Source organism: Mesorhizobium sp. M8A.F.Ca.ET.207.01.1.1, assembly GCF_004794715.1.
In the GTDB taxonomy this organism is placed as follows: Bacteria; Pseudomonadota; Alphaproteobacteria; order Rhizobiales; family Rhizobiaceae; genus Mesorhizobium.
Window position 1 is genome coordinate 1 of sequence record NZ_SRUS01000002.1, and the last position, 56,079, is coordinate 56,079.

Sequence of the window (56,079 nt, forward strand, 5' to 3'; positions counted from 1 at the left end):
GCTGAAGCCGGAGGAATATCAGGGCGGCACCACGGCGGTGTCCAACCTCGGCATGTTCGGCATCAAGGACTTTGCCGCGGTCATCAACCCGCCGCACGCGACGATCCTGGCGGTCGGCGCCGGCGAGCAGCGGGCGGTGGTCAAGAACGGCGAGGTCAAGATCGCCACCGTGATGTCGGTGACGCTGTCGACCGACCATCGTGCGGTTGACGGAGCGCTGGGGGCCGAACTCTTGGTCGCCTTCAAGAAGTTGATCGAGAACCCGATGGGCATGCTGGTCTGAACGGTTTTCCGCGCTGCCTTCGGAGTATGCCGGCAGCGGAAAGCGGGTTGACAGCAGGAGCCCGCCTCCCGCTCCGTTGAGGCTGTTCGTTGCGATGTGCCCGGGGCCTTCCCGGCCCCACTCGAGGCTGCCAGACAGCCTCTCTTTCCTGATGAATGCGATCTGATCCGGACGCTGACACTCAGTGTCATCCACCAGTCATATGGGCCGTGCAGGGAGAATATGGAAACCGGCCAGGATGCCGGTCCGCTCATGCACAGACAGGATCAGGAGGTCTCATGAAGACGCTATTCATCAAGCTGCTGGCCAGCCAGCTGGCGCTCGCCGCAACTTTGTTTGCCGGCGTGGCAAATGCCGAAACGCTGACGCTCTACACATCCCAACCCGAGGCGGACGCGGCCAAGACCGTGGATGCCTTCAAGAAGGCGCAGCCCGGCATCGACGTTACCATCTATCGCTCGGGAACCAGCGACATCCTGACCAAGATGGCGGCCGAATTCGCCGCGGGCAGCCCGCAGCCCGACGTGCTCCTGATCGCCGACGCGGTCTCGATGGAGTTGCTGAAGAAGGATGACCGGTTGATGGCCTATCCCGGGGCCAAGCTCGACGGTATCGATGCGGATGCCTATGACGCCGACAAGACCTATTTCGGCAGCAAGCTGATCACCACCGGCATCGTCTACAACACCGCGGCCGCGCAAAAGCCGGAGCATTGGGCAGACCTTGCCAAGCCGGCCTATGCCGACGGCCTGGTCATGCCGAGCCCGCTCTATTCGGGCGCTGCCGCCTACCTGCTTTCGGGCTTTGTCGGCGACGCTAACTATGGCTGGGATTTCTTCCAGAAGCTGAAGACCAACAGCACCGTCAGCGTGCGCGGCAATGGCGCGGTGCTGAAGTCGGTGGCATCGGGCGAGAAGCCCTATGGCATCCTCGTCGACTTCATGGCGATGAACGCCAAGAAGAAGGGCTCGCCGGTCGAGTTCGTTTTCCCCAGCGAAGGCGTGCCTGCCGTAACCGAGCCGGTCGCCATCATGAAGACCGCCAAGAACGTCGATGGCGCGAAAAAATTCGTCGACTTCATTTTGTCCGATGAAGGCCAGAAGCTGGCGCTGTCGATGGGCTATCTGCCGGCGCGCGCCTCGGTCGGCCGTCCCGACTGGCTGCCGGAAGGCGTCAAAATCAAGGTGATGCCGTTCGACACCAAGGCCATTGTTGCCAAGACTGACGCCGACAAGGCAAAGTTCTCGGAACTGTTCGGCGGCTGAGCCGACAGTCAGGCGAGATGCCGTTTCCACGGCATCTCGCCTGTTCCGGCGAAACGTGATCGAATCGATCGACCGATCCCAGGAAACCAATCATGTCGGCACGAATCAGGGAAAGCCGGGGCCAGGAAATGGCCCTGACGGCGGCGGTTGCCGTCGTCATTGTGCTGCTTTCGCTGCTGCCCATGCTGCGCCTCGTCAAGGAGATCGCGGCACCCGGCGGCGTCTTGACGACCGTGGCCGTGGAGGCCGGGCTGAGAAGCCCGGCAACCTGGATCGCGACCTGGCACACTCTGGTCGTCGGCATTGGCGGCACTCTTCTGGCTGTGCTGTCGGGGACGCTGGTGGCCGTGCTGGTCTCGCTGACCGACATACGTGGCCGAAGCGCCCTGGTGCTCTGCTACGTCATGCCGCTGCTGATCGCGCCGCAGGTGACGGCTCTGGCCTGGCTGCAACTGTTCGGCCCGGCGAGCCCGTTCCTAAAACTGTTCGGGGCAGCGCCGCCGCTCGGCACGAAGAACCTGCTCTATTCGACCTCGGGCATCATCCTGCTGCTTGGCGTCCAATACGGCCCGCTGGTCTTCCTGCTGGTGCGTGCCGGCCTGCGCAAGCTGCCGCGCGAACTGGTCGAGGCGGCGCGCGCCGGCGGCGCGAACTGGTTCACCGTACTGGTCACCATCGTGCTGCCCTTGATGACGCCGTCGATCATGGCGGCGGCCGCACTTGCCTTCGTCTCCTGTGTCGGCAATTTCGGCATTCCGGCGTTTCTCGGCATTCCCGCCAACTATCTCGTGCTGCCGACGCTCATCTATCAGACGCTGGCCGGCGGCGGTCCGGCGGTGCTCGGCGAGACCGCGTTTCTGTCGGTGCTGATCGGCATCATCGCCATGGCCGGCATCCTCGCCCAGGAGGGGATGAGCCGTCGCCGCGACTACCGTATTTCCTCGACATCGCTGCCGTCCGAACCTTATGAGCTCGGCCGCTGGCGGCCGGTCGTCCAGGCCGGCATGTGGCTGCTCATCCTGCTGGTGTTGGTCCTGCCGCTGTTCGGGCTGGTGCTGACCTCGCTGGTGCCGGGCTACGGCATCGCGCTCACCGCCAAAACGGCGACGCTCGACAATTACCGTTTCGTGCTGTTCGAGCATGATGCCGCCAATCGCGCCTTCTTCAACAGTTTCTGGCTGTCGATCGTGGCTGCTTTCTTCGCGGTTATCGTTGCCGTGCCGGTCGGCTATCTCATCGCCTGGGGCAAGCAGCGCTGGGTGCGGCTGCTCAACCTGTCGGTCGAACTGCCCTATGCCTTGCCCGGCGTGGTGCTGGCGATCGCCTCGCTGCTGTTGTTTCTCAGGCCGATCCCGCTGACCGGCATCCAGCTCTACAACACCGTCTGGATTATCCTCTACGCTTATCTCGCCCGCTTCCTGGTGCTGGCGCTGCGGCCGACCATCAGCGGCTATCATCAGATCGACCGGGCGCTGGAGGAGGCCGCACAGGTGGCGGGCGCCGGCCTGTTCACGCGTATGCGCACCATCATCTTTCCGCTCGTCGCACCGGCGGCGATCGCCGGCGGCCTCCTGATCTTCATGACGGCGCTCAGCGAACTCACCGTCTCGGCGCTGCTGTGGTCATCGGGGGCCGAAACGATCGGCGTGGTGATGTTTTCCTTCGAGCAGGGCGGTGATTCCAACTACGCGGCGGCGATGTCCGTCATCACGGTCGCGGTCACCTTCGCGCTGATGCTGGTGACCCACCTGCTTGCCCCTCATCTTCCGAGCGGAGTTCTGCCATGGCGCGACTGACCCTGGACCATGTGACCAAGAGCTTCACCGATTTCGATGCCGTGAAGGATGTCTCGATCGATGTCGCTGACGGCGAGTTCCTGGCGGTGCTCGGACCTTCCGGCTGTGGCAAGACGACGTTGCTGCGGCTGGTCGCCGGTTTCGAGAAAGTGACTTCGGGCGAAATCCGCATCGGCGGCGAGGTCGTGTCGGGCAAGGGCGGCAGCGTCGCTCCGGAAAAGCGGCGTGTCGGCATCGTCTTCCAGAACTATGCGCTGTGGCCGCATATGAGCGTCGCCGAGAATGTCGGCTATTCGCTGAAGGTTGCCAGGCTCGACAAGGCGGTTGCGCGCCAGAAGGTCGAAGACGCGCTTGCCTTGGTCAATCTGCAGGGGCTGGGTGAGCGCTGGCCCGCCAATCTTTCCGGCGGCCAGCGCCAGCGCGTGGCGCTCGCACGTTGCCTTGTCGCCGCGCCGTCGCTGGTGCTGTTCGACGAGCCGCTCGCCAATCTCGACGTGCATCTGAGAGCCTCGATGGAGGACGAGTTCGCCGCCTTTCACAAGCGCACGGGCACGACCATCGTCTACATCACCCACGACCAGGCCGAGGCGATGGCGCTGGCCGACCGTATCGCGGTGATGGACCACGGACGCCTGGCGCAGCTTGCGACGCCGCGCGAACTCTATCATGAGCCGGCAAATGAGATGGTGGCCTCCTTCATCTCGCAAGGCATCCTGCTGCCAGCGGATGTGATGACGAGCGAAGACGGCGGCCGTTGCAAGGTCAGGGTTCTCGGAACCGAACTGGTGGTCCGCTGTCGGCCTGGTGAGCGGCCACGCGCCGGCGCCAGGATCTGCTGCCGATCCGCTGATATCGAGCTTTCCGCCGATGCCTCGGGCTTCGACGGTCTCGTCAAGCGGGCGATCTACCAGGGAGGTGCCGCGCGCATAGAATTTACGCCTGCTGCCGGTCCCGACCTGACCTTGCGTTTCGAGCAGCCCGATCCGGTCGTGCTGGAGAACGGTGCGCAGGTCCGGCTGCGCATAAGATCCGGCTGGCTGATCCCTGCCCCGGGAGCCGCCGCATGACTTGCTCGGCGGGGTGAGTCGCGACTCGTAACGCAGGCCCGCGCGTGATCATCCTGATCACCAAGCTGTCAGCGACCAAATTGCGCCAATCCGATCCCTATGCTTGAAGCCGCCGCTATTTCATTCCACATCCGTCAGGATGAACGAGGCACGAGAAAGGCATCGGAATCTGTTGTGGGGTATCCCCGCATCGCTGATCCTGCACGTGCTTGTCGCGGCGCTGCTGATATATGGTGTGCCCCCACGTCCCCAGCAGCCGCGGGAGGAACAGCCGGTCAATGTCGCGATCGTGCCTCCGCCCGATCAGCCGAAGCCGAAACCTGTTCCCCCACCGCCAACGCAGCCCAAAGCCGAAAAGCCGCCGGAACCCAAGGTTGAAAAACCGCCCGAGCAGCCGCCCAAGCCGGTGAACACTCCGGTACTGAAGCGCGTTTTTCAATATGGCGAAAAGGATACGGGGCCTGAGAAATCTCTCGACGGCGGCAGCGCTCAAGTCAATGCACCGTTGCCGGCCAAGGATGAGGCCGCGAAGCCGCCAGTCGAACCGAAGCCCGCCCCGACCCAATCCGCTGCGCCTGAGCAAGAGGCAGCCTCCGACAGGGCCGACGAGAAGCCGGCAACCGCCGTGCCGGCCGAAAAACCCGCGCAAAGCGAGAAAAAGGAGGAGACTGAAGACACCGACAAACAGCAGGCGACGCCGCAAACCGGCGAAAAGCAAGCGGTCGTGGCGCCAAAGCCATTGGCTGCCGAGGCCGCCGAGGCCGCCGACAAGCCGGCGCCTCCATCCTCGGAAGAAAAGGCAAAGCCTAAACCCGCAAAGCCGATGAAGTTCAAATCCGCAACAGCCTTCAAAGCCCCAGGCGGGAAGGCGGGAAGGTCAAATCCCACCAACACCGAGGCTGCGGGATCGCCGATCTACTCCGGCCTTCCGGGCGTCAGAAAGCTTTACTCGCAAGGCGCAACCGGCAATGCGCTGGCCACAAGCTCCATGGACAACGTGCCGCGCGATCAGCGCGTTGCCAACCTTTGCGGCAACGTTCTGGACCAGGAATTGCAAAGTGCCGATTATTCGCCCAAATGGGTGCCAACCATTCCGCTGAAGCTGGGCAACGTCCTTAACCCTCCGCATGCCGCCTTCAGCACCAGAACCCAATGGTACAGTCTGAACTTCCGGTGCGAGGTCGACGCTGATGCGACGAGGGTCCTGTCTTTCAACTTCCGTGTTGGGTCATTGATCCCGCCCGGCGAATGGGCCAGCCGTGGATTCACTAAGTATCCGCTAAATTAGGCCGGCACGCCGAGCCGGGACAATCGCCGGTCATCCAGGTCGCCAAGCTGTCGGCGGTTAAATAGCGCCAATCCAGTGCCCGTGCTTGAAGCCGCCGCGATTTCATTCCACATCGAAGGTGATGAAGGACGAGGCACGAGAACGGCGTCGGAATCTGTTGTGGGGCGTGCCCGCATCGCTGATCCTGCACGTGCTCATCGCGGCGATCCTGATATATGGGCTGCCAATCCCTCCCCAACAGTTGCGGGAGGAGCAGCCGGTCAATGTCGCGCTCGTGCCTCCGCCCGATCAGCCAAAGCCGAAACCTGTTCCGCCTCCACCGGAACCAAAGGTAGAAAAACCGCCTGAGCAGAAGGTTGAGAAACAGCCTCCGTCGGAAAAGCAGGCGCAGAAGCCCCCGCCAGTGGAGGTCCTGAAGCCCGTTTTTCAGTTCGGCGACAAGGATACCGGCCCGAGGAAATCCCTGGATGGGACCAGCGCTCAAGACAGCTCGCCATTCCCAGCCAAGAATGAGCCTTCGAAGCCGCCGGTCGAACCGAAGCCGGCGGAAAACCAGCCTGCCACGCCACCAGACTCCGATCCAGCCAAGGACGCGCAGAAGCAGGCAGCTTCAACCGAGGACGTGGATAAACAACAGGCAGCCAAACAGGAGGCAGAAAAGCAGGCGGGGCTCGAAGCCGCCAAGCAACAGGGCGCGCTATCAACGCCGTTGGCTGCCGATGGCGACGTCGAGCTTCCCACATCAGCCGAAGCGCCAAAGCCCAAACCAGCAAATGCGCCGAAACCCAAGGTCTCGAAGTCCGCATCGCAGCGCGACTCGGGCCTTCCGGGCGTTCGCAAACTCTACTCGCAGGGTGCCACTGACGATGCGTTGGCCACGACCTCGATGGGTGGTTTGCCGCGCAGTCAGCGGGGAGCCAAACTTTGTGCCAGTGTGTTGCAGCAGCAATTGCTGGACGCCTCTTACTTTCCCGACCTGATCCCAAGTGTCCCACTTAGAGCGGGCAATGTTGTTGACGGCTCGGATGTAGCCTTCCGCACCACGACTAACTGGTTTCATCTGGGCTTCCGGTGCGAGGTCGACACCAATGCGACGAGGGTCCTGTCCTTTAATTTCCGTGTGGGGCCAGTGATCCCGCGCGACCAATGGGCCCGCCTTAGGCTTTACTAGCTACGCCGGTACACCGAGCCCCGACAATTGCCGGCTCACTTCACTCCAGTCGGCGCAGACGAAATCGGCACCGGCGGCCATCAGCCGTGCGGCATGCTCCGCATAAGTATGTCCGCCACCTGTATAGCCGACCGCCGTCATGCCGGCGGCAACCGCGCCCTGGATGCCGAAAGGCGAATCCTCGATGACGATGCAGTCGGCCGGACTGGCGCCCATCGCCGCCGCGGCGAACAGGAAAATATCAGGCGCGGGCTTGCCGTTCTTGACCATCGAAGAGCTGTAGATCGCATCGCCGAAGAACCGCGCCAGCCCGGTGATGGCCAGGCTGTGGTTGATGCGTTCGACGGAGGACGACGAGGCAACGCAGCGGTCGCCGTCGAGCGTCTCCAGGAATGCGGCGATTCCCGGTGTCGGCTTCAATTCCTGCGAAAACAGGATCTTGGTCTCGGCCCAGATATCGCTGTCGGCGGCCGCGGGAAACTGATGGCCGGTCAATTCCTTGATCCTGACGATGATGTCGGCCTGTTTCATGCCGACGCACTGCGCGATGATGCCGCCGTGAACGCCCGGCATGCCATGCTTTTCATAGACGCGCTCGTAGGCCCTGGCGGCCAGGGGCTCGCTGTCGACGAGAACGCCGTCGCAATCGAAGATGATGGGCCTTGCTCGCGCCACGCGCTTGTCTCCTCAACTCAAATTTCGCACATCGCTATCGGCAAAAAGTCAGATGTTCAATAGCGCGGTGTTTTTTGGGGACATGCGAAAACCGGCGATGCTCAAAGCTGGCGCAACACGTCGCTGGCGCGGGAGGACCTCAGTGCCCGTTGCATGGCCTGCCGCGACTGCGCGCGGTCGGGCGTGATCCAGTTGGGCTCCGCGCCCAGGAAGCGGTCGAGGAAAGCCACGGCATAGGCCGGGATTTCGGTGACGTTCTCGCGATAGGACCACCAGGTGCGCAGGTCGTCGGCGCATTTGTCGATACTGGGCGCCGAGCCGAACTCCTGCTCGTAGATGGCCGAAATGACCGAGACGCAGTAGTTGGTGTAGAGAAAGCCTTCCGGCCAGAAGCGGATGATGTCCAGCGTGCCGGCATTCTGATCCGTTTCGACGAGCTGGGTAAGACCGGAGATCTCCCTGGCCGGCGCCTGTTTTATCAGTTCGCGCAACACAAGGCCGGCGGCAAAGACGATGAAGTCGGCCCGGTCGATCGCGGCAAACCGCTTCTGCGCTTCCATGACCTCGACCCAGTCGAGAAAAGCCCGCGTCAGCTTCGCCTCGTCGATTTCGAAGCGCACGCCGAATGTGTCCGAGACCACCTTGGCGCTGCCACGGAAAGTGGCGCGGAACCAGCGCAACTGCCGCAGCCGGTGGCGCAGGTCGGGCATGAGGGCCAATTCGTCCCTGAAGGGCAGTTCCATTGCATGCATCCCGTTTCACGACAGGCTAGCACAGCCGTGCCGCCGCCGAAATCGGCCGACGGCCCTGTGGATGACCTAGGTCGAGGTCAATATCATACATATTGACATTCGCGGAAACAAATGTTCTCACTTTGCTGTTGTCGCGTGCCGGTCCAAGGTGCGCCTCGACTGAGGCTTCGGGAGGAGAACCGAATGGCGATTTGGCAGTGGGGACTGCTTCTGCTGGTTATTGTGTGGGCGTTGCAGTCGCTCGGCGTCTGGCTGCAGATGCGGCACTATTCGGATGTCTTCCGGGGCGTCACCGACCAATACAAGGACGGCTTCGTCGGCGCAGGCAATTTTCGCGGCCGATTTGCCAAGGGGACCATCGCGCTGGTCGTGGTGACGCCTGACCTGATCGTGCGCCGGATGATGGTGATGAGCGGCCGTTCCGTGTTCACCAAATTCAAACGACATGAAGAATTCGAGGGTGTTCCCCTCGATCGACTCCGGTCCAACCCTGCGATCATGGGGGAGGGGGAACGCGGTGTGGCCGAGGCCGTGAAGCGGGCGATCGAACAGATCGACAAAGCACGGTCGGAGCCGGGGAAGAAGCCGGGCCTGGCCGGCTTGAACGTAGCAAGGGCATAGAGGAGGCCGTGCGCCGACTGGGACCACCCGGCGGGCCGGCATAAGGAGGAGAAATGTCTGTATTTTCGTTGTTGGCGCAGCATGCCGACATGGCCGTGCACAATCTGCATGTCGCGGGTGCCATGGTTTCGGATGCTGCTTTGCATGGCAAGCTCGCCGTCGAGCATGCTTCCGACCATCTCGTTGTCCTGGCGCAGGCCGACAGCGGGCCGATTACCGTCGATCAATTCAAGGAAAAGCTGAAGGACGTCCAGCAGGAAGAGCAGCTCGGCTGGCTGACCGCCATCGGCAAGTACTTCATCGGCATCTTCCAGAAGGGCGGCGAAGTGTTCGCCGGCTTCGTCACCGGCATCATCCCGACACTTGTGGTGCTTATGACCGCCTTTTACGCCGTCACCGAACTGGTCGGCGAAGAGCGCGTGCATGGCCTGGCGCGCGGCGCCGGCAGGATCGCGCTGACGCGCTATACGCTGCTGCCGCTCTTGGCGGTGTTCTTCCTCACCAATCCGATGGCCTATACGTTCGGATCGTTCCTGGAAGAAAAGCACAAGCCCGCCTTCTATGACGCGGCGGTCTCCTACGTGCATCCGCCGCTCGGCCTGTTCCCGCACATCAACCCCGGCGAATATTTCGTCTGGGGCGGCATTCTGGTCGCGCTGCTGGAGCTGGAAAAGAAGGGCGCCGTCGTCGCCGGTTACCACGTCAAGGTGGCGATCTGGTACGCCATCGTCGGCCTGGTCGTCATTCTGCTCAAGGGCATGCTGACCGAGCGCATCACCGCCATCATGGCACGCCGTCAGGGCGTCGAGCTGTAAGGGCGGGGAGGACATCATGGACAAGACATTCAAAGCCGTAAAGATCTCCCGGGGCAACACAGGCTGGGGCGGCCCGCTCGTCATCGAGCCGACCGCCCAGCGCGACAAGATCGTCTCCGTCACCGGCGGCGGCATCCATCCTGTCGCCCAACTTATCGCCGACATGACCGGCGCCACGGCCGTCGACGGCTTCAAGGCGCCGCCGATCGAAGGAGAGATGGCGGTCGTCGTCGTCGACTGCGGCGGCACCGCACGCTGCGGCGTCTATCCGCGCAAGCGCATCCCGACCGTCAATCTGACGCCGGTCGGACAGGCTGGGCCGCTCGCCCAGTTCATCACAGAGGATATCTACGTTTCGGGCGTGAAGCCGGCCAACGTCGCAATGGCGGACGGATCCGAAGCGGTCACCACTGCGGGGGGAGCAGCGCCGATGAGTTCAAACAACAGCACTTCAGCCGCCGCGCCACAGCCGCTGCCGAGCGAAGGCGGGCTTATCGGCCTGATCAGCTCGATCGGCCGCGTCATGGGCCGTGTGGTCGGCATCTTCTTCAATGCCGGCCGCCGCACGATCGACCAGGTGGTTCGCAACGTGCTGCCGTTCATGGCCTTCGTGACCATGCTGATCGGCCTGATCCTGTACACCGGCATCGGCGACGTGCTGGCGCAGCCGATGGGACCGCTGGCCAACAACATCGTCGGCCTGCTGATCATCTCGGCAATCTGCGGACTGCCGTTCCTGTCGCCCATCCTGGGACCAGGCGCCGTCATCGCGCAGGTCATCGGCGTGGCCATCATCGGCCCGCAGATCGCCAACGGCACGATTTCGCCGGCAATGGCGCTGCCGGCGCTGTTTGCCTACAACACCCAGGTGGGCTGCGACTTCGTCCCGGTCGGCCTGGCGCTCGGCGAAGCCAAGCCGAAAACCATCGAGATCGGCGTGCCTGCGGTGCTCATCAGCCGCCAGATCATGGGGCCGGTCTCGGTGCTGATCGCCTGGGTCGTCTCCCTGATCGTATTCTAAACACCTGAAATAACGAGGTTCGCCATATGTCGGTTTTTCTCAAGACACGGGTCACGGCAATAGGACCCGAAGTGGCGGACCTTGCCGAAGGGGGCGTGGTCATCCTGTTCGCGGATGGCTCGCCGCCGGAGCTTGCCGAGGTCTCGGTGCTCCACAAGACGGAGCTCGGACCCAGTGACGGCGCGCCTGAAAAGGGCGCGTCGATCACCCTTGGTCCGGTTACCGCCGTCATAACCGCCGTCGGCTCCAGCGCCTGGAGCAAGGTCCTCGAGATGGGCCACGTCGTCATCTCGTTCAACGGCGCCACCGAGGCCGAAAGGCCGGGCGAGATCTGCGCATCGCAGGTCGATCGCCAAGCCCTCGTGGCCGCCCTGAAGACAGACGCGATCATCACCATCGCCGCCTGAAAGCACTTGCGCCCGCCCAGTCTGGCTTTGGCGCCCAAAAAAGCAGAGTATTTGCCATGGAACGCTCGACCATCGTCAGAGTGCATGAAGGTTTGCACGCCCGCCCCGCCACACGCTTCGTGAAGCTCGCGAAGGGTTTCGAATCCGACGTCGAACTGGTCAAGGACGGCAAGGCGGTCAGCGCCAAGAGCTCGGTCAAGCTGATGCTGTTGGCGGTCAAGGAAAACCAGGAAGTCACCGTGCGGGCGAACGGCGCCGATGCCATCGAGGCGATCGAGGCGTTGATCGGCTATCTCGAGAACCCAACGGCGGGTCTCGATGACGAAGACACCCACGCCCCGGCGAATGACGCAGGCAAGGAAGCGGCGCCCGCGCCCCAATCCGCGCCGGCGGTATCAGGCGAGGCGAATGGTTTGCGCGGTGTCGCCGCAAGCGAGGGCGTCGCCATCGGACCCGCCTTCGCGCATTTCCCGCCTGATATCGCGGGACAGGGCCGCATGCTGCAGGCAGAAGAAATCGCCGGCGAAATCGACAGATTCCGCGCCGCCGTCGCCGCCGTCCAGGCGCGCATGGACCGGGCGCTGGCGCAGGACAGTCTGTCGGCCGGTGACCGGGGCATCGTCGCGGCGCTCAGGGATATCGCCGCCGACGACAGCCTGACCGGCGAGGCCGAGAAGGCGATCAAGGGCGGCAATGACGCGGTGTCGGCCACGATCACCGCCGCTTCCACCATCGCCGCCGATTTCAGCGCCGTCGACGATCATTACCTCAATGCGCGGGCCGACGATGTCCATGCGGTCGGACGGCAGATCTGCCTGGTGCTGCTGGGCCAAGACGACGTCAGCCTCGAGAACATCCCGCAAGGCGCCATTCTCATCGCCGACGACATCGGCGCCTGGGATCTGGCGCGCGCGCCGCTGAAACGCATCGGCGGCGTGGTGTGCGGCCATGGCGGCGCCACCTCGCACATCGCCATCATCGCCCGCTCGCACGGCATTCCGGCGGTGCTGGGCCTCGGCGACAAGATCAATGCCTTGCGCACGGCGCAAGAGGTGGCGCTCGACGGCAACAGCGGCCAGGTGATCATCGACCCCGATGCGGCCACACGCGCCGATTTCGCCGGCCGCGTCGAAGCGGCGGCCAAGGAGCGTGCCGGCCTGACCGCGTTCAAGACGGTGACGCCGAAGCTGGCGGACGGCAGGACTATCGAGGTCGCGGCCAATATCGGCTCGCTGGAGGAGATCGAGGCTGCGCAGGAAGCCGGCGCCATGGGTGTCGGCCTGTTCCGGACCGAGCTTCTGTTCATGCGCCATATGCACCTGCCGTCGGAAGACATGCAGGCCGAGACCTATGCGGCGCTGGCCAAAGCCTTCGCCCCCTATCCGGTCATCGTGCGCACGCTCGACATCGGCGGCGACAAGCCGATCGCCGGCATCGAGTTTCCCGACGAGGAAAATCCCTTCCTCGGCTGGCGCGGCATCCGCATGTGCCTCGACCGGCCCGATATCTTCAAGCGCCAGCTGAGGGCGCTGCTGAGGGCCGCCGTACACGGCAACATCAAGGTGATGCTGCCGATGGTGTCGGATATTTCCGAAGTGACGCGCAGCCGCGCACTGGTCGATGAATGCGCCGCCGAACTCAAGGCCGAAGGCGTGCCGCACGCCACGTTCGATCTCGGCGTGATGATCGAAACCCCGGCCGCGGTGCTGATCGCACCGGCACTGGCCAGGGAGGTGGCTTTCTTCTCGATCGGCACCAATGATCTCACCCAGTACATCATGGCCGCCGACAGGCTCAACCCGACGGTTGCGAAGCTCAACGACGTCACCAATCCGGCCGTGATGTCGGCGATCGAACTGACGGCCAGGGCCGGGGTCGCCGCTGGCATCATGGTGGGCATGTGCGGCGAGGCGGCAGGTCGGCCGGATCTCATTCCGGCCTTCCTGAAGATGGGCCTGACCGAGCTGTCGATGAGCCCGGCCTCGATCCAGCGCGCCAAGAAGACGATCACGGCGATGGCGGCCGGGGAGTAGTTCCTGCGACCGCTGCGCTGGGAGGCCTTACGGCAGGTGCGCAAGCAAGGTGGCGAAGACAGGGGTCAATTCATCGACCGGGCTCGCCTTGGCGCAGGCCTGGACAATGCGCTCATGACGTATATCGGCGGCCAGCATCGCGATCTCCAGCATGTCTGGCTCCGGCGCGCCGTCGCGGCCGGTTGTCGCCAGGCCGCAAGCCAGGACGACCGGCGCCAGGCAGCTTATATCGAGCGCCCGGCCGCCAGCAGCATTCGATTCCGGCGCGGCTTCGCCAAAGCGGACCGGGCGCTGGTTGAGCAATTCGATCAAAAGCCCCGCGCAGGTGGCCGCGATTGCCTGCAGTCCGGCACCCGGCGCGGCCAGCGCGGCCAACAGATCGCCATGGCGCTTGCGCATGGCCGCGTGGACGGCGGCAAAACCGGCTTCATGGATACGGGCATTCTCGATCTTCAGCCCGGCAAGCACGGCCTTGCTCAGATAGTACATGTCGCGCCGGAACAGGCGCTCGGCGTTCAATTGCTGGTCTTCGTCCCCGGCCGGAAAATAGGTGCCGAGACCTTTGACGGTCGTTCCATCGACGCTTATCGGGCGTTCATGCGGGACGAAGGATTCGGCGATCGACAGCGCTTCGTCGACGGCGCTCGCGGCATGGCTGAGCAGGCCTTCGATGCCTTTGCCCGGAAACGGCGGAAGATGGCTGGTGGCTTCGCGCAGGGCGCTGGCGTCGCCGCTGCCGTCATGACGGCTCTGGCGGATGATGTCGCGGACTTCCCGCAGCCGGTCCTTGAGGTTGACGCGGACGTCTTCGGAGATTTGTCGGAGCATCGCGGTTTGCCTCGAATGTGCCGTGCGGGGCCAGCTGCAGTAGGGCGGCCACCGACTCTACATTGGTCCTATCGATTGGTAGATCAATAGGCGATACTAGACCAGCACGCAGCATCGGCGACGGCGCGCGTCCGCCGCCGCGGGGGAGGGATGATTTGGCCAGGGGACGACAAATCGAGGAAAAGGGGGCCGAGGAAAGGGGGGCCACCGAAAGGCGGGCAGGAGCCGAAGCGACCGAGCCGGTCATCAGCGAGAGCCGAACGGACCGCCTCAGGATCCGCGCCGCCTGGATGTATTTCGTCGAGCAGATGACGCAGAACGAGATCGCCGATGTGCTTGGCGTCGGCCGCGTCACCATCGTGCGCATGCTGGCGGAGGCGCGGTCGCGCAACGAGGTCAAGATCACCATCGAGAGCGAGCTTCTGGAGATCGTGCGGCTGGAGCGCGCGCTCGAAAGGACCTTCGGGCTGCAGCAGGCGCTGGTGGCGCCGTTGACCGCGGCCAATGCCGATCCGATCCCGGCGATCGCCGCCAAGACCGGCATGTTCCTGTCCGACGCGATGAAATCCGGCATGCAGGTCGGCGTCGGCTGGGGCAATACGCTGTTCCACACCTTGCCGTTCATCAGCGCCAAATCGCTGACCGATTTCAAGGTGATTTCGCTGCTTGGTGGCGTCGGCGTCGCGCGCCGGGTCAACCCGGCCGAGTTCGCGTGGCGCTTCGCCCAGATTTTCCAGGGCGATGGCTATCTGATGCCGACGCCGGCCGTCGTCGACAGCGTCGAGACCAAGATCGCGCTGGTCGAGCGCTGCGGCCTGCAGGAGGTTTTTGAGATGGCCGACGCGCTCGATGCCGTTCTGCTGAGTGTCGGCGGCATCGCTTCGGCCACCACCTTCTCGCGCGGCGGCTTCCTCAGGGAAGCGGACCGCGAGGCGCTGCTGGCGCGCGGCGCCGTCGGCGACCTTCTGTTCCATTTCTACGACCGCAATGGCGATCTGGTCGACCATCCCGTCAACAACCATGTGATGTCGGTGGATGTCGACCGGCTGCGCAAGGCGCCGATCCGCATTCTGACCTCCGGCGGCGCGGAGAAGACCGACGCGCTGCTCGGCGCCATGAATCTGATTGCGCCGACAATCCTGATCACCGACGAGGAAAGCGCAAGGCGTATGCTGAATGCGGTCAGCGAAAGCTGAACGATCCCGTGATGTAGTCCGGCCAGGCCTTGTGCTCGCCGAAAACAGCGGCGAGGTCAGGCGCGCCGGCCAGGATCCCACCCAATACCAACGCGGTGGCGATGCCGACACCATTGCCGCCTGCAATATCGTGTTCGACGCTGTCGCCGACGCAGACCACCCTGTGGCGGTCCGGCTCGCCGGCCAGTGCAAGTGCGGCATCGAAGATCGCCGGATAGGGCTTGCCGATGCGGGTGACGCCGCCGCCCAGGTTCTCGTAGAGATCGGCGATCTCGCCGGCGCCGAAGCGGGGTCCGACCGCCGTCAGCATGATCCTATCGGGATTGGTACAGAAGCACGGCACTTGCCGCGCCGCTGCCGGGCCCAGCAGCCGGCGATAATGGTCGAGGTCGTGGCGGTCCCCCTCACTGGCCGAGATCAGCACCAGCTCGGCGTCCTCGCCGGCCTCTGTCAGCGCGAAGGGCAGGCCTTCGATCGCGCTGCGGTCGCCGTCGCGGCTGATCAACAGGCATTTCGTGCCGGACCGCAACACTCCTGCCGCCGCCATGTCATGGAAACGTCGCCACGCTACCTCGCCGGAAGACACAAAATGGTCCCAACTGCCGGCCTCGAAGCCGAGCTTCAGCAGGCGATCCTCGTTGGGCCGGGCGCGCTTGCCGGAATTGGAGATCAGCACCACGGTCTTGCCGGCGCGCTTCAGCGTGGACAATGCCTCCGCCGCACCGGGATACGGAGCTTGGCCGTCATGCAGCACGCCGAACTGGTCGAGCAGGAAGACCTGATAGCGTTGCGCCAGCGGCCCGATGCCGTCGAGACGTTCGACCTTTTTCATATTCATAGAAGCCCTGCCTCGCTGGCGCCTTTCAGCGCCAGCCGTGCCGTACCGGCGGCGGCCTCGTCCGACAATGCCGGCAGGAACGCGACGCCGAGCTTGCGCTGCCGGATCGCGCTCCATACCGGGTTGGCGGCGCCGCCGCCGACGCTGCGAATGGAGGTCAGGGCCGGCGCGCCGAGTTCGGCCAGCCTGCCGTAGCCAAGCGCTTCGATGGCCGCCATGCCCTCGAACATCGCCTTGAGGTAATCTGCATCGTCAGCAGGCCGTGGGGTGAGACGCGGCGGCAAGGCCGGATCGGCGATCGGGAACCGCTCGCCCGCCGTCCCAAGCGGATAGTAGTCGAGGCCGGTCTCGGTCGTGGGGTCGATCATCGCGCTGAGTTTGATGATCCGCGCGAGCGGAAAATGCTGCGCCAGCACCTTGCCGCCGGAGTTCGAGGCGCCGCCTGCCAGCCAGGTGTCGCCAAGACGATGGCTGTAGATGCCAAAGCGCGGCGCCGAGATCGGCCGGTCGGACAGGATCTTGATGGTCAGCGAGGACCCCAGCGCGGTGACGCCGTCGCCCGCCGCCGTGGCGCCTGTCGCCAGGAACGAGGCACAGCCGTCCGTGGTGCCGGCAACCACGACCACATCGCGCGGCAGGCCGAAAAGCGCGGCGGCGGCCGCGGTGAGGGTGCCGATGACGTCGCCCGGCTCGACGACATCAGGGAGCAAATCCATGCGCATGCCGGTGGCTGCGATCCAATCCGGCCAGCGGCGCGCCTCGACGTCGTAACCGGTCTTGAGCGCATTGTTCTCGTCGCTGACGTCGAAGCACCCGGACAGGTTGCCGGCGATCCAGTCGGCCTGGTGCAGCACGGCCGCTATGCCGGGCAGATGCTGGTACCGGAGCGCCTTGGCCAGGCCTGAAGTCGCCCCGTGGGCGGCGCTCGCTTCCGGCGCCGCGCGGGCGATCGCGGCCAGGATGTCGCCGTCATCGACCTTGTCGTTGTACATCAGCGGCTCGGCCAGAGGCCGCCCATCAGCGTCGACCGGCAGCAGGGTGCCCGATGTGCCGTCGATGGCGATGGCGCGGATCGCGGCGCGGTCGACGCCCGAAATCAGTTCCGTCAGCGCCGCCTGGACCGCCTGCCACCATGCCGAGGGGTCGCGTGGGTTCTGGCCGAATTTGTCGAGCCGGACAGCGGACTGGCCGGCAATGGAAAAATCCTGACGCATGGCGACGGCGCGGGCGCCGGAGGTGCCGATGTCGATGCCGACGACAAGTGGCGTCATGTCGTCCCTCGCTAGGCCGTGCCGGCCGCATTGAGCTTCTGGCGATACTGCTCGGCGTCCCAGTTGACCAGTTCGTCATTCTCGGCGGCGGTGAGATAGTTCAGCCGCGCCTTGCCATCGACGCGCGCGGTCACGTCGGCAAGGCAACGCTGCATGGCGTCGGCACCGGCGCCGGCGTCGCCGCGCATCAGCACGCCGGCGCCGGGAAACAGGATCGCCACGGGTGCCGCGCCGAGCCGCGCGGTGACGCCGGCCACGTTCTCGCCCGGCCTCGCAACCACCGAGCCCTGGCCTAGAAAGATGACGTGGTCCGGATAAAGGCTGCCGCCCTCGGCCATATCCAGGCTTTCCGAATCGAGCGCGACCGCATGCGCTTCGACATCCGCCGGCAATCGGTAGTCGCCGGCGAGCGCCGTCAAGGCGGCGATATCAGGCGGGGCGGTGGCGCGCGCCGGCCGCGCCAGCAGCGACCGGACGCGGTGCAGCAAAGCCTCCGCCTCGGCGACGGTTTCGGCAGCAACCACCAGCCCGTGATTGCCAAGGATCAGCACGTCGACCCCGGGCCGCAATTTCGCGGCAATGCCGCGGGCGAGCGGCAGACCCGGCCGGAAATAGGGCACCCAGGCCCATTCGATGCCATCCAGCCGCCTGGCGACCTCGGCCTCGCCATCTGCTTGCACGGCAAGCGAAATCGTGTCGACGCAATGGACATGCAGCACCACGCGTTGCGGCATCAAGGCATGCACGGTGGTCTCGATCGACGGGCGCAGGCCACGCGGATTGAGGTCTTCGATGGCGAAGGCCTGTGGCCTGTCGGCGGTTGGATCGCGCTGTTCGACGGCCTCGAGCAGCGGTGCCATCGCCACCGGCACCATGATGTCGGCGCTGAGCGCATCCTTCAGCCAGGTGCCCGAGGCCTTGATCCACAGCGTGTCGCCGGCCTTCAGCGAGGTGTTGCCGCCCGCCGCCTGCGTCATGTGCGGGTTCAGCCCGATGCTGGCCGAAAGCGCCCGCAAGGCGGCCAGTTCCTGTGCATCAGCTTGGGTTGCCACGGCGCCTTTCCTCCAACGTTTGCATGCGATCCCGTCACCGGGTCGCTGCTGGCGCTGATATCGCAGATATGAGCGATCTGCGTCAACAGTGATCTACTATCATCAAAACAAGCTTGCAATCCGGCTAGTGTTGATTAAGTTGCACCAATTGCCGTGGGAGATGGCGTCAGGGAGGAAGGGTTGAGCGACTTCGGCCGCCAGCGTCAGATCGTCGAACTGCTGCGGGACCGCCCGTTCGCCTCCGTGCGCGAGCTGCAGGAGCGGCTCGGGGTCTCGGCGGCGACGGTCCGGCGCGATATCGACCGGATCGACGAGGCCGGTGAAGCCCGCAAGGTCTATGGCGGCATTTCTGCACTCGACGGGGCTTCGCATGCGGGCGTCGCCTATGCCCGGCCCTATGACGAGAACCGTGACCTTGCCGTCGAGGCCAAGCGGCAGATCGCAGCCGCCGCCGCGACCATGGTGCGCGATGGCGATGCGGTCATCGTCCATGGCGGCTCGACCTGTTTCCATCTCGGCGTCAAGCTCGCCGACCGCAACATCCGGCTCTACACCAATTCGATGCCGCTCGCGGCCTATCTCAGCGACCATGGCCATTGCAGCCTGACCGTCGCCGGCGGTGACCTGCACCGCGAGCCCGGCATCATCCATTCACCGACCCAGGCGACGCCCTTCTATGCCTCGAAATTCTTTCTCGGGACGCAAGGCCTCAACCAGGAAGGGCTGCTGGAATCGCATCCGCTGCTGGTGCGCTCCATCGTCGATCTCAGCCTCTGCGCCGATCAGATCGTGGTGCTGGCCGACAGCCGCAAACTGTCGATTCACGCGCGCAATGTCGCGCTGCCGCTGTCGCGCATCGGCACGCTGGTGACCGATGACGGGCTCTCCGATGCCGACGCGCGCATGCTGGAGGACGCCGGCGTCATGGTGCGGATCGCTTCGACCTCGGGAGCCCTCGCGTGAACGTGGCGGTGCTCGACTTCGGCAAGACCAACTCGAAGCTGTTCGTCTTCGGCCAGGACGGGCGCATTCTGGACGAACGGCGGACGCAGCCGAAATGGGTGCAACAAGGCGGCTTCAGCGTACTCGACGAGGCAGCACTCCATGACTGGGCGTTCGGCGCCGTCACCGACGCGGTCGAAAACCATGGTGTGGAAGGGGTGATGGTATCGGGCCATGGTTGCACCTTCGCCCTTGTCGACGGCAAGGCGCTGACCCATCCGATCCTCGACTACGAGCAGGAGCCGCCGGCCGAAATCGCGGTGCGGATCGACCACCGCATCCCGGATTTCGCCGAAACCTTCTCACCGCGCCTGCCGCTCGGCTTCAACTATGGCCGCCACATGCTGTGGCTGCAGCAGGTCGATCCCGATGCGTTTTCGAACGCGACATCAATTCTGGGCTATCCCCAGTACTGGAGTTGGCGCCTCGGCGGCAGGCCGGTCTCGGAAGTCTCCTATCTCGGCTGCCATTCGCATTTATGGGCGCCGCGCGAACGTGATTTCTCCTCGCTGGTCGACGCCGAGGGCTGGCGCGGCCAGATGCCGGCTTTCGAACGTGCCGGCGCCGTCATCGGCGAGCAGCGCTTCGGCAATACCGAGCGATCGATCGCCATCCACAATGGCGTCCACGACTCCAATGCGGCGCTGTACGCCTATCGCCGGCAAGGGCTTGGACCGCTGACCGTCGTCTCGACCGGCACCTGGGTCGTCGTGCTCAATCCGGACTGTCCGCTCGAGGCACTCGACAGCGAGCGCGACATGCTGGTCAATGTCGACGTCGACGGTGGCCCGGTGCCGACAATACGATTCATGGGCGGGCGCGAGTTCGCCGTCATCAGCGGCGGCTGGCAAGGCGCGATCCCGCTAGGCTCGATACAGCAGGCGCTCGACGCCGGTCTCATGGCACTGCCGAGTTTCGCGCCGGGTGGACCGATATCGGACCGTAGCGGCGAAATCATCGGCGGTACGCCCAGCGCCGCGCAACGCGCGGCGGTGGCGTTGCTCTACGTTGCGCTGATGGTCGACCTTTGCCTCGATCTCATCCATTCCGAAAACACGGTGATCGTCGATGGCGGGCTGAACACTGGCGGCCTGCTTGCCGGGCTGCTGGCGCAGCTGCGTCCGGGCCAGACCTTCCTGCAAGGCGCCTCGTTGGAAGGCAGCGCCACCGGTGCCGCGGCGCTCGCCTTCGAGAGCCTGGGACGCGACTTCGCCGCCGAGCCGCCGGAGCCGGTGCGGGCGACGCAATTCGGCGGTCTTGCCGGCTATCGCGAGGCCTGGCGCGACCGCTTTGCCGGGCACGGTGCCGCCGCCAAGGCAGCGGGTGGTGCGCGATGAGCGCGGCAGTCCAAATGCAGACGACACGCCAGCCGGTGCTGGAGATGCGCCACATCTCGAAGACCTTCGGCGCGATCCGCGCCCTGCAGGACGTCTCGCTCAGCGTCCACGCCGGCGAATTGCACGCGCTGATGGGCGAGAACGGCGCCGGCAAGTCGACGCTGATGAAGGTGCTGTCGGGCGCCTATCGGCCGGACCCCGGCGGCGAGATCCTGATCGATGGCGCGCCCGCCGCGACCGGCGATCCGATCAAGGCTCGCGCGGCCGGCATCGCGGTGATCTACCAGGAGCTGTCGCTGGCGCCGAACCTGACGGTGGCGCAGAACATCTTCCTCGGCAACGAGCCGCGGCGCTTCGGCGTCGTCGACCGGGACCAGTGCAACCGGCGCGCCGCCGAGATCGTCGACCGGCTCGGCGTCTCCTTCTCGGCGCGTGCCCTGGTTTCCAGCCTGTCGCTCGGCGAGCGCCAGCTGGTCGAGATCGCCCGGGCGCTGTCGACCAATGCGCGCATCATCGTCATGGACGAGCCGACCACGTCGCTGACCTCGCGCGAGACCGACCGGCTGTTCGAGGTGATCGCGACGCTGAAGGCGCAAGGCATCGCCATCATCTACATCAGCCATCGCATGGAAGAGGTCTACCAACTCGCCGACCGCGTCAGCGTGCTGCGCGACAGCGGCTATGTCGGTACGCTGGAGCGCGCCGACCTCAACGCCTCGCGCCTGGTGTCGATGATGGTCGGCCGCGATCTCTCCGCCTTCTACAAGAAGGATCATCGCCCGCCGGACGAGAAACGCGCCGTGGCGCTCTCGGTGCGCGGCATGTCCGACGCGCACTTGCTGAAGAACTGTTCGTTCGACCTCCACCACGGCGAGGTGCTGGCACTGGCCGGCCTCGTCGGCTCGGGCCGCACGGAGCTTGCCAGGCTGATCTTCGGCGCCGACAAGCGCAGCGCCGGCACGATGGAACTCGACGGCAAGGCCGTGACCATCGGCTCGCCGCGCGAGGCGCTCGATGCCGGCATCGCCTACCTCACCGAAGACCGCAAGGAACTCGGCCTGTTCCTCGACATGTCGATTTCGGACAACATCAGCATGGGCGTGCTGGCCAAGGACGCACGAGCCGGCGGATTTCGCGATTTCGCCGCCGCCGACAGGAGAGCGGCGAAGGCCATTGCGGACCTCTCCATCCGCACCGGCTCGGCACAGGCCAACGCCGGCTCGCTGTCGGGCGGCAACCAGCAGAAGGTGCTGCTCGCGCGCCTGCTGGAGACCGAGCCGAAGGTGGTCATCCTCGACGAGCCGACCCGCGGCGTCGATGTCGGCGCCAAGTCGGAAATCTACCGGCTGATCGACAACCTCGCCAACAAGGGCATCGCCATCCTGATGATCTCCAGCGAATTGCCCGAGGTGATCGGCGTCGCCGACCGCGTGCTGGTGATGCGCGATGGCGCGATCGCTGGCGAGGTGACGGCATCGGAAGGCGAGCCGCTTCGTCAGGAAGCGATCATGGAACTTGCGACGGGAGCGTCTCAGCGATGACAGACAGGACGACCGGGACGAAGAGTGTGGATCAGGCGGCGGTCAGGAGTCGGCGGCTGCGCACCGCGCTTGCGGCCCTTGGCATGCTGCCGGTGCTGGTGCTGCTGGCCGCTGGCTTCCAGTTCATCAATCCGCGCTTTCTGACCGGCACCAACCTGCTGATCGTCACGCAGCAATCGTCGATCAACATCGTGCTTGCCGCCGGCATGACCTTCGTCATCCTGACCGGCGGCATCGACCTGTCGGTCGGCTCCATCCTTGCCGCCTCCGCGATGGTGGCGGTGCTGGTGTCGCTGGTGCCGGACTGGGGCCTGCTCGGCGTGCCGGCGGCCATCCTGGTCGGCCTTGGCTTCGGGCTCATCAACGGGTTGCTGGTCGCCTATATCAGGCTGCCGCCGTTCATCGTGACGCTCGGTTCGCTGACCGCCGTGCGCGGCGTTGCCCGCCTGCTCGGGCAGGACACGACGGTGTTCAACTCCGACCTGCCGTTCGACTTCATCGGCAACGGTTCGGTGCTCGGTATCCCCTGGCTGGTCATCATCGCGCTGTCGGTGGTGGTGCTGTCCTGGCTGGTGCTCAAACGCACCGTGCTCGGCACCTGGATCTACGCCGTCGGCGGCAACGCCGAGGCTGCGCGGCTGACCGGCATCAAGGTGCCTCTGGTGCTGCTCTTCGTCTATGGCGTTTCCGGGCTGCTCGCCGGCCTTGGCGGCGCCATGTCGGCGGCCCGGCTCTACGCCGCCAACGGCCTGCAGCTCGGACAAAGCTATGAACTCGACGCCATCGCCGCCGTCATCCTCGGCGGCACCAGTTTCGTCGGCGGCGTCGGCTCGATCTGGGGCACGCTGATCGGCGGGCTGATCATCGCGGTGCTCTCCAACGGGCTCATCTTGGCCGGTGTCTCGGACATCTGGCAATACATCATCAAGGGATTGGTCATCATCGTGGCGGTCGCCCTCGACCGCTACCGGCTCCAGGCAGGGGCAAGAACGTGAGTGACCTGGTCGCCGGCATCAACGACCGGCTCGTGCAACGCACCGTGAGAGGCGCGGTGCATCGGAGGAAGTAAGCGTAATGAAGATCATCACCAGACTGCTCTGCGGCGCCGCTTTCGCGGCCGTCGCCATCGCGCCGGCATCGGCCAAGGACCTCAACAAGGTCGGTATCTCGGTCGGCCTGCTCGGCAACCCGTTCTTCGTCGCCACCATCAAGGGCATCGAGGATGCGGCCAAGAAGATCAATCCGAAGGTCGAGGTGACATCGGTATCGGCCGACTACGACCTCAACAAGCAGGTCTCGCAGGTCGATTCCTTCATCGCCGCCGGCGTCGACGTGATCATGCTCAACGCGGTCGATGCCAAGGCGATCGCACCGGCTGTGAAGAAGGCGCAGGCCGCCGGCATCATCGTCGCCGCCTTCGACGTTTCGGCGCCGGGCGCCGATGTCACCGTGATGACCAACAACGTCAAGGCCGGCGAGGAAGCCTGCCAGTACCTGGTAGACCACACGGGCGGCAAGGGCGACTACGTCATCCTCAATGGACCGGCGTCGTCGTCGATCCTGGAACGTGTGAAGGGCTGCAAGAACGTGCTTGCCCAGCATCCCGACATCAAGATCCTGTCCGACGACCAGAACGCCGAAGGTTCGCGCGACGGCGGCCTGAAAGTGTTCCAGTCGCTGCTGACCCGTTTCGACAAGATCGACGCGGTGTTCGCCATCAACGATCCGACGGCGATCGGCGCCGAGCTCGCCGCCAAGCAGCTCAATCGTTCGGAGTTCATCTTCACCGCGGTCGACGGCGCGCCGGATATCGAGAAGGAACTTTCTTCCGGCAAATCGATGATCAAGGCTTCGGCCTCACAGGATCCCTATGTGATGGCCGGCCAGTCGCTGACCATGGCGGCCGATCTGCTGGCCGGCAAGAAGCCGGCGGAGGCCACCGTGCTGCTCGACCCGAAGCTGATCACGGCCGAGAACCTGAAGGACTACAAGGGCTGGACCGCGGCCCGCTAAGCCTCCCAAGGCTGGTGCGGCCGGCGCGATCCGGCCGCATCCATTGTCCCACCTCAATGCCGGAGACGATCATGTCGCGCATCGGAATCCATTCTTTCGTCTGGTCGGCAGGCTCGGCGCAGCACGAACTCGAACGCACGCTGGCCAATACCAAGGAGGCCGGTTTCGACCTGATAGAATTCTCCTATCTCGACCCCGCCGATGTCGATATTGGCGGCCTTGCCAAACGCATCGCCGATCTCGGCCTCGGCGTGGCGATCAGCATCGGGTTGCCTGGTGATGGCGACATATCGAGCGCCGACAAGGCGATCGCCGCGCGCGGCGTCGAGATCCTCAACCAGACCGTCGCGTTGACGCGCGACCTTGGCGGCAGCAAGGTCGCCGGCATTCTGTCGACCAGCCATGGCCTGCAGGTCGAGGCGCCGACACGCGATCAATGGAACCGCAGCGCCGCGGCGCTGGCCAAGGTTGCCGAGACGGCGAAGGCGGCCGGCATCACGCTCAACCTGGAAATCGTCAACCGCTTCGAAAGCAATCTGCTCAACACTGCCGCGCAGGGCCTGGCGTTCATCAAGGACACCGGGTCGGACAACATCTTCCTGCATCTCGACACCTTCCATATGAACGTCGAGGAGGCCGATCTCGGGCTCGCCATCCGTCACGCGGCAGCCAAGATCGGCTATGTCCATATCGGCGAAAGCCATCGTGGCTTCCTCGGCACCGGCAATATCGACTTCGCGGCGATTTTCGATGCGCTGACCGCAATCGGCTACGCCGACGATCTCAGCTTCGAATCCTTCTCCTCGGAGATCGTCGACGAGAACCTGTCGAAGAAGACCGCAATCTGGCGCAATCTGTGGACCGACAATATGGCGCTCGCCAAACACGCGCGCGCCTTCATCGGCCTCGGACTGGAGACGGCGCAACGCAAGGCTGAACTCGTCTCGGCGCCGCATAAACCGTAGCGACTCAAGGTCGGCACGGCAACGGGAGGCATGCCCGGATGCGCGGCCGCGCCTGTTTCGCATGGCGCGGCATTGCTCCCGTCATGTGCATCGGCTATCCGACCTCGAACATATGAAGCAAACGGAGCCCGGCATGACGAACAAGACCATTCTCAAATTCGGCGCGGTCGAGCACGCGGAAGCCGACGATCTGCCTGGCTGGATCGCGGTCGAGGGCCAGCCGACCATGCAGACCGCCGTCCAGCACACGACCGCGGATGGCAAGGTGATATCGGGCACATGGCGGGCGTCGCCCGGCACCTATCATGCGACCTACACCGATTATGAGTTCGTGCACATGATCGCCGGCCGCATCATTATCACGCCCGACGGGGGCACGCCGATCGAAGTGGGCCCCGGCGACGCCTTCGTAGTGGAAGCCGATTTCAAGGGCACCTGGAAGATCATCGAGCCGGTGACCAAGCATTTCGTCGTCCGGGTCGGCTGAGCCGGCCTGATCGCATTCGCGCATGAAAAATCCCGCCATGGTTCGCCATGGCGGGATTTTCGTTTGCGGCATTGGTTTCGACGGGTTGTTCCCTCGTTCAATGACCAGATGCATCGTAATGGGCCAGCACGTCTGGCACGGCATTTGCTGCTGTGGCGAGGCGGCCACAAGGCCGTCCCCATCCAACGGTTGGCAACGATGCATTTTCGTCAGTTTCTCATCGGAATGACCGCAACGTCGGCGTCCGTCGCGCTCGCGGCCTATTTCAGGACGGGTTCGCCATGGGTCGCCCTTGCATGGGCCGCCGCCAGCGCAACCCTGCTGCAAGCCGGCTACTTCATGCTGATCGTCAGGGAGATCTGTCGGCCGGCCGTCCCGGAAAGAACAGCGGCAAACCAGGATGCACGCCAGCCCGAGGTTCGGCTGCCGGTGCGCCTGCTTACGCTCGTTGCGATCACCATGCTGGCCAGCGCGGCGATGACGCAGACGACCCTTGCCGATGACGATGATACTTACTTCGACTGCGTCATCGGCAAGGCCGAGGCGATCATGAAACGGCAAACGCACAGGGATGCCGAAGCAGCGCTGGGGAAGGCCTATGCGCTGTGCCAGCCGATGGAACCGTCCCAGGAAGCGTTCTTGTCGCCCGGACCTGCCGCAACTGGTTGAAGTCGTTGACAATCAATGAGGGTTGTTTGCAATACGGTGCGACGTGGTCACCGCGAAAATCAATTCCAACCCTCTGATTTCGTTGGTGATCCCGACAGGAATCGAACCTGTGACCTACAGATTAGGAATCTGCCGCTCTATCCTACTGAGCTACGGGACCACGCGGCCCGACACATAGCCGCTTCGGACCGTTTCGCCAAGAGGCCGGCCGAAGGCAATTCGGCCGGCGCTTTACATGCATCAGGCGGCTAGCGCCGTCTCCGCCAGTTTTACCCAATAGCTCATGCCGTGCGGGATGGCTTCGTCGTTGAAGTCATAGGCCGGGTTGTGGAGACCGGCGGTCTCGCCATTGCCGATGAAGATGAAGGCTCCGGGCCGGGCTTCCAGCATATAGGAGAAGTCCTCGCCGCCCATCACCGGCTGGATCGCGCGGTGCACCTGGGCATCGCCGGCCACGTCGGCGGCCACGTCGCTGGCGAACACCGTCTCATCCGCATGGTTGAACGTCACCGGGTAATTCGCGTCGTAGTCGACCTCGATCGTCGCGCCATAGGCGGTGGCCAGCCCCGCGCAGATCGCGCGGATACGCTCTTCCGATTTCTTGGCCACCTCCTTCTTCAGCGTGCGCACCGTGCCGGCGATCTCGGCCGATTCCGGGATGATGTTGTAGGCGTCGCCCGCGTGGAACTTGGTCACCGACACCACCACGGCCTCGACAGGATCGGTGCTGCGCGAGGCGATCGTCTGCAAGGCGCCGACCAGCTGGCTGGTGATGACGATCGGGTCGATCGTGCCGTGCGGCATCGCCGCATGGCCGCCCCGGCCTTTCACGGTGATGGTGAATTCGGCGGTCGCCGCCATGATCGGGCCTGGACGGATGGCGAACTGGCCGACCGGCAGGCCGGGCATATTGTGCATGCCGAACACTTTGGCGATATCGAAGCGCTCCATCATGCCGTCCTTGACCATCTCGTTGCCGCCGCCACCGCCTTCTTCCGCCGGCTGGAAGATGACCGCCACGGAGCCCGTGAAATTGCGCGTCTCGGCGAGATATTTCGCCGCGCCGAGCAGCATCGCGGTGTGGCCGTCATGGCCGCAGGCATGCATCTTGCCCGGAACGGTCGACGCGTAGGGCTTGCCGGTGATCTCCTTGAGCGGCAGGGCGTCCATGTCGGCGCGCAACCCGATTGTGGGGCCTTCCCCCTGACGGCCGCGGATGATGCCGACGACGCCCGTCTTGCCGAGGCCGGTCACCACATCGTCGCAGCCAAACTCTTTCAGCTTTTCGGTGACGAAGGCCGCCGTCTTGAAGACATCGAAGTTCAGTTCTGGCGTCTGGTGCAGATGCTGTCGCCAGCCAGCGACTTCGTCCTGCATTTCGGCGGCGCGGTTCAGGATTGGCATGATGGTTCCATTTCGTTGTTGGTGCAGCCGGCTTCAGCCCGATGTTTTGGAATTGTGATTGTCAGGCGCTTTGCCATGTTGGCGTCACATAGGGTAAATAGCACCGCAATAATGCGGTCCGGTTTTTGAGGGTCGGATCCTTATGCTGGCGGTCACGTAACGAAATCTTACGGAGCCAGGGGCAATCAGGGCAAGAGGCGATTTCGGATTCGATCATGCGGCACAGGCATTTCCTCAAACTATTCCCGGCTGGCGCAATCATGCTGTCGGTCCTGGCTGGGCCGGCGCTGGCCAATCCGGTGGTGGTCTTCGACCTCAAGAGCGGCCAGATCCTGCAGCATCAGGATGCGTTCAAGCGCTGGTATCCAGCCTCGCTCAGCAAGCTGATGACCGCCTATGTGACCTTCAGGGCGATCGCGGCCGGGGAAGTCCAGCTCGATTCGCCGATCAAGGTGACCAAACATTCCGCCGGCGAACCGCCGAGCAAGATGGGTTTCAAGCCCGGCTCGGTGATGCGGCTCGACAATGCGCTGAAGATGATGCTGGTCAAATCGGCCAATGACATCGCCATGGCGGTCGGCGAGAATGTCGGCGGCTCGCAGGCAGCCTTTGCCGAAAGGATGAACGCCGAGGCGGCCCGGCTCGGCATGAACGGCACCCATTTCGTCAACCCGAACGGGCTTTACTCGCCCGACCAGTATACGACGGCGCGCGATCTCTCGATCCTGGTGATGGCGATCCGCCGCGAGTTTCCGCAATATGCGCCGTGGTTCTCGATCGAGGGGCTCGCGGTCGGCAAGAAGGCCATTTCCAACTACAATCTCCTGATCGGCCGCTATCCCGGCGCCGACGGCATGAAGACCGGCTTTGTCTGCCCGTCCGGCTTCAACATGATCGGTTCGGCGACCCGCAACGGGCGTACGCTGGTGGCGGTGGTGCTTGGCGAGAAGTCGGCGATCAGCCGTGCCGAAACCGCGGCCAAACTGCTCGATCAAGGCTTTGACGCGCCTGCCGCCGGGTCGACCACCGTCACCACGCTGGCGCCCTACGGCGATCTGATCTCGCCCAACGACATGCATGACGAGGTCTGCAAGAAGAAGACGAAGGCGGAGCAGTCCGAGGCGCCGCCAGCCGTCGCCGCCAAGGACGTGCCGAAATCGCCCTATCGGGAGAAGCTCGACCATGTGCCGACACTGGTTGCCGTCGGCCTCGGCGGCGCCACCGGTCCGGCGCCGAAAGCGATCCTCGACGAGGGCGCGCAGGAATATGCCGACGTGCCGATTCCGCCTTGGCGGCCCGACAAACCCGTACCGGCCGGCACCGGTCCGAAAGTCGTGGGTGCCGCCGCGCAAGGCGACCAGCCGACCAAAGCCGCGAATTAACCCGATGAGCGGTTTCCCGATACCCGTCTCGGTGCTGACCGGCTTTCTCGGCGCCGGCAAGACGACATTGCTCAACCGGCTCCTGAAGGATCCGGCCTTGGCCGACACCGCGGTCATCATCAACGAGTATGGCGAGGTGGCGATCGACCACCTGCTGGTCGAGCAGGCCTCCGACGGCATCATCCAGCTTTCCGACGGCTGCCTGTGCTGCACGGTGCGCGGCGAACTTGTCGACACGCTGGCCGACCTGGTCGACCGGCTGCAGACCGGCCGTATTGCCCGGCTTGCCCGCGTCATCGTCGAGACCACGGGACTGGCCGACCCGGCGCCGGTGCTGCAGTCGATCATGGGCCATCCGGCGCTGGTCCAGGCCTTTCGGCTCGACGGCGTCATCACCCTGGTCGATGCGGTCAACGGCGATGCGACACTCGATGCCCATGTCGAGGCGGTCAAGCAGGTTGCGGTGGCCGACCGTATCGTGCTCTCCAAGGCCGATCTGGTCGCTGATCCCGGCGATCTCGAAACGCTGCGGGCGCGCTTGCGCCAGATCAATCCCGGGGCTCAACTGCTCGATGTCGGGGAGACGAAGACCGGCGTGGCGGCGCTGTTCGACTGCGGCCTCTACAACCCGGCGACCAAGTCCGCCGATGTGCGGCGCTGGCTTGGCGAAGAGGCTGCGCATCACGACCATGATGACCATCATGGCCATGATGATCACGAGCATGACCATGCCCATCGCCACGATCAGCGCGTAAAAACCCATTCGCTGGTGCATGACGGGCCGGTCCCGTTTTCAGCCATCGAGATGTTTCTCGATCTCCTGCGTTCCACGCATGGCGATCACCTGCTGCGCATGAAGGGCGTCATCGAATTGCAGGAGGATTCGTCGCGGCCCTTGGTCGTGCATGGCGTGCAGAAGATCCTGCATCCGCCGGTGCGATTGCCGTTCTGGCCGGACAGCCAGCGCGGCACGCGGCTGGTGCTGATCACGCTCGACATGCCGGAAGACTATGTGCGCCGGCTGTTCGCCGCCTTCACCAACCGGCCGTCGGTCGATACGCCCGACCGCGCGGCGCTGGAAAACAACCCGTTGGCGATCGCCGGACTGTAAATCTTTCGATTATTGCTCGCCGCGCTCGACCAGAAAGCGATGGCCGCCTGAAACCGACGCTGTTTCGATCAGCTGGTGGCCGGCATCCGAGCAGAAGGCGGGGATGTCGATGACGGCCAGCGGGTCGGTGGTTTCCAGCCAGAGCCGGCTGCCCGGCTGCATGCCGGCCAGCCGCTTCTTCGCCTTCAGAACGGGCAGAGGGCAATTCAGCCCCTTCAGATCATAGACGGTGTCGCTGGCCACGGCGATCAGCCGCCGAACATGCCGAGCAGCTTGTTCTTCAGCTTCGTCACCCGGCTCACGTCCGCGCTGGCGGCCTGCGTTTCGGCCGGCTGGGCTTCCGTCGGAGCAGCAATGGTCGCAGTGGCGACGGGAGCTTCCTTGGCGGCCTTGGCCGCTTCCTTTGCAGCCACGGCTTGCGCCTTGGCGGCTTCCTTTTCTGCCAACGCCTGCGCCTTGGCGGCTTCCTTGGCCTGTTTGGCGGCCTCGATGGCTGCCAGCCTCTGCTCCTCGGCCTTCTTCTTGGCCGCTTTTTCTGCGTCGAGCGCCGCCATCTTGCGGCCGGCGGGCGAATCGATGCGGCCCATGCGCGCCGTCTCGGTCACCGAACCGTCGGTGTTGAGCGATGGCGGGTCGATCGGCACGCGTTCGCCACGGGCCCGGCGCTTGGACCAGTCGGAGACGATGCTGGCTTCCTTGATGCCGGCGATGGTTGGCTTCGGCGGCGGCACGCTGGCCTTGAGCGCGCCGTTGAACGCTGCATCGTAAGTGCTCTGATAGGCGTTGTAGGCGCTCTTCAAGGAATCCGGTTGTGTGGTCGCCGGGCACGCGCCGGTCGGGTCGAAGGTCTGGCCGTCGGCGGCAACCTGGTTGAAGACGTAGCGCTTCTCGCAGACGTCGACCTTCGGCGGCACCTTGGTGACTTCGAAATTGTCGTAGCCGACCTTCAGCATCTTCCAGAACTCATAGTTCGGGTCGTTGCGGTAGCGCGCCATGTTGGCCGCGGTCATGCGGAACGGAAAAGCCTGGATCTGGAACTCGGTCTGGCCACCCTGAAAGGCGTCGCGGCCGAAGGCATAGATCTGCTCGATCTGTGCGTCGGTCATCGAATAGCAGCCCGACGACGAGCAGGCGCCATGCACCATCAGGTTCTGGCCGGTGCGGCCATTGGCGCGGTCATAGGCGTTGGGGAAGCCGATGTTGAAGGACAGATGGTAGTTCGAGCGCGGGTTCATCTGCGATGGCCGAACCGTATAGAAACCTTCCGGCGCCTGGCGGTCGCCCTCGGTGTATTTCGGCCCGAGCTTGCCCGACCATTTGCAGATATCGTAGCTCGCCACCATGTCGTAGCGGCCATTGGTCTTGGCTTTCCAGATTTCGAGCTTGCCTTCTTCCTTGAAGATACGGGCCATCACCGAGGAGGTGCGGATCATGCCCTTGGCCTTCATGTCGGCCAGGATCTTGTCGGGCAGCGGCTTGTTGGCTTCCGGGGCAAAATCCTTCATCGACGAATCATTGCAGCCGGCAACGACTATCGAGGCAATGAGGACTCCGGTGCGGGCAAACTTGGCAAACATGGATACGGCTATGTCTTTTTCCTCGGTCCATGGCCTCAAAGCGGCTGGACCCGTATGCTGAACACCGACGGACCGTAAGCCCGTTAACCTTGAAAATTCCTTACCGCAAGCTTCGACAAACCCCTCACGGTAATTTCATTGAACCGAATCCGGCGGCATTTTTGTGGCGAAAGCGCTCATTGCCGCCACATTGCCGTGGGCACGGGGCTTCGATGGTCCCATTGTGCCGTCAGACGGTCAGAGGCTGCGGCCCATCGCCAGGTATTTCTCGCGGCGCTGTTCACGGAAATCGGTGTTGGCGCCGGCGAATTCCTTCATCGTCTTGGCGATGAGGTCGCCGGTCGCGGCTATCACCGTTTCGGGCGCGCGCTGGGCGCCGCCCATCGGCTCGGGGATGATGGCGTCGATGATCTTCAGTTCGAGAAGATCCTGCGCGGTGATCTTCATGTTGGTCGCCGCGTCCTTGGAGCGCGTCGTGTCGCGCCACAGGATGGAGGCGGCACCCTCGGGCGAAATCACCGAATAGATGGCGTGTTCGAGCATGTAGACGCGGTTGGCGGTGGCGATCGCGATGGCGCCGCCCGAACCGCCTTCGCCGATGACGACCGAGATCGACGGCACTTTCAGGCCAAGGCAGGCCGAGGTCGAGCGGGCGATGGCTTCGGCCTGGCCGCGCTCCTCGGCGCCGACGCCGGGATAGGCGCCGGCCGTGTCGACCAGCGTCAGCAGTGGAATCTTGAAGCGGTCGGCAAGTTCCATCAGCCGCACCGCCTTGCGATACCCTTCAGGACGCACCGAGCCGAAATTGTGCTTCAGCCGGCTCGCCGTGTCCGAGCCCTTTTCCTGGCCGAGGATGGCGACAGGTTCGCCGCGGAAACGGGCAAAGCCGCCGACGATCGCCTGGTCCTCGCCGAAATTGCGGTCGCCGGCGAGCGGCGTGAAGTCGCTGAACAGACCCTTGATGTAGTCGACGCAGTGCGGCCTGTCGGAATGGCGCGCCACCTGAACCTTCTGCCATGGCGTCAGTGCCTTGTAGAGTTCGCGCAGCGCGTCGCGCGAACGCTTCTCGAGCCTGGTGATCTCGTCGGCGACATCGACCGCCTCGCCGTTCTCGGCAAGCTTCTTGAGCTCGAGGATCTTGAGCTCAAGATCCTGCACCGGCTTTTCGAAATCGAGGTAATTGTACATGCTTGAGCGGACCGATGCGTCGGAAGGCAAGGACTGCGGAACCGTTGAAACCAAGGCTCCGGGCGGTGAAATGTCGTCCTCACATAGCGATATGAGGCCTAGTCGGCAAGCGGATGATGATCGTTGACCAGCCGCACCAGCCGCTCCTCAAGCACGTGGGTGTAAATCTGTGTCGTCGATATGTCGGCGTGGCCAAGCAGTTGCTGCACGGCCCTGAGATCGGCGCCGTTCTGCAGGAGATGGCTGGCGAAAGCATGGCGCAGCACATGCGGCGATATTTTCGCCGAGGCGATGCCGGCCCTTGCTGCCAGCCCTTTCAGGTCACGGGCAAAGACCTGGCGCGAGAGATAGCCGCTGTCCGATGCCGCCGGAAACAGGAACGGGCTGTCGCCGAAGGCAGGCACCTTGGCCCGGGCGTCAAGCCAGCTCCGCATCGCCGAGCGCGCCTTGGCCGACAGCGGCACCAGGCGTTCCTTGTCGCCCTTGCCGCGCACCATGAAGAAACGGTCGTCGCGCTGCGCCACCGTCACCGGCAGGCCGACCAGCTCGGAAACGCGCAGACCCGTGGCGTAGAGCACTTCGACCAGCGCATGCAGGCGCAAGGCCGCCAACCTGTCGGCATGACCGAGCCCGGCATCGCCGGCTTCGTGCGCGGCGCGGTCGATCAGCCGGCCGGTTTCGGCCTCGCTCATCGTCTTGGGCAGTGGCCGACCCTTCTTAGGGCTGTCCAGCGTGCCGGTCGGGTCGTCGGCGCGCAGGCCTTCGGCATAAAGGAACTTGAAGAACTGGCGGATTGCCGACAGTTTGCGCGCCTGCGACGTCGGCGCGAAGCCGCGCCCGGCGATGTCGTCGAGATAGGCGCGGATGTCGGCGGCACCTGCGCGGGCAAGTCCGCCGTCGATCCCGTCGGAAGCATCCTCCAGATCGCGGCGATAGGAGGAAAGCGTGTTCTCGGCCGCTCCCCGCTCGGCGCTCATCATTTCCAGGAAGGCCTCGATACGGGCGGCGCTGTTCATTTCCTTGAGGCGGTTCCGAGACAGTTTTGCTGTTCAGTTTTTCTTGGGATTGAGCTTTTCGGGCGGAATACGCACGCTCATTTCCGCTCTTTTCGGCTCGACGAACATCACCAGCGCGAACATCGTACCATAGGCAATGCCGGCCAGAATCGCGAGGGTCACGACAAAGCGAAACAGTGTCGGCATCAATTCTCGCCCGTCTTTTTGTTCTGCGTTTCCAAACCCTGTGCCCTTATGGGACGCCAATCCGACCAATTCAAGGAGGAAGCGGGGGCGTGTTGGCAACTTCTGATGCGAGCGTCCCTCTGTCCATATCGAGCCCACGGCACTCGGCACGCTTGACGCAAACCGGCTTTTCATGTCGATACGCCGGCAAAGAGGGCCCAAGAAACAGCTGATGAACGCGCTACAGGCAAATCCTCCAGGCGAGACCCATGCCGCGCTGCTTGGCAGGCTGGGCGGCCGGTCCATTGTCTTTGTCGGCCTGATGGGCGCCGGCAAGACGGCGATCGGCCGCAAGGTGTCGACGATGCTTTCGCTGCCCTTCATCGACAGCGACCAGGAGATCGAGAGCGTGTCGCGGATGACCGTTCCGGAGCTGTTCGAGCGCTATGGCGAAACCGAGTTCAGGGCCCTGGAGCAGCGTGTCATCCTGCGCGTGCTTGAAAACGGCCCTCAGGTTCTGTCGACCGGCGGCGGCGCCTTCATGAACGCGCAGACGCGCGAGGCCATCGCCGCCCACGGCGTCTCGGTGTGGCTGAAGGCCGAGCTCGACCTTTTGATGGACCGCGTTTCCAAGAAGCAGAACCGGCCACTTTTGAAAAGCGCCGATCCGCGCGCCGTGCTGGAGCGGCTGATGGAGGAACGCTATCCGGTCTATGCCACCTCCGACGTCACCGTGCCGACCCGCGACGACCGCAAGGAGATCATCGCCGCCGAGGTGCTTGAGGCGCTGTGCCGGCATTTCGGCATCGATACGATAGAAGCGACGGGCGAGGTCGAATCATGAGCGCGGATCAGCCTGTCATCGTCGAAGTCGGTCTCGGTGACCGGGCCTACGACATATTGATCGGCGCCGGCCTGCTGTCGCGCGCCGGTGCTGAGATTTCGCGCCGGCTGCCGGGCACACGCGCCGCCGTCGTAACCGACGAGAACGTCGCCGCGGCGCATCTCGATACGCTGAAGGCCGGGCTCGAGAAGGGTGGCATCCAGCCCACCGTCATCACGATGCCGCCCGGCGAGAAGACCAAGAGCTTTGCCCATCTCGAAGAGGTGGTCGATGGCGTCCTGGCCGCCAGGCTGGAGCGCGGCGACGTCGTCATCGCGCTTGGCGGCGGCGTCATCGGCGATCTCACCGGTTTTGCCGCAGGCATCGTGCGGCGCGGCATGAATTTCGTCCAGGTTCCGACCTCGCTGCTGGCGCAGGTCGATTCCTCGGTCGGCGGCAAGACCGGCATCAACAGCCCGCGCGGCAAGAACCTCGTCGGCGTCTTCCTCCAGCCCAGGCTGGTGCTGGCCGACACCGAAGTGCTCGACACGCTGCCGATCCGGGAATTTCGCGCCGGCTATGCCGAGCTCGCCAAATACGGGCTGATCGACCGGCCGGAATTCTTCGCCTGGCTGGAAGCGAACTGGGAAAAGGTGTTCGCCGGCGGACCGGAGCGGGCCGAGGCCATTGCCGAGGCCTGCCGCGCCAAGGCCGACGTCGTTGCCCGGGACGAGTTCGAAACGGGCGACCGCGCCCTGCTCAATCTCGGCCACACCTTCGGACACGCGCTCGAAGCCGCCACGCAGTATGACGGCGCTCGGCTTGTCCATGGCGAGGGGGTCGCCATCGGCATGGCGCTGGCGCACCGGTTCTCGTCGCGGCTCAATCTCGCCAGCCCCGACGATGCGGCCCGCGTCGAGGCGCATCTGCGTGCCGTCGGGCTGCCGTGGCGGATGGCCGATATCCCGGGCCATTTGCCCGATGCGGATACCCTGCTTTCATTCATCACGCAGGACAAGAAGGTGTCGCGCGGCGCGCTGACCTTCATTCTGACGCGCGGCATCGGCCAGGCCTTCATCGCCAAGGATGTACCGGCCTCGGAAGTGCTGTCGTTCCTCAGGGAAAGCCATCCAGCCAGCCGGAAAGCCGGCTGAGATGGACAATGGCTGGATCGTCGTCGCCGTCCTTGCCATCATCGTCCTGCTGGTCGTTGCCGTGCGCAAGCGTCTCCTCGCAATGTTCGGCTATGAACTGTCGCGCATCGAGCCGCAGCGCTCGAGCCAGGACGAATTGCGCGGCGCGGTCGACGATTTCCGCCGTGACGGGCAGGTGGTGCGCGAGGACCGCGACCGCATCGGCGGCCTGTTCGACCTCGAAGAGCTCGAAGTTTCCGACGTCATGGTCCACCGCACGAATATGCGCTCGGTCAACGCCGACAATGCGCCGGAGGCAGTGGTGCGCGAGATCCTGCAGAGCCCGCACACCCGCATGCCGCTCTGGAAAGGCTCGCTCGACAACATCGTCGGCGTGCTGCACGCCAAGGATCTGCTGCGCGCGCTGAACGAAGTCGGCAACGATTTCTCGCAAATCGACGTGATGAAGATCGCCTCAAAACCCTGGTTCGTGCCCGACACCACGACCTTGCAGGAACAGCTCAACGCCTTCCTGCGCCGCAAGGCGCATTTCGCCGTCGTCGTCGACGAATATGGCGAGGTCGAGGGGCTGGTGACGCTGGAGGACATCATCGAGGAGATCGTCGGCGAGATCGCTGACGAGCACGATGTCGACATCCAGGGCGTCAAGCAGGAGGCAGACGGCTCCATCGTGGTCGATGGCACGGTGCCGATCCGCGACCTCAACCGGGCGCTCGACTGGAACCTGCCCGACGAGGAGGCGACCACCATTGCCGGCCTCGTCATCCACGAGGCGCAATCGATCCCCGAGGAGAAGCAGGCTTTTACGTTCCACGGCAAGCGCTTCGTCGTGATGAAGCGCGACAAGAACCGCATTGCCAGGGTCAGGATCCGGCCGGCCGGCGACGCCTGAAGCCTGTCTTTATGCTAGTTGCCCCAAGGCCGCTGCGCACTTTTTGATCGATATGCGCCGGGCCTGAGCCACGGCATCGGTGCAACAACCAAGCCTCATTCCGCGATCTGGCTCGTCGACCGTTCATTGACCGTCAGGCCCGTCTCAGCGTCGACGGCGGCCAGGCTGACCTCATAGCCCCAAAGCCTCCGGATGTGACGAAGCGTGGCGTCGCGGCTGGTGTCCTCAAGAAGGATGCCCTGTTTCACCTTGTGCTGCAGTCGCAAATGCCGATCGCCGAGCAGATCGACATCCACCACCTGGATGTCCGGTCGGTTCGCGCCGACGTCGTAGTTGTGAGCGAGCGCGGCGCGTATCTTTTCATAGCCGCGCTCGTTGTGGATCGAGGCGACCTCACAATGTGGCTGGTCGGCAGCGTCGCCGAGCACAAAAAACCGCCATTTCCGGATCAAGGCCGGGCTGAGGTACTGGCGGATAAAGGACTCGTCGCGGTGGTCTGCCCAGGCGTCGAGGAGGACCTCGCGCCAGTTGCCGTGGCCGGCGATGTCGGGAAACCAGTCTCGATCCTCGGCCGTCGGCTTGGTCGAAATGCGCCTGATGTCCTGCATCATGTCGAGGCCGAGAGCGTATGGATTGATGCCCGAAAAACGCGGATCATCGAACGCCGGCTGGAAGACCACGTTGGAATGATTGCGCAGGATTTCGAGCATGGCGCCCTCGCTGATCCGGCCGCGGTCGAACAGCGTGTTCATCACGGTGTAGTGCACGAAGGTGGCGCAGCCCTCGTTCATCACCTGTGTTTGCCGTTGCGGATAAAAATATTGCGCTATGACGCGAACGATCCTGATGATCTCGCGCTGCCAGGGCTCCAGGACCAGACTGTTCTTTTCCAGGAAATAAAGGAGGTTTTCTTCGGGCAGGTTGAGCGACTTCTTCCACTCCGGGTCCTGGACCTTGACGTCGGCCCTTTGCTGCGAAGGCGGCAGCGTGCGCCACAAATCATTGTAGGAGCGCTCTTCGTATTCGAGACGCTCGCGAAGCCCTTCGCGCAGTCGTTCCGACGACAGCTTCGGCGGCCGCTGATAGCGGAATACACCCTGTTCCATCAGCGCGTGGGCGGAATCGAGAACGGCCTCGACGGCAGCGAGGCCGTGCCGCTCCTCGCAACGGACAATGTAGCTCTTGGCGAAGTCCAGGTAGCCGAGGATCGCTCCAGCGTCCGTCCACTGCTTGAACAGATGGTTATTCTTGAAGAAATGGTTGTGCCCGAGCGCGGCGTGAGCCGTCACCAAGGCCTGCAGGGCCATGGTGTTCTCCTCCATCAGATAGACGATGCAGGGATTGGAATTGATGACCAGTTCATAGGCAAGTCCGCGCCCGCCTTTGCGATAGAGCAGATCCTGGTGGAGGAAGTGTTTGCCGAAAGACCAATGTCGGTACATCAGCGGCATACCGACTGACGAGTAGGCGTCGAGCATCTGCTGGGAGGAGATGATCTCCATCTGCACGGGATAGATATCGAGATGGAGCTCTTCGACAGCGATCGCCTCGATCGCATCATAGACCCGCGACAATTTCGTAAAATCCCAGTCGGATCCGGAAAAAAGCAGTTCGGAATTAGCGGCTTGTGTGGTCATCAGCTCCCTCACGCTCTCTTGAGGAGAGTCGGCTGTCTGCCGAAGAGCTGGCGAAAGACCGGGTAGATATCGGCGGGCGTGGCGATGCGGCTCATCTGGAAGTTCGGCCATTTCAGGTCGATCGCGCTATAGGCACGCCATAGCGATGTCCCGTTCTCGGTCGTGCCGAATATATGGGCTTCGCGCTCGTCGATGATCTCGACATAGGCAAAATACTGGCACAGCCGCATGAGCTTGCCGTCGAGCAGGGCTATGCAGCGCTCGGAATCGGTGATGGAATTGTCTCCGTCCGAGGCCTGGGCGGCATAGATGTTCCACTGGCTGGCCGGATATCGCTGCCCGATGATGCGATGCATTTCCTCGAGCGCGGTGGAAACGACGGTACCGCCGCTTTGGGTGCAATTGAAGAATGTCTCCTCGTCAACCTCCTGCGCCTCGTGGGTATGGCGAATGAAGACGATTTCGATCCGGTCATAACGCCGTTTCAAAAACAGGTGCAGCAGCACGAAGAAGCGCTTGGCCAAATCCTTTTCGCGCTCACCCATGGACCCGGACACATCCATCAGACAGAACATGACGGCATTGGCGTTCGGCACGGGCTGGGGATCGAAGCGGTTGAATCGAATGTCGACGGGATCGACATAGGCAATTCGCCTGCGCCGCCGCTCCAATCGGTCCAGCTCCTCGCGCAATGCCGCAATGCGCTGGCGCGTCGCCGCGCTGGATTGCGCCAACTCGAGCATGGCGATTTCCTCGAGGATCGCGTCCATCTCGCTCTGCTTGGGGCGCCTCAGGGCAATACGCCGGCCGTGACTGTTACGCATCGTGCGCCCGACGTTGATGTTGGTCGGTGAGCCGGTAGCGGCGAAGCCAGCCCGGCGCGGCTTGAAGGCAAGGATTTCCTTGAGGTTGAGCTTGACCATATCCGGGAGTTCGAGATCCTCGAAAAAAAGATCGAGCACCTCTTCGCGTGACAGCACAAAACGAAAGTCGTCTTCGGACACGCTGTCTCCCGGGGACGACGCCCCGGCGCCGCCGCCCTGGCCGGGCTTGGGGATCAGATCTCCAGGAGAGAAATGCCTGTTGCCCGGCAGGATGTACTGGCGCCTGCCGCTGTTCCTGGCGTTGTTGAAGGTCGGCTCGCCCGTGCCCCTATCGGGCATGGGCACTGCGTGCTCGGCATCCACTTCGGCGATCCTGCCGATGCGGATCTGATCGCGTAGGCTTCGCTTGAGTTCTTCCCGAGCACGCTTGAGGAACCGCTGGCGATTGCCCAGGCTCTTGTCCTTCGGATTCAGGCGGCGGTCGATGAAAATAGGCATGGAACCATTCGGGCCTCTCTTAACCCGCCTTGTTCACCCGCATGTACCAGTCGACAAGCCGGCGCACCTGCCGCTCGGTGTAGCCGCGTTCCACCATGCGCTGCACGAATTCATTGTGCCGCTTTTCCGTGACGCTGTCCTGCTTGGAGCCGAAACTGATCACCGGCAAGAGGTCTTCGACCTGGCCGAACATCCGCTTCTCGATGACCTCGCGAAGTTTCTCATAACCTGTCCAGGACGGGTTGCGGCCGTGGTTTCGCGCCCGGGCACGCAGCGTGAATTTGACCACTTCATTGCGGAAGTCCTTGGGATTGGCGATGCCGGCCGGTTTCTCGACCTGCGACAATTCCTTGTCCAATACCTCGCGATTGAGAATCTGGCCCGTGTCGGGATCCTTGTAGTCCTGGTCCTCAATCCAGGCATCGGCATAGGCGATGTAGCGGTCGAAGAGGTTCTGGCCATATTCGCTGTATGATTCCAGATAGGCTTTCTGAATCTCGTGGCCGATGAACTCGGCATAGCGCGTTGCCAGTTCCGACTTGATGAAGTCGAGATAGGCGCCTTCCGTTTCCTTTGGAAACTGCTCGCGCTTGATCGCCTCTTCCAGGATGTACATCAGGTGCACGGGATCGGCAGCCACCTCCTTGGTGTCGTAGTTGAATGTCTGGGACAAGATCTTGAAGGCGAAGCGTGTGCTTACGCCGGTCATGCCTTCGTCGACGCCGGCGGCATCGCGATATTCCTGGACCGACTTCGCCTTGGGATCGACTTCCTTGAGGTTCTCACCGTCATAGGCGCGCATCTTGGTGTAGAGCGGCGAATTGTCGTGCTCGGCAAGGCGGGTCGAGACCGTGAATCGGCTGAGAATGTCCATCACTTCAGGTGCGCAGGGGCTTGCGGCCAGGTCGCTCTCGCGCAGCAGCTTTTCATAGATCTGCCGCTCTTCGGTGATCCGCAGGCAATACGGTACCTTGACCACGAGGATGCGGTCGAGAAAGGCCTCGTTGTTCTTGTTGTTTTTGAACTGTTGCCATTCCGATTCGTTGGAATGGGCAATGATGATGCCCTGGTATGGAAAGGCGCCGAAATTCTCGGTACCGTTGTAGCTGCCTTCCTGGGTCGCCGTCAGCAACGGGTGCAGGACCTTGATGGGCGCCTTGAACATCTCGACGAATTCGAGCAGGCCCTGCGTGGTCCGGTTCAGTCCGCCGCTGTAGGAATAGGCGTCCGGGTCGGACTGACTGAAATTTTCCAGCTGTCTGATGTCGACCTTGCCGACCAGGGCCGAGACATCCTGATTGTTTTCGTCGCCAGGCTCTGTCTTGGCAATGCCGATCTGGCGCAGCCGGGAAGGCATCAACTTGACCACGCTGAATTTGGAAATATCGCCGGACAGTTCGTCGAGTCGCTTGGCCGCCCATGGTGAGATGAGCCCATTCAGCCGGCGTCGGGCTATGCCGTATTTATCCTCCAGCAGGTCGCCCATGCGATCGGGGTGGAAAAGGCCAAGTGGCGATTCGAAAACCGGGCTGATCTGGTTGCCGACCTTCAGCGTGTAAATCGGGCGCTGTTCCATCAATTTCTTCAGCCGTTCGGCCAGGGAGGATTTGCCGCCGCCGACAGGGCCAAGGAGGTAGAGGATTTGCTTGCGCTCCTCGAGTCCCTGGGAGGCATAGCGAAAATACCCGGCGATACGCTCGATCGTTTCCTCCATGCCGTAGAAGTCGGAGAAGGAGGGATAGATCTTAAGGGTGCGGTTCGAAAAAATGCGGCCGAGCCGTTCGTCCTTGCTGGTGTCGACCAGGTCGGGTTCGCCGATCGCCTCGACCATCCGTTCAGGCGCCGAGGCATACATTGATTTGTCCTCTCGGCAGGCAAGGAGATACTGCTGGAGGCTGGTTTCTTCCTGGGCGGCGTTGGCATAAATCTCCGAAAAAAGGTCGAAGACGTCGGACTGATTGTCGCGCATAGTGCTTTGCCCTCAGAGCCGTGCTGGCTACCTAATGGCTCATCACATATTCAACTGCCGGAACGCATGGTGGTTCCCTTTATTAGGAGCGCGCGTGCATTTGGCATTGAAACCCGAGACGCCAGCCATCTGGCCGAAATGCTTACCCAATACTTAGGTGGTGATGGCCAGACGAGGTCGTCAAGGGGCAGATATTGATTTCGTGATCTGCACGGTATTGGAAGCGCGTTGATGCGGCCTGAGGCGGCGAAAGTTGCGACCCGGTTCGAGTTCGACGAAGCCTGGTGGCCGCGCCAGACGGTCGGTTGACCCAGCCGATTGTCACTTGCCCATTCTGTGGCTGGATCATGCCAAAAGCGTCGGCGGAATATTGCGGCGCGGACATGCGCGGGTGCAATTGCTCCTCGTTAACGGGAGAAAATTTGCATGAATGGCGCCGATGTCCTGTGCGACGTGCTGCTGGCCAATGATGTTACGGTGTGCTTCGCCAACCCCGGCACATCCGAAATGCATTTCGTCGCCGCGCTCGACCGCAAGCCGCGGATGCGTTGTGTGCTTGGCCTGTTCGAGGGCGTGGTGACCGGTGCGGCCGACGGCTATGCGCGCATGACCGATCGCCCCGCAGCGACGCTGCTTCACACAGGGCCGGGGCTGGCCAACGGTCTTGCCAACATGCACAACGCAAGGCGCGCCAGGAGTTCGATGATCAACATCGTCGGCGACCATGCCTCATACCATCTGCCGCTCGATGCGCCGCTGACCAGCGATATCGGAGGCCTGGCGGCGCCGATGTCCAACTGGGTGCGCCGCATCGAAGGGCCTGCCGATGTCCAGCCGGCCACGGAGGCCGCCTTTCGCGCCTCGCTGACGCCGCCGGGCGTCACGACGCTGATCCTGCCGGCGGACGCGGCCTGGGGGGAGGCTGACGCGGTTTCGCTCGGCAAGGTTGTCCTTTCACCGCCGCCGGTGGTTGACGTGGATGCGGTGCGTCAGGTGGCCGCGGCGATCCGCTCCGCGCCCGGCCGTGTTGGCATGATCGTTCGCGGGCGGGCGGCGCGCGCCGATGCGCTCGAGATCGCCGGCCAGATTTCGGCGGCCTGCGATGTCAGGCTGTTCAGCGAGGTCCTGATCGCCAGGATGCAGCGCGGGCGCGGACGTGTCGCGCCGACGCGCATTCCCTATCCTGTCGACGCGGCGACGGCAGCGCTCAGGGATATCGATGTTCTGGTGCTGGTCGGCGGAAAGGAGCCGGTCGCCTTCTTTGCCTATCCGGGAAAACCGGGACGGCTTGTCCGTGACGACTGCCAGGTGCTGACGCTCGCCGACCATGGGCAGGACCTGCATGCGGCGCTGGAAGCGCTTCGCGGTGAACTTGGCGTCAAGCCATCGCAACGGACGGCGGTTGCCAGCGCGTTTCCCGACGAGGCAACGCCGAACGGCCCGCTGACGGAAGACGCCATCGCACTGTCTGTCGCGAGAAAGCTGCCGGCCGACGCGATCGTCTGCGACGAGGCCGTCACCTCGGCGCGGCGTTTCTTCGCGCTGTCGGCCTTTGCCGCGCCGCACGATTACATGATGGGCACGGGCGGGTCGATCGGCGGCGGCATCCCGCTGGCGACGGGTGCGGCGATCGCCTGTCCCGGCCGCAAGGTGATCAATCTCGAGGCCGACGGCAGCGGCATGTACACGGTGCAGGGCCTGTGGACGCAGGCGCGGGAACGTCTCGACGTGGTGACGATCGTCTTTTCCAACCGCGCCTATGCGATCCTGCATGGCGAGATGAAGAATGTCGGCGTGAACGCGATCGGTGAGAATGCGCGGCGCATGCTCGATCTCGACCATCCGGCGCTGGACTGGGTTTCGCTGGCCAAAGGCATGGGCGTGGAGGCTGCGCGTGCGGATACCTGCGAGCGGTTCGACGCGCTGCTCGACGCTGCCTTGTCTCGCCCGGGGCCGTTTCTGATCGAAGCGGTAATCTGACCGGTTCTTACCAGCGCGTCTGTTCGCCGGGCGCCGCCGGCTCGATCGCCAGCGCGTGCACGCCGGCCTTCAACTCGTCGGCCAGCAGTTCGTTGACGGCGCGGTGACGGTCGATGCGGCTCATGCCGGCGAAATTCGGCGAGACGATGCGGACACGGAAGTGCGTCTCGCCGGTGCCGTCGAACTCGGCGTGATGGCCGGATTCCACGTGATGATGGCCGGCGTGCAGATGGCTTTCGTTGAGGATGACCAGCCGGTCCGGCGAAAATGCCTTGTTGAGCTTGTCTTCCATGGTCGCCTGTATGGACATCGTTTTCTCCCTTCACCACATATGGTTGGCGCTGCCGTGAAAACCGGAAATCGGTCTCACCAGGCCGCTGGCGCGCAACAAAATCGGTCATTCGCCTGCTTTAAGCCGCGATTCAGCGGTTAGGGCGATGATCGCGAAAATGTCAATTCTTGTTTCGCATCTGCGAACGCCCCATAAATGGGTGAGATGAAGCCGTATCCCAAATATTTCGAGAAGATTCGCGTTCGCCCCGACAAGGACGCGGAGGTGAAGTCGCACGCGCCGATCTGCCAGTGGGATGGCTGCAAGGAGGCGGGCACGCATCGCGCCCCGGTCGGACGCATGAAGGAGGGCGAGTATTTCCGCTTCTGTTTCGACCATGTGCGCGAGTACAACAAGGGCTTCAACTACTTCTCCGGCGTGCCGGACACCGAGGTCGCGCGCTTCCAGAAGGAAGCCATGACCGGCCACAGGCCGACCTGGAAGATGGGCGTCAACGGCGCCTCGACACGCTCCTCGCCCGATATGGCGCAGATGCGCTCCGGCCGCGCCGGCTACTACAACCGCATGCGCGACCCGTTCGACCTGTTCAAGGGGCCGAAGGATCCGCGCGAGGCGCGCGAGCGCAAGGCCAAGCCCCTTGAGGCCAAGGCGCTGGAAACGCTTGGCCTTGATACAAAGGCGACTGGCAAGGACATCAAGGCGCGCTATAAGGAACTGGTGAAGCGTCACCATCCGGATGCGAATGGCGGCGACAGAGGTTCGGAAGACCGGTTCCGCGATGTGCTTCAGGCCTATCGCGTGCTCAAACAGGCAGGCCTGTGCTGAGCGACCCTATGGTTTGTGTCGTTTTCCAACTTTCATAAGGTTGGAAAAGGCTTTAAGACCGCCCCCGAACAAAATCGATTGCCGGCGAAACGCGACGTTTCGCTTGTGGAGACGTTGAGAGATATGAACAAGGTCGATCGCGATATCGCTAACCTGCCCGACACGACGGTGTCGGTGAAGGAGAAATTCGGCTTCGAGTCCAAGATGGTCGTGCCGGCCTATTCGGTGACATCGGAGCATGTGCCCGACATTGATCCCGACTATCTGTTCGACAAGGCGACGACCTTGGCGATCCTCGCCGGCTTTGCCTACAACCGCCGCGTCATGGTGTCGGGCTATCACGGCACCGGCAAGTCGACCCATATCGAACAGGTTGCCGCCCGCCTCAACTGGCCTTGCGTGCGCGTCAACCTCGACAGCCATGTCAGCCGTATCGACCTCGTCGGCAAGGATGCGATCGTGGTCAAGGACGGCTTGCAGATCACCGAATTCCGCGACGGCATCCTGCCCTGGGCCTATCAGCACAATGTCGCGCTGTGCTTCGACGAATACGATGCCGGCCGTCCCGACGTGATGTTCGTCATCCAGCGCGTGCTGGAATCGTCCGGCCGCCTGACGCTGCTCGACCAGAGCCGGGTTATCCGCCCGCATCCGGCGTTCCGGCTGTTCTCGACCGCCAACACGGTCGGTCTGGGCGACACCACCGGCCTCTATCACGGCACCCAGCAGATCAACCAGGCGCAGATGGACCGCTGGTCGATCGTCACCACGCTGAACTATCTGCCGCACGACAATGAAGTGAACATCGTGCTGGCCAAGGCCAAGCACTATCGCGACACCAAGGGCAAGGACATCGTCAACAAGATGGTGCGCGTCGCCGACATGACGCGCTCGGCCTTTATCAATGGCGACCTGTCGACGGTGATGAGCCCGCGTACCGTCATCACCTGGGCCGAGAATGCCGAGATCTTCGGCGATGTCGGCATGGCGTTCCGGCTGACCTTCCTCAACAAGTGCGACGAGCTGGAACGTTCGGTGGTTGCCGAGTTCTACCAGCGCGCTTTCGGCCAGGATCTGCCCGAGAGCGCGGCCAACGTCGTGCTGGGCTAAGCAGGGCCTCGATGGCGGGTCCGGGCGACAATACGCGCAACAAGTCGAAGACGGGGTCTGAAGCCGACAGCTTCAAGCGCGCCGTCACGGTCTGCATGCGCGCCATCGCCGGCGATAAGGAGATGGAAGTCGGCTTCGCCAAGGACAGGCCGGCGCTGGCCGGTAACCGCGCGCGGCTTCCTGAACTGCCCAAGAAGGCATCGAAGACCGACATCGCGATCACCCGCGGGCTGGGCGATTCCATGGCGCTGAAGCGCGCCTGCCACGACGTGCGCATCCACAGCAAGCTGGCGCCCGAAGGCAAGGCAGCCCGCGCCATCTACGACGCGGTCGAACAGGCCCGCGTCGAGGCGATCGGCAGCCGCGCCATGCAAGGCGTCGCCGACAATATCGGCTCGATGCTGGAGGACAAGTACGCCAAGGCCAACCTCGTCGACGTCAAGGACAAGGCCGACGCGCCCATCGAGGAGGCGCTGGCGCTGATGGTGCGCGAAAAGCTGACCGGCCGGCCGGTGCCGAAGAGCGGCGAGCGGCTGGTCGAACTCTGGCGCCCGTGGGTCGAGGAGAAGGCAAAGGCGGACCTCGACGGCCTGTCGGAGAAACTCGAGGACCAGCAGGCCTTCGCCCGCGTCGTGCGCGAGATGCTCGCCTCCATGGAAATGGCCGAGGAACTCGGCGACGACCAGGAGACCGAAGACTCCGAGGACAATGACGACAACCAGCCGCAAGGCGAGGAACAGAGCGAGGAGGGCGGCGAAGACGATTCCGGCTCCGAGCAGTCGCAATCCGAGGACGCCGAGGCATCGGCGGACGACGAGCAGTCGGCCGAGACCGAAGCCTCCGACGCGACGGCCGACGATCTGTCGGATGACGACGATGCCGACGCCGAAACCCCCGGCGAGGCGCGCCGCAACGACAATCCCTTCACCAATCTGCCGAAGGAAATCGACTACAAGGTCTACACGTCAGCATTCGACGAGACGGTCGGCGCCGAGGAGCTCTGCGAAGAGGAAGAGCTCGACCGGCTGCGCGCCTTCCTCGACAAGCAGCTCGCCAACCTGTCGGGTGTCGTCGGACGGCTCGCCAACCGGCTGCAGCGCCGCCTGATGGCGCAGCAGAACCGGTCCTGGGATTTCGACCTGGAAGAGGGCTATCTCGATCCGGCGCGGCTGGTGCGCGTGGTTATCGATCCGATGCAGCCGCTGTCGTTCAAGCAGGAACGCGATACCAAATTCCGTGACACGGTGGTGACGCTGGTGCTCGACAATTCCGGTTCGATGCGCGGCCGGCCGATCACGGTCGCCGCCACCTGCGCCGACATTCTGGCGCGCACGCTGGAGCGCTGCGGCGTCTCGGTCGAGATCCTCGGCTTCACCACGCGGGCCTGGAAGGGCGGACAGGCCCGCGAGAAATGGCTGAAGGACGGCAAGCCGCCGAACCCCGGTCGGCTCAACGACCTGCGCCATATCATCTACAAGTCCGCTGACCATCCGTGGCGGCGGGCGCGCCGCAATCTCGGCCTGATGATGCGCGAAGGCCTGCTCAAGGAAAATATCGACGGCGAGGCGCTCTTGTGGGCGCACAACCGGCTGATTGCCCGGCCCGAGCAGCGCAAGATCCTGATGATGATCTCGGACGGCGCGCCCGTCGACGATTCCACGTTGTCGGTCAATCCGGGAAATTATCTCGAACGCCATCTGCGCGCCGTCATCGAACTGATCGAGACGCGTTCGCCGGTGGAGCTGCTGGCCATCGGCATCGGCCATGACGTCACGCGCTATTACAGGCGCGCCGTCACCATCGTCGATGCCGAGGAACTGGCCGGCGCCATGACCGAGCAACTGGCTTCGCTGTTTGCCGAGGAAAGCGCGAAGGATACGCGTCGCGGCGGCATGCGGCGCGCCGGATGATCTTTTTCCGAGGCGGGTTTCGGCACACGCTTTTCGCCGCCTTCGCCTTGCTTGCCGGCATGGCTTCGGCGCCAGCCGGTTCGGCCGACCCGGCTCCGGTTGAGCCTGTCGCGGTCTCGGCCCGCCCGATCACCGAATTCCATATTGGCCGTACCGACAAGCAGTTTGGCCAGCTCGAATTCGTCGGCGGGCTGGAAACGACCTCGCCATCACGTGATTTCGGGGCGCTGTCGGCCTTCCGGTTTCTGAAAGCCGGCAGTGATTTCATCGGCGTGGCCGACACCGGTTACTGGTTCTTCGGCTCGGTGGCCCGCGACGCTGACAGGCGGCCCGTTGGCATCCAGAATTTTCGCATGCAGCAGATGGTCGACCAGAACGGCCAGCCGATCGACGAAAAATGGGAAGTCGACGCCGAGGGCCTTGCGGTCAAGGACGGCATCGCCACCGTTGGTTTCGAGCGCAACCATCGCGTCGCCCAGTTCAAGATTGACCAAGACAATATGAAGGGGTCGTTCCGGCAGTTGGATTTCCTGGTGCCGGCGCGGGAGCTGCGGCAGAATCGCGGCTTCGAGACCGTCACCCATGCCAATGCCAACGGCCAGCATCAGGGCGGCCTGGTCGTGGTCTCGGAGAAGAGCCTCGACAAGACCGGCAATATCTACGCCGCCATCATCGAAGGCCCGCACAAGGGCGTCTTCACCGTCAAGCGCAACGACGATTTCGACATCACCGATGGCGCCTTCCTGCCGGATGGCGATCTTTTGCTGCTGGAGCGCAGTTTCACCATGGCGGGCGGCCTCAAGATGCGGCTGCGGCGCATTTATGGAGAGAGCGTCGAGACGGGCGCCGTCGCCGATGGGCCGGTGCTGCTGCAGGCCGACATGGGCTACCAGATCGACAATATGGAAGGTCTCGACGTCTGGACCCGCGATGACGGCGCGCTGATGGTGTCGCTGATCTCCGACGATAACCACTCGATCCTGCAGCGCAATCTCTACCTGGAATTCATCCTGCACCAGGATTGATGAGCGGCAGCCCCAACGATCTGAAGCTGAGTGTATTCAACACCGGCTTCACCACCGGACCTACGCTCACCCGCTCGCCGACTGGATTGCCGAACGCCGCATACCGGCGGAACGCCATCATACCGACCAGGGCGCCTTCTTCGACGGTGTCGTTCCGCCAAGGAGCGGGAGGAGGGGACACGCGGGCTCCTGGAGGCCCTTGCCGCCGAGCTCCAGAAGTCGAACTAGGGCAATTCCGGGAAAAGTGCGTAGCGGTTTTCCGTCCGGAATTGCGTAAAAACAAGAAGTTAGAGCGGTCAAAGATTCTATCAAACTCTGAATCGCCCTAAGTCCCGCTGAACATCGCCTGAGGCGGACCCGCTGGCCGACCTTACGTCAGGATCATCGGCCGTTGGTGGCGATCCAGATGACATGGCGCGCGCCGCGCTTGCCGTTGGCGCGCGTGTTGACCTCCTCAAAGGCGAAGCCGGCCTGTTTCAGCCGCCGCGTGAAACCGGCATCCGGGCCTTGCGACCACACCGCCAGCACGCCGCCCGGCTTGAGGGCGCTACGCGCGTCGCCGAGCCCTGCCAGGCTGTAGAGAGCGTCATTGCCCTTGTGGACGATGCCTTCGGGGCCATTGTCGACGTCGAGCAGGATCGCGTCCCAGGCTGCGGGCTCGGACCGTATCAACTTGCCGACATCGGCCTCGCGGATGGTGACGCGGGAATCGTCGAGCGAGCCGGCGAAAATCTCGGCCATCGGGCCGCGCGCCCAGGCGACGACGGCCGGCACCAGTTCCGCGACAACGATTTCGGCATTGTTGCCCAGTTCGGCGAGAGCAGCGCGCAGCGTAAAACCCATGCCAAGTCCGCCGATCAGCACCCTCGGCTGCCGATGGCCCGCGATCTTCTGGCAGGACAGTCTCGCCAGCGCCTCTTCCGAGCCGCTTAGCCGGCTGTTCATCAACTCGTTGGTGCCGAGCATGATAGAGAATTCGGAACCGCGCCGTTTCAGCCGCAGTTCCTGTTGGCCATCAGGCGTTTTCGCGGAGTCCAGCTGGATCCAGGGAATCACGGCTTAGGCCGCGGCAACGGCCGGCTGGCTCCAGCGGGCGGCGAGCAGCCGGTAAGGGATCAGTGCCACGACAGCGATGATCAGTTTCACGCTGAGGTCGCCGAGCGCCCAGGACACCCAACGCATGGCCTCGACATGAAACACGCCCATCAACGGGGCGCTCTCCAGCGCGAAGCTGTCGCTTGGGCCGGCGAAGGCAAAGGCGGCCGAAAAGGCCACGCCGAAGAACACGACGGTGTCGAACACCGATCCGACCAGCGTGCCGACGATCGGCGCCCGCCACCAGCTCTGCCGGCGCAGCCGGTTGAACACGGTGACGTCGAGCAATTGCGCGGTCAGGAAGGCAGCGCCCGAAGCGGCCGCGATACGCACCAGCCGGTCGGCCGACGTCTCGAATTCGATGAAGCCGTGGCGAAACAGGAAGGGTGGGATCAGGATCGAGCACACTACCGCCGTCATGAAGCCGACAAAGACGATGCGGCGCGCCACGGCAGGTCCGTAGCGCCGGTTGGCAAGGTCGGTGACCAGGAAGGAGAAGGGGTAGGTGAACGCGCCCCAGGTCAAAACGTCGGCGAGCGACAGGCCGCCAATCTGGCCCTGCATGGGAAACTGCACGAGGATGTTCGATGCCACGACGACAAGCGCCATGGCGGCCACGAAAGGCAGGTATCGCGAAAAAGAAGACATTTTTTTATCCTGGGTAATGGAACCAGCGGAGCATCATGCCGATCGGGCGGTGCCCGCTTCGCAGTTGGGCATCGGATTGTCGAGCCTTGCGGATCTATCCGATGCTCAGTGGCCAACAAAAGATTGGCCAGAGGCCAACAAGAGGTTGGCCGGGGCGGTCGTCCCCCGCCTTATCTGATGTTACGCAGCGACCTGCTCGGCGAGCTTCTTGGCGATCTGCTTCTTCAGCAGGCGCGCGCGCTGCGACAGTTCCTTGACGTCGGCCTTGGCCAGGAAAGCGTCGAGACCGCCACGATGTTCGACCGAACGCAGCGCGTTGGCTGAGATGCGCAGGCGCACGTTCTGGTTCAGCGCTTCCGAAATCAGCGTCACATTGACGAGGTTCGGCAGGAAGCGACGCTTGGTCTTGTTGTTGGCGTGGCTCACATTGTTGCCGGTCTGGACTGCTTTGGCAGTGAGTTCGCAGGTGCGGGACATGGGTTCTAACCTTCAGTTCTTTCGTGACCTGCCAAACCTTTGTGCCCACGCCGGGTGGCGCGCGGTTCTGGTCAGGCGGCCTTATGGAAAAAGTTGGCGTTCCATAGTTGCATTTCACCGGGGCGTCAAGCTCCGGCTTCGCCACGGAACCGCCCGGCATTTCATATTAAGGCCGGATTTCCCCCTATAAGCGGTCTCATAGGGACATGCCAGACCGGAGTCGCCCGCCTCCGGCCCAAAATCAAGGATCCGATCCGCCATGCCTCGTTTGTCTCACGCGCTCGTCACCGCGCTTGCCATCGCCTTGCCGTCCGCCGCGTCGGCTGCGTCGCCGCAATCCTTCAAGGGCGAATACACGGTGTCGTTCCTGGGGCTCTCGATCGCGAGATCGACTTTCTCCAGCAGCTATCAGAGTGGCGTTTATGCGATCAATGGCACCGTCTCCGCAGCGGGTCTGGCCAAGCTGTTCGACGACACGCGTGGCACAATCTCGTCCAAGGGTACGATCTCCGGGCAGAAAATGGTGCCGCAGGCATTCCGTGCCGATTACACTTCCGGCAAGAAGGCATCCTCGATCGACATTCGCTTTGCCAATGGCAACGTGGCGTCGACGCAGGTCATCCCCGCGCCGGGCAAGCGCGACCCCAAGGCCTGGGTACCGCTCGGTGCCGGCGATCTGGCATCGGTACTCGATCCGATGGCCGCCACCGTCATCCATGCCGACAGCCCCGACCAGGTCTGCGGCCGCAAGGTCAAGTTCTATGATGGTGAGATGCGCGCCGACCTGACGCTGACCTACGCCTCGAAAGGAACGATCTCGGTGCCGGGCTACAAGGGCGACACAGTCACCTGCCAGATGGGTTTCGAGCCGGTGGCAGGCTACCGCAAGGGCCGCAAGGCGCTCAATTATCTCAAGAGCAAGAGCCGCATGATGGTGACGTTTGCACCGCTTGGCCAAACCGGCGTATATGCGCCGATCCACGCTACGGTCGGAACGCAGATCGGCACCTTGACCATCAGCGCCGGACGTTTCGAAGCGGTACAATAAGGCAGGCCACCGGGGACAGAATGGGGCGCGCCACTGGAGACAAAATGGGGCGCGCAACACTGATCGGCTTTTCGGCGGTCGCCATGTGGGCGTTGCTGGCGTTGCTGACGGACGCATCCGGCAAGGTGCCGCCATTCCTGTTGTCGGCGATCACCTTCTCGATCGGCACCGGTGTCGGGCTAGTCGCACGGCTGTTCATGCCGGCTGCCGACAGGGGCCAGAAAATCCCACCCCAGGTGTGGGTGATCGGAATTGCCGGCCTGTTCGGCTACCACTTCTTCTACTTCACAGCGCTGCGCAACGCGCCGGCGGTGGAGGCGAGCCTGATTGCTTATCTCTGGCCACTGCTGATCGTGCTCGGCTCGGCGCTGATGCCGGGCGAAAAACTGGCGTGGCACCATGTCGTCGGCGCGCTGCTCGGCCTTGCCGGCACCGTGCTGATCGTCACCAAGGGTGGCGGCCTGGCCTTCGATGCTCGCTATACCTTCGGCTATGCCATGGCCGCCGTCTGCGCCTTGCTATGGTCGTCCTATTCACTGCTGTCGCGACGTTTCCCGTCGGTGCCGACCAGCATCGTCACCTGGTTCTGCGCGGCAACCGCCGTGCTGTCGCTCGCCTGCCACCTGGCGCTCGAGGAAACAGTGCTGCCGGTCGGCGCCGGCCAGTGGCTGGCCGTGCTCGGCCTTGGCCTGATGCCGGTGGGCGCGGCCTTCTATGCCTGGGACATCGGCGTCAAGCGCGGCAACATCCAGGTGTTGGGTGCGGTAAGCTACGCGGCGCCGCTTTTGTCGACGCTGGTGCTGATCGCGGCTGGCGTCGCCGAGCCTTCGTTGCGCATTCTGGCCGCCTGCGTGCTCATCACCGGCGGCGCGGCGCTGGCGGCAAAGTCGCTGTTTCTGCGCAAGTCCATTGCTATCGAGAGCGGAGCCGGGGCATCCGAAGACGGAGCCAGGGTATCCGAAGGTGGAGCCCGGGCATCCGAAGACGGAGCCAGGGCATGACGATGCCGTTTGCCGGCGGCATCGACGCCAACGCCAATGCAACGCTGATCTTTTCGATGGTGGCGGCGGTGATCTATGCCTTCACATCAGGCATGCCGCCGACGCTGGCCCGCTCGGCGGCAAAGACGCTCTCTGTGGCCATGCTCGCCGCACTCGCCGCAATGCAGGGCGGCCCGCTGCTGCTGGTTGCCGCCCTTGCGCTGAGCGCGATCGGCGACGCCTTCCTGTCGCGCGACGGGGAAAGGGCATTTCTCGGCGGGCTGGCGAGCTTTCTCGTCGCCCACATCGTCTATGTCGCGCTGTTCCAGCGTAGCGGTGGCGGATTGGAGCTGCTTTCCGCCGAATCCTGGCGAGGCGCGATTGCACTGGCCATGGGGGTGTTCGCGATCGTGATGCTGGCAGCGCTCTGGCGCCGTGTCGGCCCCGGCCTGCGTATCCCGATCGCCGTCTATGTCCTTGCGATCCTGGCGATGGGCATGTCGGCGCTGACGACAAACAGTATCTGGGTGATCGGCGGCGCCGTGCTGTTCATGGCATCGGACGGGCTGCTTGCCACGGAGAAATTCCTGGTGGCCGCCATCTCGCCGCATCGCGCCTGGATGCGCGTCGCAGTATGGGTGCTGTATTACGCCGCCCAGCTCGCCATTACCCTGGGTTTCCTGCTCGGTTAGGCTGCCAGCCCGGCTCGGCCAGTTCGAAGGCGGCGAAATCGAAACCCGGCGCGACGGTACAGCCGACCAGCGTCCACTCGCCCAGACTGCGCGCCGATTGCCACCAGCCTGCCGGCACGACGATTTGCGGCCTTTCGCCCGCCGCGAGGTCGATGCCGAGAACCTGCTCGATAACGGCGCCGCCTTCTTCACACATCGACAGCGCCAACGGCGCGCCGGCATGGAAATGCCAGACCTCGGCGGCATCCCTGACCCGATGCCAGGCTGAAAGCTGGTGCCGTTCCAGCAGAAAATAGATTGCGGTCGAATGGCCGCGCGCACCGCCGGCCTCGTCGCGAAAGGTTTCGGCATACCAGCCGCCTTCCGGATGCGGCTTCAGTGCGAGCGTTGCTATGATTTCCGCGGAACTGGTCATCGGCAGGAAGCTCGCATGGCGCTCAGAAATTGTCCTTGCGCTTGCGGATCTCGGCGAAGACCTCGGCATCCCCGGCCCTTTCCATGCCCAGATGCTTGCGGATTGCCGGATCGTGCCAGCGCAGGAAGGGATTGGTCGACAGTTCCTCGCCGATCGTCGTCGGCAGTGTCGGCTTGTTGTCGACCCGCAGCGCCTCGATCCGCGCGGCGCGTTCCTTCAACGCCGAATTGGTGGGGTCGACGCTCAGCGCGAAACGGGCATTGGCGAGCGTGTATTCGTGGCCGCAATAGATTGTCGTCTCGGCCGGAAGGGCTGCGAGCTTCTTCAGCGATTCGTACATGACCGGCGGCTTGCATTCGAACAGCCGCCCGCAACCCAGCGCGAACAGCGTATCCGCGGTGAACGCGACTTTCGCTGCCGGCAGATGGTAGGAGACATGGCCGGCGGTATGCCCGGGCGTGGCGATCACCTCGATGCGCTCATCGCCGAGATGAAGGACGGAGCCTTCTTCGACCGTTTCGTCGATGCCGGGGATTTTCGCCTTCTCCGCCTCCGGGCCGACGATGCGCAGCTTGAAGCGCTCCTTCAGCGCCAGGTTGGCCTCGACGTGATCCATATGATGATGCGTGGTCAGGATCATCGTCGGCGTCCAGCCGGTGCGCTTGATGGCGGCCAGGATCGGCGCTTCCTCGGGCGCGTCGATGATCGCGGTCTGGCCGCTATTGGGATCATGCACTAAGACGCCGAAATTGTCGGTGCGGCACATGAACTGTTCGATTTCGACCGGCATCGCGTCTCTCCATTAGAGCGCCGTGCGTCCAGCTGGACGCACAAGGACGCTCTAACATTTTTTTGCTGCTGCATCGTGCTTTCCGAAATCGAAACCGATTTCGGGCCGATGCAGTACCGCCGCAGACATAGGGCGCCGCTTCGTGAATGTCATCCCGGGTGACAAAGCGAATAGTCATCCCGGGATGTCAAAATGACGTCCGCCGCGCCGACCACTTGGGCCTTTTGTTGAATCCGGCTGATATCACGGCTACATCCCTGACATGCATTCCGACATCGTCGACCTTCGCTCCTTCTATTCGACAACGCTCGGCCGGTTCGCCGAGCGCTCGATCACCATGGCGCTGTCGTCGATATGGGCCGCGGTGCCCAATGAGCGGCTGCTCGGCCTCGGCTATACCTTGCCCTGGCTGGAGCGCTTCGGCTCCGATGCCGAGCGGGTCTTCGCCTTCATGCCGGCGACACAGGGCGCCGTGGTCTGGCCGGCGACCGGGCCGACGGCAACGGCACTGGTCTTCGACGAGGAGCTGCCGCTGGTCGATTCCTGCATCGACCGCATGCTGCTCGTCCATTCGCTCGAACATGTCGAGAACCCGCGCGAAACGCTGAACGAGATCTGGCGGGTCCTGTCGCCGGCGGGGCGCGTCGTCATCGTGGTACCCAACCGGCGCGGTGTCTGGGCGCGCTTCGAGCATACGCCGTTCGGCAACGGGCGGCCGTTCTCACGGGGGCAGCTCACCGAACTGCTGCGCGAGGCGAA

The 56,079-nt window shown here is 63.8% G+C and carries 55 protein-coding genes and 1 tRNA gene (1 of these 56 only partly in view); 34 read left to right on the top strand and 22 right to left on the bottom strand.

Going from position 1 to position 56,079, the window contains the following annotated elements:
• The 6 genes from EN850_RS04850 to EN850_RS04875 form a co-directional block, all read left to right on the top strand.
• Positions 1-283, top strand: a 283-nt coding sequence (locus EN850_RS04850; protein WP_189591005.1) for a 2-oxo acid dehydrogenase subunit E2, incomplete at its 5' end; no start/stop codon positions are given.
• 278 nt (positions 284-561) lie between these two features.
• Entirely contained in the window at positions 562-1,548 is a 987-nt protein-coding gene (locus EN850_RS04855) for an ABC transporter substrate-binding protein (RefSeq protein WP_135914819.1), read from the top strand.
• Positions 1,549-1,640: 92 nt separating this feature from the next.
• Positions 1,641-3,344: an iron ABC transporter permease gene (locus EN850_RS04860; protein WP_136090744.1), complete on the top strand. Its 1,704-nt coding sequence runs from the start codon at positions 1,641-1,643 to the stop codon at positions 3,342-3,344.
• Complete coding sequence (locus EN850_RS04865) at positions 3,332-4,411, top strand: ABC transporter ATP-binding protein (protein WP_136090745.1); 1,080 nt, start codon at positions 3,332-3,334, stop codon at positions 4,409-4,411. The genes EN850_RS04860 and EN850_RS04865 overlap by 13 nt, the downstream gene beginning before the upstream one ends.
• Before the next feature lie 139 nt (positions 4,412-4,550).
• The gene (locus EN850_RS04870) at positions 4,551-5,699 is read left to right on the top strand and encodes a DUF930 domain-containing protein (protein WP_136090991.1); all 1,149 of its coding nucleotides are present in this window, start codon (positions 4,551-4,553) and stop codon (positions 5,697-5,699) included.
• A 121-nt stretch (positions 5,700-5,820) separates the two neighbouring features.
• A complete protein-coding gene (locus EN850_RS04875) occupies positions 5,821-6,870 on the top strand; it encodes a DUF930 domain-containing protein (protein ID WP_136090746.1) in 1,050 nt (349 codons plus the stop codon).
• Here EN850_RS04875 and EN850_RS04880 read toward each other — a convergent pair whose 3' ends face one another.
• Together EN850_RS04880 and EN850_RS04885 are read right to left on the bottom strand one after the other, a co-directional pair.
• Positions 6,871-7,545, bottom strand: coding sequence for an HAD family phosphatase (locus EN850_RS04880; protein WP_127872179.1), 675 nt, complete (start codon positions 7,543-7,545; stop codon positions 6,871-6,873).
• Between the two features lie 101 nt (positions 7,546-7,646).
• Entirely contained in the window at positions 7,647-8,288 is a 642-nt protein-coding gene (locus EN850_RS04885) for a hypothetical protein (RefSeq protein ID WP_127279229.1), read from the bottom strand.
• Between the two features lie 192 nt (positions 8,289-8,480).
• Here EN850_RS04885 and EN850_RS04890 point away from each other — a divergent pair, with 192 nt between their 5' ends.
• Genes EN850_RS04890 through ptsP form a run of 5 tightly spaced genes read left to right on the top strand, consistent with a single transcriptional unit; the run spans position 8,481 to position 13,194 of the window.
• Positions 8,481-8,918 (top strand): transcriptional regulator GutM, encoded by a 438-nt coding sequence (locus tag EN850_RS04890; protein ID WP_136090747.1) that lies wholly within the window; start codon positions 8,481-8,483, stop codon positions 8,916-8,918.
• A 53-nt stretch (positions 8,919-8,971) separates the two neighbouring features.
• Complete coding sequence (locus EN850_RS04895; RefSeq protein ID WP_127279228.1) at positions 8,972-9,733, top strand: PTS glucitol/sorbitol transporter subunit IIC; 762 nt, start codon at positions 8,972-8,974, stop codon at positions 9,731-9,733.
• Between the two features lie 16 nt (positions 9,734-9,749).
• The gene (locus tag EN850_RS04900; protein WP_135867582.1) at positions 9,750-10,754 is read left to right on the top strand and encodes a PTS glucitol/sorbitol transporter subunit IIB; all 1,005 of its coding nucleotides are present in this window, start codon (positions 9,750-9,752) and stop codon (positions 10,752-10,754) included.
• A 26-nt stretch (positions 10,755-10,780) separates the two neighbouring features.
• The gene (locus EN850_RS04905; RefSeq protein ID WP_127279792.1) at positions 10,781-11,161 is read left to right on the top strand and encodes a PTS glucitol/sorbitol transporter subunit IIA; all 381 of its coding nucleotides are present in this window, start codon (positions 10,781-10,783) and stop codon (positions 11,159-11,161) included.
• A 56-nt stretch (positions 11,162-11,217) separates the two neighbouring features.
• Positions 11,218-13,194, top strand: a complete 1,977-nt coding sequence (gene ptsP, locus EN850_RS04910) for a phosphoenolpyruvate--protein phosphotransferase (RefSeq protein ID WP_135883513.1) — start codon at positions 11,218-11,220, stop codon at positions 13,192-13,194.
• 27 nt (positions 13,195-13,221) lie between these two features.
• Here the strand turns inward: ptsP and EN850_RS04915 are convergent, their stop codons facing one another.
• On the bottom strand, positions 13,222-14,022 hold the full coding sequence (locus EN850_RS04915; protein WP_127279794.1) for a hypothetical protein: 801 nt from the start codon (positions 14,020-14,022) through the stop codon (positions 13,222-13,224).
• Positions 14,023-14,267: 245 nt separating this feature from the next.
• Here EN850_RS04915 and EN850_RS04920 point away from each other — a divergent pair, with 245 nt between their 5' ends.
• Positions 14,268-15,218 carry a sugar-binding transcriptional regulator gene (locus EN850_RS04920; RefSeq protein WP_245464457.1) on the top strand — a complete coding sequence of 317 codons (951 nt, stop codon included), beginning with the start codon at positions 14,268-14,270 and terminating at the stop codon, positions 15,216-15,218.
• On the opposite strand, the gene EN850_RS04925 is transcribed toward EN850_RS04920, so the two are convergent.
• The 3 genes from EN850_RS04925 to EN850_RS04935 are packed head-to-tail and all read right to left on the bottom strand — an operon-like array spanning position 15,205 to position 18,379.
• Positions 15,205-16,056 carry a TIGR01459 family HAD-type hydrolase gene (locus tag EN850_RS04925; protein WP_127279795.1) on the bottom strand — a complete coding sequence of 284 codons (852 nt, stop codon included), beginning with the start codon at positions 16,054-16,056 and terminating at the stop codon, positions 15,205-15,207. The genes EN850_RS04920 and EN850_RS04925 overlap by 14 nt on opposite strands.
• On the bottom strand, positions 16,053-17,327 hold the full coding sequence (locus EN850_RS04930) for an FGGY-family carbohydrate kinase (RefSeq protein WP_136090748.1): 1,275 nt from the start codon (positions 17,325-17,327) through the stop codon (positions 16,053-16,055). Before EN850_RS04930 ends, EN850_RS04925 begins: the two co-directional genes overlap by 4 nt.
• Before the next feature lie 11 nt (positions 17,328-17,338).
• Positions 17,339-18,379: a class II aldolase/adducin family protein gene (locus EN850_RS04935; RefSeq protein WP_127279096.1), complete on the bottom strand. Its 1,041-nt coding sequence runs from the start codon at positions 18,377-18,379 to the stop codon at positions 17,339-17,341.
• A gap of 180 nt (positions 18,380-18,559) precedes the next feature.
• On the opposite strand from EN850_RS04935, the gene EN850_RS04940 reads away from it, so the two are divergent.
• The 8 genes from EN850_RS04940 to EN850_RS04975 all read left to right on the top strand — a co-directional run bounded on the left by EN850_RS04940 (position 18,560) and on the right by EN850_RS04975 (position 26,393).
• The gene (locus EN850_RS04940) at positions 18,560-19,342 is read left to right on the top strand and encodes a DeoR/GlpR family DNA-binding transcription regulator (RefSeq protein WP_127279097.1); all 783 of its coding nucleotides are present in this window, start codon (positions 18,560-18,562) and stop codon (positions 19,340-19,342) included.
• Complete coding sequence (locus tag EN850_RS04945) at positions 19,339-20,718, top strand: FGGY-family carbohydrate kinase (RefSeq protein ID WP_136090749.1); 1,380 nt, start codon at positions 19,339-19,341, stop codon at positions 20,716-20,718. Before EN850_RS04940 ends, EN850_RS04945 begins: the two co-directional genes overlap by 4 nt.
• Entirely contained in the window at positions 20,715-22,259 is a 1,545-nt protein-coding gene (locus EN850_RS04950; protein ID WP_136090750.1) for a sugar ABC transporter ATP-binding protein, read from the top strand. Before EN850_RS04945 ends, EN850_RS04950 begins: the two co-directional genes overlap by 4 nt.
• The gene (locus tag EN850_RS04955) at positions 22,256-23,254 is read left to right on the top strand and encodes a ribose ABC transporter permease (protein WP_127279100.1); all 999 of its coding nucleotides are present in this window, start codon (positions 22,256-22,258) and stop codon (positions 23,252-23,254) included. Before EN850_RS04950 ends, EN850_RS04955 begins: the two co-directional genes overlap by 4 nt.
• 79 nt (positions 23,255-23,333) lie before the next feature.
• On the top strand, positions 23,334-24,272 hold the full coding sequence (locus tag EN850_RS04960; protein WP_127872188.1) for an ABC transporter substrate-binding protein: 939 nt from the start codon (positions 23,334-23,336) through the stop codon (positions 24,270-24,272).
• A gap of 71 nt (positions 24,273-24,343) precedes the next feature.
• On the top strand, positions 24,344-25,237 hold the full coding sequence (locus tag EN850_RS04965; protein ID WP_136090751.1) for a sugar phosphate isomerase/epimerase: 894 nt from the start codon (positions 24,344-24,346) through the stop codon (positions 25,235-25,237).
• Between the two features lie 133 nt (positions 25,238-25,370).
• Complete coding sequence (locus EN850_RS04970) at positions 25,371-25,724, top strand: cupin domain-containing protein (RefSeq protein WP_136090752.1); 354 nt, start codon at positions 25,371-25,373, stop codon at positions 25,722-25,724.
• A gap of 198 nt (positions 25,725-25,922) precedes the next feature.
• Positions 25,923-26,393, top strand: a complete 471-nt coding sequence (locus EN850_RS04975; protein WP_245511775.1) for a hypothetical protein — start codon at positions 25,923-25,925, stop codon at positions 26,391-26,393.
• A gap of 83 nt (positions 26,394-26,476) precedes the next feature.
• Here the strand turns inward: EN850_RS04975 and EN850_RS04980 are convergent.
• Positions 26,477-26,553, bottom strand: a tRNA-Arg gene (locus tag EN850_RS04980).
• Positions 26,554-26,633: 80 nt separating this feature from the next.
• Entirely contained in the window at positions 26,634-27,797 is a 1,164-nt protein-coding gene (locus EN850_RS04985; RefSeq protein ID WP_127872191.1) for a M20 aminoacylase family protein, read from the bottom strand.
• Between the two features lie 215 nt (positions 27,798-28,012).
• Between EN850_RS04985 and EN850_RS04990 the strand changes: the two genes are divergently transcribed.
• Positions 28,013-29,179 carry a D-alanyl-D-alanine carboxypeptidase family protein gene (locus EN850_RS04990; RefSeq protein ID WP_127279581.1) on the top strand — a complete coding sequence of 389 codons (1,167 nt, stop codon included), beginning with the start codon at positions 28,013-28,015 and terminating at the stop codon, positions 29,177-29,179.
• Between the two features lie 4 nt (positions 29,180-29,183).
• On the top strand, positions 29,184-30,290 hold the full coding sequence (locus tag EN850_RS04995) for a GTP-binding protein (protein ID WP_136090753.1): 1,107 nt from the start codon (positions 29,184-29,186) through the stop codon (positions 30,288-30,290).
• Positions 30,291-30,299: 9 nt separating this feature from the next.
• Here EN850_RS04995 and EN850_RS05000 read toward each other — a convergent pair whose 3' ends face one another.
• From EN850_RS05000 to EN850_RS05020, 5 genes are all read right to left on the bottom strand, one after another.
• Positions 30,300-30,533, bottom strand: a complete 234-nt coding sequence (locus tag EN850_RS05000) for a sulfurtransferase TusA family protein (protein ID WP_167531493.1) — start codon at positions 30,531-30,533, stop codon at positions 30,300-30,302.
• 5 nt (positions 30,534-30,538) lie between these two features.
• The gene (locus tag EN850_RS05005; RefSeq protein ID WP_136090754.1) at positions 30,539-31,867 is read right to left on the bottom strand and encodes a murein L,D-transpeptidase family protein; all 1,329 of its coding nucleotides are present in this window, start codon (positions 31,865-31,867) and stop codon (positions 30,539-30,541) included.
• A 237-nt stretch (positions 31,868-32,104) separates the two neighbouring features.
• Positions 32,105-33,055 carry an acetyl-CoA carboxylase carboxyltransferase subunit alpha gene (locus EN850_RS05010; protein ID WP_127872194.1) on the bottom strand — a complete coding sequence of 317 codons (951 nt, stop codon included), beginning with the start codon at positions 33,053-33,055 and terminating at the stop codon, positions 32,105-32,107.
• Between the two features lie 98 nt (positions 33,056-33,153).
• Entirely contained in the window at positions 33,154-34,071 is a 918-nt protein-coding gene (locus EN850_RS05015; protein WP_136090755.1) for a site-specific tyrosine recombinase XerD, read from the bottom strand.
• A gap of 33 nt (positions 34,072-34,104) precedes the next feature.
• The gene (locus EN850_RS05020) at positions 34,105-34,257 is read right to left on the bottom strand and encodes a histidine kinase (RefSeq protein WP_127280197.1); all 153 of its coding nucleotides are present in this window, start codon (positions 34,255-34,257) and stop codon (positions 34,105-34,107) included.
• 211 nt (positions 34,258-34,468) lie between these two features.
• On the opposite strand from EN850_RS05020, the gene EN850_RS05025 reads away from it, so the two are divergent.
• From EN850_RS05025 to EN850_RS05035, 3 genes are read left to right on the top strand one after another with little or no spacing between them, the layout of a single operon-like run.
• A complete protein-coding gene (locus tag EN850_RS05025) occupies positions 34,469-35,080 on the top strand; it encodes a shikimate kinase (RefSeq protein WP_127872196.1) in 612 nt (203 codons plus the stop codon).
• A complete protein-coding gene (gene aroB, locus EN850_RS05030; RefSeq protein ID WP_127872197.1) occupies positions 35,077-36,213 on the top strand; it encodes a 3-dehydroquinate synthase in 1,137 nt (378 codons plus the stop codon). The genes EN850_RS05025 and aroB overlap by 4 nt, the downstream gene beginning before the upstream one ends.
• A gap of 1 nt (position 36,214) precedes the next feature.
• Positions 36,215-37,105 (top strand): HlyC/CorC family transporter, encoded by an 891-nt coding sequence (locus tag EN850_RS05035; RefSeq protein ID WP_127276021.1) that lies wholly within the window; start codon positions 36,215-36,217, stop codon positions 37,103-37,105.
• A 95-nt stretch (positions 37,106-37,200) separates the two neighbouring features.
• Here EN850_RS05035 and EN850_RS05040 read toward each other — a convergent pair whose 3' ends face one another.
• Genes EN850_RS05040 through EN850_RS05050 form a run of 3 tightly spaced genes read right to left on the bottom strand, consistent with a single transcriptional unit; the run spans position 37,201 to position 42,033 of the window.
• A complete protein-coding gene (locus EN850_RS05040) occupies positions 37,201-38,742 on the bottom strand; it encodes a SpoVR family protein (protein ID WP_127872199.1) in 1,542 nt (513 codons plus the stop codon).
• Between the two features lie 8 nt (positions 38,743-38,750).
• Positions 38,751-40,064, bottom strand: a complete 1,314-nt coding sequence (locus EN850_RS05045) for a YeaH/YhbH family protein (RefSeq protein ID WP_136090756.1) — start codon at positions 40,062-40,064, stop codon at positions 38,751-38,753.
• A 19-nt stretch (positions 40,065-40,083) separates the two neighbouring features.
• The gene (locus tag EN850_RS05050; protein ID WP_127872201.1) at positions 40,084-42,033 is read right to left on the bottom strand and encodes a PrkA family serine protein kinase; all 1,950 of its coding nucleotides are present in this window, start codon (positions 42,031-42,033) and stop codon (positions 40,084-40,086) included.
• 426 nt (positions 42,034-42,459) lie between these two features.
• Here EN850_RS05050 and EN850_RS05055 point away from each other — a divergent pair, with 426 nt between their 5' ends.
• Positions 42,460-44,013, top strand: coding sequence for an acetolactate synthase large subunit (locus EN850_RS05055; protein WP_136090757.1), 1,554 nt, complete (start codon positions 42,460-42,462; stop codon positions 44,011-44,013).
• A gap of 7 nt (positions 44,014-44,020) precedes the next feature.
• Here the strand turns inward: EN850_RS05055 and EN850_RS05060 are convergent, their stop codons facing one another.
• Positions 44,021-44,323: a BolA family protein gene (locus tag EN850_RS05060; RefSeq protein WP_127276016.1), complete on the bottom strand. Its 303-nt coding sequence runs from the start codon at positions 44,321-44,323 to the stop codon at positions 44,021-44,023.
• 177 nt (positions 44,324-44,500) lie between these two features.
• On the opposite strand from EN850_RS05060, the gene EN850_RS05065 reads away from it, so the two are divergent.
• The 4 genes from EN850_RS05065 (at position 44,501) to EN850_RS05080 (ending at position 49,175) form a co-directional block, all read left to right on the top strand.
• The gene (locus EN850_RS05065; RefSeq protein WP_127276015.1) at positions 44,501-45,130 is read left to right on the top strand and encodes a J domain-containing protein; all 630 of its coding nucleotides are present in this window, start codon (positions 44,501-44,503) and stop codon (positions 45,128-45,130) included.
• 123 nt (positions 45,131-45,253) lie between these two features.
• Positions 45,254-46,240, top strand: coding sequence for a cobaltochelatase subunit CobS (gene cobS, locus EN850_RS05070; RefSeq protein ID WP_127276014.1), 987 nt, complete (start codon positions 45,254-45,256; stop codon positions 46,238-46,240).
• A gap of 11 nt (positions 46,241-46,251) precedes the next feature.
• Positions 46,252-48,150, top strand: coding sequence for a cobaltochelatase subunit CobT (gene cobT / locus EN850_RS05075; RefSeq protein WP_136090758.1), 1,899 nt, complete (start codon positions 46,252-46,254; stop codon positions 48,148-48,150).
• Entirely contained in the window at positions 48,147-49,175 is a 1,029-nt protein-coding gene (locus EN850_RS05080; RefSeq protein WP_136090759.1) for an esterase-like activity of phytase family protein, read from the top strand. The genes cobT and EN850_RS05080 overlap by 4 nt, the downstream gene beginning before the upstream one ends.
• Positions 49,176-49,556: 381 nt before the next feature.
• On the opposite strand, the gene EN850_RS05090 is transcribed toward EN850_RS05080, so the two are convergent.
• From EN850_RS05090 to rpmB, 3 genes are all read right to left on the bottom strand, one after another.
• Positions 49,557-50,231 carry a hypothetical protein gene (locus EN850_RS05090; protein ID WP_127276011.1) on the bottom strand — a complete coding sequence of 225 codons (675 nt, stop codon included), beginning with the start codon at positions 50,229-50,231 and terminating at the stop codon, positions 49,557-49,559.
• Positions 50,232-50,234: 3 nt separating this feature from the next.
• Entirely contained in the window at positions 50,235-50,918 is a 684-nt protein-coding gene (locus tag EN850_RS05095; protein WP_135932987.1) for a queuosine precursor transporter, read from the bottom strand.
• A 180-nt stretch (positions 50,919-51,098) separates the two neighbouring features.
• Positions 51,099-51,395 (bottom strand): 50S ribosomal protein L28, encoded by a 297-nt coding sequence (gene rpmB / locus EN850_RS05100; protein WP_010911765.1) that lies wholly within the window; start codon positions 51,393-51,395, stop codon positions 51,099-51,101.
• A 259-nt stretch (positions 51,396-51,654) separates the two neighbouring features.
• Between rpmB and EN850_RS05105 the strand changes: the two genes are divergently transcribed.
• Genes EN850_RS05105 through EN850_RS05115 form a run of 3 tightly spaced genes read left to right on the top strand, consistent with a single transcriptional unit; the run spans position 51,655 to position 54,115 of the window.
• Positions 51,655-52,443 (top strand): DUF3108 domain-containing protein, encoded by a 789-nt coding sequence (locus EN850_RS05105; protein WP_127276009.1) that lies wholly within the window; start codon positions 51,655-51,657, stop codon positions 52,441-52,443.
• Between the two features lie 44 nt (positions 52,444-52,487).
• Positions 52,488-53,444: an EamA family transporter gene (locus tag EN850_RS05110; protein ID WP_135929463.1), complete on the top strand. Its 957-nt coding sequence runs from the start codon at positions 52,488-52,490 to the stop codon at positions 53,442-53,444.
• On the top strand, positions 53,441-54,115 hold the full coding sequence (locus EN850_RS05115; RefSeq protein ID WP_136090760.1) for a lysoplasmalogenase: 675 nt from the start codon (positions 53,441-53,443) through the stop codon (positions 54,113-54,115). Before EN850_RS05110 ends, EN850_RS05115 begins: the two co-directional genes overlap by 4 nt.
• Here the strand turns inward: EN850_RS05115 and EN850_RS05120 are convergent.
• Both EN850_RS05120 and gloB read right to left on the bottom strand, forming a co-directional pair.
• The gene (locus EN850_RS05120; protein WP_136090761.1) at positions 54,090-54,530 is read right to left on the bottom strand and encodes a cupin domain-containing protein; all 441 of its coding nucleotides are present in this window, start codon (positions 54,528-54,530) and stop codon (positions 54,090-54,092) included. The two genes, EN850_RS05115 and EN850_RS05120, sit on opposite strands and share 26 nt — an antisense overlap.
• Before the next feature lie 22 nt (positions 54,531-54,552).
• Entirely contained in the window at positions 54,553-55,320 is a 768-nt protein-coding gene (gene gloB / locus EN850_RS05125) for a hydroxyacylglutathione hydrolase (RefSeq protein ID WP_136090762.1), read from the bottom strand.
• A gap of 262 nt (positions 55,321-55,582) precedes the next feature.
• On the opposite strand from gloB, the gene EN850_RS05130 reads away from it, so the two are divergent.
• Positions 55,583-56,079 carry the 5' portion of a methyltransferase domain-containing protein gene (locus EN850_RS05130; protein WP_136090763.1) on the top strand. It continues 292 nt past the right edge of the window, so the window shows 497 of its 789 coding nt (coding positions 1-497); the start codon lies at positions 55,583-55,585; its stop codon lies beyond the right edge, outside the window.

Coding starts and splice junctions, on each gene's coding strand:
- EN850_RS05025 (WP_127872196.1), top strand. CDS start 34,469: ATGAACGCGCTACAGGCAAATCCTCCAGGCGAGACCCATGCCGCGCTG.
- EN850_RS05040 (WP_127872199.1), bottom strand. CDS start 38,742: ATGACCACACAAGCCGCTAATTCCGAACTGCTTTTTTCCGGATCCGAC.
- EN850_RS04950 (WP_136090750.1), top strand. CDS start 20,715: ATGAGCGCGGCAGTCCAAATGCAGACGACACGCCAGCCGGTGCTGGAG.
- EN850_RS04975 (WP_245511775.1), top strand. CDS start 25,923: ATGCATTTTCGTCAGTTTCTCATCGGAATGACCGCAACGTCGGCGTCC.
- EN850_RS05050 (WP_127872201.1), bottom strand. CDS start 42,033: ATGCGCGACAATCAGTCCGACGTCTTCGACCTTTTTTCGGAGATTTAT.
- EN850_RS05035 (WP_127276021.1), top strand. CDS start 36,215: ATGGACAATGGCTGGATCGTCGTCGCCGTCCTTGCCATCATCGTCCTG.
- EN850_RS05065 (WP_127276015.1), top strand. CDS start 44,501: ATGGGTGAGATGAAGCCGTATCCCAAATATTTCGAGAAGATTCGCGTT.
- EN850_RS05105 (WP_127276009.1), top strand. CDS start 51,655: ATGCCTCGTTTGTCTCACGCGCTCGTCACCGCGCTTGCCATCGCCTTG.
- cobT (WP_136090758.1), top strand. CDS start 46,252: ATGGCGGGTCCGGGCGACAATACGCGCAACAAGTCGAAGACGGGGTCT.
- gloB (WP_136090762.1), bottom strand. CDS start 55,320: ATGCCGGTCGAAATCGAACAGTTCATGTGCCGCACCGACAATTTCGGC.
- EN850_RS04905 (WP_127279792.1), top strand. CDS start 10,781: ATGTCGGTTTTTCTCAAGACACGGGTCACGGCAATAGGACCCGAAGTG.
- EN850_RS04960 (WP_127872188.1), top strand. CDS start 23,334: ATGAAGATCATCACCAGACTGCTCTGCGGCGCCGCTTTCGCGGCCGTC.
- EN850_RS04965 (WP_136090751.1), top strand. CDS start 24,344: ATGTCGCGCATCGGAATCCATTCTTTCGTCTGGTCGGCAGGCTCGGCG.
- EN850_RS04895 (WP_127279228.1), top strand. CDS start 8,972: ATGTCTGTATTTTCGTTGTTGGCGCAGCATGCCGACATGGCCGTGCAC.
- EN850_RS04890 (WP_136090747.1), top strand. CDS start 8,481: ATGGCGATTTGGCAGTGGGGACTGCTTCTGCTGGTTATTGTGTGGGCG.
- EN850_RS05055 (WP_136090757.1), top strand. CDS start 42,460: ATGAATGGCGCCGATGTCCTGTGCGACGTGCTGCTGGCCAATGATGTT.
- rpmB (WP_010911765.1), bottom strand. CDS start 51,395: ATGTCCCGCACCTGCGAACTCACTGCCAAAGCAGTCCAGACCGGCAAC.
- EN850_RS05020 (WP_127280197.1), bottom strand. CDS start 34,257: ATGCCGACACTGTTTCGCTTTGTCGTGACCCTCGCGATTCTGGCCGGC.
- EN850_RS05015 (WP_136090755.1), bottom strand. CDS start 34,071: ATGAACAGCGCCGCCCGTATCGAGGCCTTCCTGGAAATGATGAGCGCC.
- EN850_RS04970 (WP_136090752.1), top strand. CDS start 25,371: ATGACGAACAAGACCATTCTCAAATTCGGCGCGGTCGAGCACGCGGAA.
- EN850_RS05080 (WP_136090759.1), top strand. CDS start 48,147: ATGATCTTTTTCCGAGGCGGGTTTCGGCACACGCTTTTCGCCGCCTTC.
- EN850_RS04875 (WP_136090746.1), top strand. CDS start 5,821: ATGAAGGACGAGGCACGAGAACGGCGTCGGAATCTGTTGTGGGGCGTG.
- EN850_RS04955 (WP_127279100.1), top strand. CDS start 22,256: ATGACAGACAGGACGACCGGGACGAAGAGTGTGGATCAGGCGGCGGTC.
- EN850_RS04885 (WP_127279229.1), bottom strand. CDS start 8,288: ATGGAACTGCCCTTCAGGGACGAATTGGCCCTCATGCCCGACCTGCGC.
- EN850_RS05060 (WP_127276016.1), bottom strand. CDS start 44,323: ATGTCCATACAGGCGACCATGGAAGACAAGCTCAACAAGGCATTTTCG.
- EN850_RS05045 (WP_136090756.1), bottom strand. CDS start 40,064: ATGCCTATTTTCATCGACCGCCGCCTGAATCCGAAGGACAAGAGCCTG.
- aroB (WP_127872197.1), top strand. CDS start 35,077: ATGAGCGCGGATCAGCCTGTCATCGTCGAAGTCGGTCTCGGTGACCGG.
- EN850_RS05095 (WP_135932987.1), bottom strand. CDS start 50,918: ATGTCTTCTTTTTCGCGATACCTGCCTTTCGTGGCCGCCATGGCGCTT.
- EN850_RS04990 (WP_127279581.1), top strand. CDS start 28,013: ATGCGGCACAGGCATTTCCTCAAACTATTCCCGGCTGGCGCAATCATG.
- EN850_RS04860 (WP_136090744.1), top strand. CDS start 1,641: ATGTCGGCACGAATCAGGGAAAGCCGGGGCCAGGAAATGGCCCTGACG.
- EN850_RS04915 (WP_127279794.1), bottom strand. CDS start 14,022: ATGCTCCGACAAATCTCCGAAGACGTCCGCGTCAACCTCAAGGACCGG.
- EN850_RS05005 (WP_136090754.1), bottom strand. CDS start 31,867: ATGTTTGCCAAGTTTGCCCGCACCGGAGTCCTCATTGCCTCGATAGTC.
- cobS (WP_127276014.1), top strand. CDS start 45,254: ATGAACAAGGTCGATCGCGATATCGCTAACCTGCCCGACACGACGGTG.
- EN850_RS05010 (WP_127872194.1), bottom strand. CDS start 33,055: ATGTACAATTACCTCGATTTCGAAAAGCCGGTGCAGGATCTTGAGCTC.
- EN850_RS04855 (WP_135914819.1), top strand. CDS start 562: ATGAAGACGCTATTCATCAAGCTGCTGGCCAGCCAGCTGGCGCTCGCC.
- EN850_RS04925 (WP_127279795.1), bottom strand. CDS start 16,056: ATGAATATGAAAAAGGTCGAACGTCTCGACGGCATCGGGCCGCTGGCG.
- EN850_RS04870 (WP_136090991.1), top strand. CDS start 4,551: ATGAACGAGGCACGAGAAAGGCATCGGAATCTGTTGTGGGGTATCCCC.
- EN850_RS05120 (WP_136090761.1), bottom strand. CDS start 54,530: ATGACCAGTTCCGCGGAAATCATAGCAACGCTCGCACTGAAGCCGCAT.
- EN850_RS04930 (WP_136090748.1), bottom strand. CDS start 17,327: ATGACGCCACTTGTCGTCGGCATCGACATCGGCACCTCCGGCGCCCGC.
- ptsP (WP_135883513.1), top strand. CDS start 11,218: ATGGAACGCTCGACCATCGTCAGAGTGCATGAAGGTTTGCACGCCCGC.
- EN850_RS05110 (WP_135929463.1), top strand. CDS start 52,488: ATGGGGCGCGCAACACTGATCGGCTTTTCGGCGGTCGCCATGTGGGCG.
- EN850_RS04865 (WP_136090745.1), top strand. CDS start 3,332: ATGGCGCGACTGACCCTGGACCATGTGACCAAGAGCTTCACCGATTTC.
- EN850_RS04900 (WP_135867582.1), top strand. CDS start 9,750: ATGGACAAGACATTCAAAGCCGTAAAGATCTCCCGGGGCAACACAGGC.
- EN850_RS05115 (WP_136090760.1), top strand. CDS start 53,441: ATGACGATGCCGTTTGCCGGCGGCATCGACGCCAACGCCAATGCAACG.
- EN850_RS04995 (WP_136090753.1), top strand. CDS start 29,184: ATGAGCGGTTTCCCGATACCCGTCTCGGTGCTGACCGGCTTTCTCGGC.
- EN850_RS04985 (WP_127872191.1), bottom strand. CDS start 27,797: ATGCCAATCCTGAACCGCGCCGCCGAAATGCAGGACGAAGTCGCTGGC.